The sequence below is a fragment of the Providencia heimbachae ATCC 35613 genome (assembly GCF_001655055.1).
In the GTDB taxonomy this organism is placed as follows: Bacteria; Pseudomonadota; Gammaproteobacteria; order Enterobacterales; family Enterobacteriaceae; genus Providencia; species Providencia heimbachae.
The window spans coordinates 1-45,553 of the sequence record NZ_LXEW01000023.1 but is presented as its reverse complement, the minus strand read 5'-3'; the positions used below and the strand labels follow the sequence as shown (position 1 = coordinate 45,553).

General features: G+C 38.0%; 46 protein-coding genes. 27 read left to right on the top strand and 19 right to left on the bottom strand.

Features of this window, described 5'->3' with window-relative positions:
* From M998_RS19285 to M998_RS07855, 11 genes are all read right to left on the bottom strand, one after another.
* Positions 1-174: DUF2628 domain-containing protein (locus M998_RS19285; RefSeq protein ID WP_156510939.1), on the bottom strand; the 174-nt coding region annotated here is incomplete at its 3' end.
* Between the two features lie 393 nt (positions 175-567).
* Positions 568-915, bottom strand: coding sequence for a helix-turn-helix domain-containing protein (locus M998_RS19925; protein WP_068440392.1), 348 nt, complete (start codon positions 913-915; stop codon positions 568-570).
* Positions 916-932: 17 nt separating this feature from the next.
* Positions 933-1,757, bottom strand: a complete 825-nt coding sequence (locus M998_RS07895; RefSeq protein WP_068908318.1) for an MrpH family fimbial adhesin — start codon at positions 1,755-1,757, stop codon at positions 933-935.
* Positions 1,758-1,771: 14 nt separating this feature from the next.
* Positions 1,772-2,302 carry a fimbrial protein gene (locus M998_RS07890; RefSeq protein WP_068440398.1) on the bottom strand — a complete coding sequence of 177 codons (531 nt, stop codon included), beginning with the start codon at positions 2,300-2,302 and terminating at the stop codon, positions 1,772-1,774.
* Complete coding sequence (locus tag M998_RS07885) at positions 2,302-2,712, bottom strand: fimbrial protein (protein ID WP_231906701.1); 411 nt, start codon at positions 2,710-2,712, stop codon at positions 2,302-2,304. The genes M998_RS07890 and M998_RS07885 overlap by 1 nt, the downstream gene beginning before the upstream one ends.
* A gap of 95 nt (positions 2,713-2,807) precedes the next feature.
* Positions 2,808-3,353 (bottom strand): fimbrial protein, encoded by a 546-nt coding sequence (locus tag M998_RS07880; RefSeq protein WP_068908316.1) that lies wholly within the window; start codon positions 3,351-3,353, stop codon positions 2,808-2,810.
* The gene (locus M998_RS07875) at positions 3,346-3,927 is read right to left on the bottom strand and encodes a fimbrial protein (protein ID WP_068440407.1); all 582 of its coding nucleotides are present in this window, start codon (positions 3,925-3,927) and stop codon (positions 3,346-3,348) included. Before M998_RS07875 ends, M998_RS07880 begins: the two co-directional genes overlap by 8 nt.
* A gap of 12 nt (positions 3,928-3,939) precedes the next feature.
* Positions 3,940-4,692: a fimbria/pilus periplasmic chaperone gene (locus M998_RS07870; protein WP_068908314.1), complete on the bottom strand. Its 753-nt coding sequence runs from the start codon at positions 4,690-4,692 to the stop codon at positions 3,940-3,942.
* A 25-nt stretch (positions 4,693-4,717) separates the two neighbouring features.
* Complete coding sequence (locus M998_RS07865) at positions 4,718-7,387, bottom strand: outer membrane usher protein (RefSeq protein WP_068908313.1); 2,670 nt, start codon at positions 7,385-7,387, stop codon at positions 4,718-4,720.
* A 20-nt stretch (positions 7,388-7,407) separates the two neighbouring features.
* On the bottom strand, positions 7,408-7,941 hold the full coding sequence (locus M998_RS07860) for a fimbrial protein (RefSeq protein WP_068440415.1): 534 nt from the start codon (positions 7,939-7,941) through the stop codon (positions 7,408-7,410).
* A gap of 77 nt (positions 7,942-8,018) precedes the next feature.
* Entirely contained in the window at positions 8,019-8,543 is a 525-nt protein-coding gene (locus M998_RS07855) for a fimbrial protein (protein ID WP_068440419.1), read from the bottom strand.
* A 664-nt stretch (positions 8,544-9,207) separates the two neighbouring features.
* On the opposite strand from M998_RS07855, the gene M998_RS07850 reads away from it, so the two are divergent.
* The 25 genes from M998_RS07850 (at position 9,208) to M998_RS07730 (ending at position 37,103) form a co-directional block, all read left to right on the top strand.
* Positions 9,208-9,762 carry a tyrosine-type DNA invertase gene (locus M998_RS07850; protein ID WP_068440420.1) on the top strand — a complete coding sequence of 185 codons (555 nt, stop codon included), beginning with the start codon at positions 9,208-9,210 and terminating at the stop codon, positions 9,760-9,762.
* Between the two features lie 822 nt (positions 9,763-10,584).
* Positions 10,585-11,115 carry a fimbrial protein gene (locus tag M998_RS07845; RefSeq protein WP_068440423.1) on the top strand — a complete coding sequence of 177 codons (531 nt, stop codon included), beginning with the start codon at positions 10,585-10,587 and terminating at the stop codon, positions 11,113-11,115.
* 82 nt (positions 11,116-11,197) lie between these two features.
* On the top strand, positions 11,198-13,681 hold the full coding sequence (locus M998_RS07840) for a fimbria/pilus outer membrane usher protein (protein WP_068440426.1): 2,484 nt from the start codon (positions 11,198-11,200) through the stop codon (positions 13,679-13,681).
* A 25-nt stretch (positions 13,682-13,706) separates the two neighbouring features.
* Complete coding sequence (locus M998_RS07835; protein ID WP_068908327.1) at positions 13,707-14,444, top strand: fimbrial biogenesis chaperone; 738 nt, start codon at positions 13,707-13,709, stop codon at positions 14,442-14,444.
* Positions 14,441-15,445: a hypothetical protein gene (locus tag M998_RS07830; protein ID WP_068440431.1), complete on the top strand. Its 1,005-nt coding sequence runs from the start codon at positions 14,441-14,443 to the stop codon at positions 15,443-15,445. The genes M998_RS07835 and M998_RS07830 overlap by 4 nt, the downstream gene beginning before the upstream one ends.
* 743 nt (positions 15,446-16,188) lie before the next feature.
* Positions 16,189-16,509 carry a helix-turn-helix domain-containing protein gene (locus M998_RS07825; protein ID WP_068440434.1) on the top strand — a complete coding sequence of 107 codons (321 nt, stop codon included), beginning with the start codon at positions 16,189-16,191 and terminating at the stop codon, positions 16,507-16,509.
* A gap of 199 nt (positions 16,510-16,708) precedes the next feature.
* On the top strand, positions 16,709-17,251 hold the full coding sequence (locus M998_RS07820) for a fimbrial protein (RefSeq protein WP_068440437.1): 543 nt from the start codon (positions 16,709-16,711) through the stop codon (positions 17,249-17,251).
* Between the two features lie 81 nt (positions 17,252-17,332).
* Positions 17,333-17,869, top strand: coding sequence for a fimbrial protein (locus M998_RS07815; RefSeq protein WP_068440440.1), 537 nt, complete (start codon positions 17,333-17,335; stop codon positions 17,867-17,869).
* A gap of 88 nt (positions 17,870-17,957) precedes the next feature.
* Positions 17,958-20,438, top strand: coding sequence for a fimbria/pilus outer membrane usher protein (locus tag M998_RS07810; protein WP_068440443.1), 2,481 nt, complete (start codon positions 17,958-17,960; stop codon positions 20,436-20,438).
* A gap of 38 nt (positions 20,439-20,476) precedes the next feature.
* A complete protein-coding gene (locus tag M998_RS07805; RefSeq protein ID WP_068440445.1) occupies positions 20,477-21,226 on the top strand; it encodes a fimbrial biogenesis chaperone in 750 nt (249 codons plus the stop codon).
* 10 nt (positions 21,227-21,236) lie between these two features.
* Positions 21,237-21,851 carry a fimbrial protein gene (locus M998_RS07800; protein ID WP_068908311.1) on the top strand — a complete coding sequence of 205 codons (615 nt, stop codon included), beginning with the start codon at positions 21,237-21,239 and terminating at the stop codon, positions 21,849-21,851.
* On the top strand, positions 21,851-22,972 hold the full coding sequence (locus tag M998_RS07795; protein ID WP_068440452.1) for a fimbrial protein: 1,122 nt from the start codon (positions 21,851-21,853) through the stop codon (positions 22,970-22,972). Before M998_RS07800 ends, M998_RS07795 begins: the two co-directional genes overlap by 1 nt.
* A 10-nt stretch (positions 22,973-22,982) precedes the next feature.
* Positions 22,983-23,546: a fimbrial protein gene (locus tag M998_RS07790; RefSeq protein ID WP_232007517.1), complete on the top strand. Its 564-nt coding sequence runs from the start codon at positions 22,983-22,985 to the stop codon at positions 23,544-23,546.
* 30 nt (positions 23,547-23,576) lie between these two features.
* Positions 23,577-25,235 (top strand): O-antigen ligase family protein, encoded by a 1,659-nt coding sequence (locus M998_RS07785; protein WP_068908309.1) that lies wholly within the window; start codon positions 23,577-23,579, stop codon positions 25,233-25,235.
* A gap of 125 nt (positions 25,236-25,360) precedes the next feature.
* Complete coding sequence (locus M998_RS07780) at positions 25,361-25,561, top strand: DUF4762 family protein (RefSeq protein WP_068440463.1); 201 nt, start codon at positions 25,361-25,363, stop codon at positions 25,559-25,561.
* 42 nt (positions 25,562-25,603) lie between these two features.
* On the top strand, positions 25,604-26,323 hold the full coding sequence (locus M998_RS07775) for a thiol:disulfide interchange protein DsbA/DsbL (protein ID WP_231906703.1): 720 nt from the start codon (positions 25,604-25,606) through the stop codon (positions 26,321-26,323).
* Positions 26,320-27,276 (top strand): lysophospholipid acyltransferase family protein, encoded by a 957-nt coding sequence (locus M998_RS07770; RefSeq protein ID WP_068908308.1) that lies wholly within the window; start codon positions 26,320-26,322, stop codon positions 27,274-27,276. The genes M998_RS07775 and M998_RS07770 overlap by 4 nt, the downstream gene beginning before the upstream one ends.
* A 5-nt stretch (positions 27,277-27,281) precedes the next feature.
* A complete protein-coding gene (locus M998_RS07765) occupies positions 27,282-29,468 on the top strand; it encodes a peptidase domain-containing ABC transporter (protein WP_068908306.1) in 2,187 nt (728 codons plus the stop codon).
* Positions 29,465-30,655, top strand: a complete 1,191-nt coding sequence (locus M998_RS07760) for an efflux RND transporter periplasmic adaptor subunit (protein WP_082913011.1) — start codon at positions 29,465-29,467, stop codon at positions 30,653-30,655. Before M998_RS07765 ends, M998_RS07760 begins: the two co-directional genes overlap by 4 nt.
* Positions 30,656-30,657: 2 nt before the next feature.
* Positions 30,658-32,628, top strand: a complete 1,971-nt coding sequence (locus tag M998_RS07755) for an ABC transporter permease (protein WP_231906704.1) — start codon at positions 30,658-30,660, stop codon at positions 32,626-32,628.
* A complete protein-coding gene (locus M998_RS07750; protein ID WP_068908305.1) occupies positions 32,625-34,049 on the top strand; it encodes a TolC family protein in 1,425 nt (474 codons plus the stop codon). Before M998_RS07755 ends, M998_RS07750 begins: the two co-directional genes overlap by 4 nt.
* A 2-nt stretch (positions 34,050-34,051) precedes the next feature.
* A complete protein-coding gene (locus tag M998_RS07745) occupies positions 34,052-35,305 on the top strand; it encodes a beta-ketoacyl-[acyl-carrier-protein] synthase family protein (protein ID WP_068440473.1) in 1,254 nt (417 codons plus the stop codon).
* Entirely contained in the window at positions 35,302-36,096 is a 795-nt protein-coding gene (locus M998_RS07740) for a hotdog family protein (RefSeq protein ID WP_068440477.1), read from the top strand. The genes M998_RS07745 and M998_RS07740 overlap by 4 nt, the downstream gene beginning before the upstream one ends.
* Positions 36,097-36,113: 17 nt before the next feature.
* Positions 36,114-36,365, top strand: coding sequence for an acyl carrier protein (locus M998_RS07735; protein WP_068908302.1), 252 nt, complete (start codon positions 36,114-36,116; stop codon positions 36,363-36,365).
* A complete protein-coding gene (locus M998_RS07730) occupies positions 36,366-37,103 on the top strand; it encodes an SDR family oxidoreductase (RefSeq protein WP_068440484.1) in 738 nt (245 codons plus the stop codon). It begins immediately after the preceding gene.
* 630 nt (positions 37,104-37,733) lie between these two features.
* Here M998_RS07730 and M998_RS07725 read toward each other — a convergent pair.
* The 8 genes from M998_RS07725 to M998_RS07690 all read right to left on the bottom strand — a co-directional run bounded on the left by M998_RS07725 (position 37,734) and on the right by M998_RS07690 (position 43,084).
* Positions 37,734-38,570: a DUF932 domain-containing protein gene (locus M998_RS07725; RefSeq protein ID WP_068908301.1), complete on the bottom strand. Its 837-nt coding sequence runs from the start codon at positions 38,568-38,570 to the stop codon at positions 37,734-37,736.
* A 60-nt stretch (positions 38,571-38,630) separates the two neighbouring features.
* Complete coding sequence (locus M998_RS07720; protein ID WP_068908299.1) at positions 38,631-39,047, bottom strand: antirestriction protein; 417 nt, start codon at positions 39,045-39,047, stop codon at positions 38,631-38,633.
* 96 nt (positions 39,048-39,143) lie between these two features.
* Entirely contained in the window at positions 39,144-39,362 is a 219-nt protein-coding gene (locus M998_RS07715) for a hypothetical protein (RefSeq protein WP_068908297.1), read from the bottom strand.
* A 66-nt stretch (positions 39,363-39,428) separates the two neighbouring features.
* On the bottom strand, positions 39,429-39,893 hold the full coding sequence (locus M998_RS07710) for a hypothetical protein (protein WP_068908295.1): 465 nt from the start codon (positions 39,891-39,893) through the stop codon (positions 39,429-39,431).
* A 70-nt stretch (positions 39,894-39,963) separates the two neighbouring features.
* Complete coding sequence (locus tag M998_RS07705; protein ID WP_068908293.1) at positions 39,964-40,461, bottom strand: hypothetical protein; 498 nt, start codon at positions 40,459-40,461, stop codon at positions 39,964-39,966.
* A gap of 16 nt (positions 40,462-40,477) precedes the next feature.
* On the bottom strand, positions 40,478-41,167 hold the full coding sequence (locus M998_RS07700) for a helix-turn-helix transcriptional regulator (protein WP_068908291.1): 690 nt from the start codon (positions 41,165-41,167) through the stop codon (positions 40,478-40,480).
* Positions 41,168-41,213: 46 nt separating this feature from the next.
* Complete coding sequence (locus M998_RS07695) at positions 41,214-41,945, bottom strand: YaaW family protein (protein WP_068908322.1); 732 nt, start codon at positions 41,943-41,945, stop codon at positions 41,214-41,216.
* Between the two features lie 215 nt (positions 41,946-42,160).
* Positions 42,161-43,084 (bottom strand): hypothetical protein, encoded by a 924-nt coding sequence (locus tag M998_RS07690; RefSeq protein ID WP_068908288.1) that lies wholly within the window; start codon positions 43,082-43,084, stop codon positions 42,161-42,163.
* A gap of 502 nt (positions 43,085-43,586) precedes the next feature.
* Between M998_RS07690 and M998_RS07685 the strand changes: the two genes are divergently transcribed.
* Both M998_RS07685 and M998_RS07680 read left to right on the top strand, forming a co-directional pair.
* Positions 43,587-43,793, top strand: a complete 207-nt coding sequence (locus M998_RS07685; protein ID WP_068908320.1) for a helix-turn-helix transcriptional regulator — start codon at positions 43,587-43,589, stop codon at positions 43,791-43,793.
* 225 nt (positions 43,794-44,018) lie between these two features.
* Positions 44,019-45,167 carry a hypothetical protein gene (locus M998_RS07680; protein ID WP_074379433.1) on the top strand — a complete coding sequence of 383 codons (1,149 nt, stop codon included), beginning with the start codon at positions 44,019-44,021 and terminating at the stop codon, positions 45,165-45,167.
* The last annotated feature ends 386 nt before the right edge of the window (positions 45,168-45,553 follow it).

The following is a 45,553-nucleotide window of genomic DNA, read 5'->3' as shown; positions in this document are numbered from 1 at the left end:
TAAAAAATAAATAAAGCCAAAGAAAAAGGCGAAAATATTCATATTAATTAGAATTCGTCCGCCAAAAGATTCCGCTTTTAATGCGGCTTTAAACTCAGGCGTACTTGGTGAACCATAGGTGTCAAAAAATTTAAAACGTTTTTGCCATTTTTCTGAGTATTGCTTATTTTCCATTATCATCTCTATTTAATGTTATCGTAAATAATAAGCTGGAATGATATAGAGTTATGATTAATTATGCTATTTGATAAGCAAGTGAATAATCTGAATATTGTAATAACTGAATTTTTATAGATTATCGGGTAAGTTATTATTAATGAGATTCTATTTAGGTATAAACACTTATTTTAAATTAATCTTATTTTAGAGACTAATTCGATTTATTTTACTCTGTTACAGGACTAATTGATTACAGTTCTAATTTAAATTAGGTTATATCAAAATAATAGCAATGTATCGAACAAATAGAATTCTCTTTACGGTATTTTAAATTATATGGGTAAATAGGCGCGGTCATGAGTGAGTTGACCGCGCTATTGAGTGGTGACAAATGATAAGCGCATGGCGTTATCTTAGTAGCGTTATTTCAGCGGCCAATTGCATCGAATCATGAGATTGCATTAAATTATGTGTACCATTTATCGAAGCATTTCCTCCGTTATCGACTTCATTGGAATATTGCTCGGTAATATCCTCTAAAAACCAGTTCATTGGTGTTTTCAATGCAACGGCAATTTTGAATAAACTCAGAAGGTTAATTTTATTTTTCCCTCTTTCATAACGCGATACTTGCTGTTGGCTGACATCCAATAGTTTCGCGAGTTGCGAGCCGGTATAGCCAAGCTCTTTACGTTTTTTTAAAATACGCTGACCTATAGAGTAATGGATCCTTTCACTATCATTTCTTATAGACATAATGATGACCTAATTGTTTATGGTACTGTTAAAATAAGTGAACCTGCACCTTGAAAAGGGCCCGCTTTAACACGTCCATTGGTTTCGAGTTTTGACGTGATCCCCACCTTAACGCCTCCGCCCGCCGGCACTCTGACTGACACGCCGGTTTGCCCAGGAACGGTATTATTGAGAAATAAATTGGCTTTTAAGCTGCCATCGTCTCGTAATCTGACTTTGCCGTTATCCATACCTGAAGCGATAACTAATACATCCATTTGAATGTTACAAGTGACGGTAAAGGATGATGATTCGGTTGCGTTTGGAAGGCTGACTTCATCAATATCACCATAGTTAATATCAACACTGGCTTCAGATATTTTACAGGCACCAACAGGTGGCGGTGCGATACCACACAACGAACCGGGTAATAAACGACCTGATGATTCCACTAAGCCGCTACTAACACTTTGGTAAAATAATCCTACGCACTCTTGGTTTTTAGCTAATGATTCGCCTACGTGATTAGTTCGTCCATTGATGGGAAAATTAGTAACTCTTAATACTGCGGCACGCACTTCTTTCATGGTTCTTAGACCAGTGACCTCGACGAGGGATCGCGCGACACTTCCTGGATTACCCGTTGCCGTATGTTTATGGTTTATGTTGATAAAACATCTTGACCAACCATAACAAGGGCTAGGCGTTCCATCATTTTCTTCATCCCAGCGTTCAATTACATAAGCATATTGTGCATTACTGGGTGTGCCCGTTGCTTCTGTAATATAAGAAAAGATTGCCGCAGAAGCAGGGAGAGAAGCGGTCGCTATACAAGCAAGAGATAAATACGATAACCATTTCATGTTAATTAATAGCCTTATTCGTAATCGAGTTTAAATGTTGCGATGGCATTGAAAGGGCCACGTTTGATTTTTTGTTGTGCGATAGCATCCGGTTCACCTTTTAAATAAGCCTTAAATTTTAATTGAGTTGAGCCATCAGCTAAGGGTAATTTCTCCCCTTTTTTATTTATGGGTAAAAAAGTTCCTGCGCCATCTTCGATACCAATAACAAAACCATTGGCACTACTACTATCTTGGAGTGCCAAGTAACCGGGAAGAATTACGCTTGGGGTACCTGAAAACGTCACATTGACTGATTTGCCAATACTGGTATCACACTCCGCTAAATTAATCGTGAATGCTTCGCTAACTGTTCTACCGTAGGCATACAGGTTTTTATCTGGCACATTACCAAAATCTAATCGCACGGATTCATCACCGGGTTTGATGATGCAAGGTTCTTCCACCAAGATGCCGTGAAAATGCAAATTATCGGGAATGGCGAGTGCAATACCCTGAATCGATAGCAGTACCATCAATAAACTTATCTTTACGTATCGGTTCATTATTGATACTCCGCTAGCAATGTCGCTGTAACAGAAAATGCCCCTTCAGGTAAATCACTTCCCGGACGTTTAATTGGCACTGCTTTTAATGAAGGGGGCGTCGTTGGCGTAATGGCGATACGTTTATTGATTTCAAAAGGTTTACCATTTTGAGTGAGGCGAATAGCAAGGTTATTCACATTAGTTTGCAGTGCCGCACTGTCAAAATTGCTTTGAGGCCCAATAATGGAAAGCCCAAGTACCCAACCTTTACTATTTGCAGCGCACACCAGTTTATAATCCACTTCTTGGGTATAGTTGATGCCATCAACCCGATGGATCCCGACGTTTTTACCAAAGAAGACATCAATGACGTTATCGTCTTGAATAGTGCAGGCTGGCGGTTCAAGTAAAATGCCATGCAGTTTCATGTTGTTTGCTAATGCAATATTGTTTGATACAAGTATTAATAGGCTAATCATGAGAGTGCTTTTTGATATAAAGGGAAACATAACGGAGGCTCCTCTCATTGATAGTCGATTAGTAAGGTGGCAACCGCTTCAAAATAGCCGCCAGTTAAGGTTTTACTCATATCTCTTACTGGGACAACGGAGAACTGAGGTGCATTCGGATAGGTGAAATTAATGGTTTGCCCTACCGGTAATTTGCTGTCATTGCGCATAACTGCAATACCTAAGCCTTCAATGTTGGTCGAAAGCGATTGAGTATCAAAGTCAGCGGTGTTGCCTTCCACTGACATTTTCATCGCTTTGCTAGGCATTTTTTCACACTTAATATTGTAATTAACGGGCATTTTGTAAGCGCTGCCATCAATACGGGTCGACATGACTTCACCAAAATTAATATCGATTAGATTGCCGTCATTGATCACGCAAGGGGGTGGCGCAAGTACCACACCTCGAATATTGACGTACACAATACCGGGAGTTGCACGCGTTCCAGCCGAAGGGAGCACGCGTGATTCCGGTAAATTCGCTTGCACAGTTGAAGCGAAAAGCAGCGTCGCTAGCGCTAATTTTTTATGATGTTGCCATTTAATCAAATCAGTCATAATTCACCCTAAAATCCATTACGGCTCTGAATTGGCCTTCACTTAATTTTTCGGGCGTCCTAACCGGCGTGACATAGTAGGTCAGCGAGCCTTGCGGAAATTCTAAAAATTGGGGACGACCACGTGAGCCAAGGCGAATATCATTCTTTTGTTTATCAGTCACTTTTAACGCTAAGCCTGAAACCCCTTTAACGGCGAGCATTTCAGGGTAATGCGTGTCTGCTGGCGCAACGAATGATACGGTGGCGATAGGTTGCATCGCATCCCAAGTTGGGGTATCTGTTCTTTGGTCATACATCACACCTTGAGTACGGATGCAGTCACGAAATAGAAGCGTAAATGGAACAGGTTCTGCCTCATTTCCTGCTTTACGTAAGCGATATGCAGGGACATCACCAAGAGAAACTTCCTGCCATGCCGATGCCATATCAAGCCTACAAGGTGCTTCAGTCAGTTGCCCATTAACCCTTATTTGCCCATGTAGCCCTTCGACTTCCCAGTTGTCGATAGCGAATGCTGCTAAGGGCAATGCAGCGCAGAGCGCGACAATGCGGTATAGATGTGTCCTTTTCATACCGTCCCTCCGTTATTGATCTGAAACTGAGGCCACAGTGCAATTGACGCCGTTACAACGAAAGGTCAATTTAGGTCTGCCGCCGTAATCATTGATATAAGTCAGCACAGGAGATGATCCTAAAGTATTGGTATTCCCTTTCAGCGGTTTGCTGCCTCTGGGATCGATCATAACCGGCTCAAAGTTATTGATAGTATTACCGTTCAGATCCTTTGCTGCATCGACAATGGTGATGAAATAAGGGGTTGGGTTATTGAGCATATAGCCGTCACCTTGACGTGTTAGCGTCAATTTTTCCTGCCACGGGGTGTCTAAATCTGTTCGTGATGCATACAGCGCTTTTGGACGATAAAACAGCTTGATACGCGTCTGTAATGCAATTTGCAGCACATTAGGCTGTGCACTTTTTGGTGGAATTTCACGCAAATTAAAATAGAAAACACTCTCTCTATCTTGCGGTAATTTACTGATATCAGGGAGAGATTGAATTTTTACTTGGCTTTTTTCGCCCGCTTCAATGCGTTGAACAGGCGGAAGTACAGTTAACGGTGACTCAACTTTTTCACCTTGTGCATTTTCAATCCAGCCTTGTGCTAAATAAGGTAGATCTTTATTTTGGTTGGTGACGTTTAAACTGATCGTCTTTTCTGTACCATTAAAGATGACACGAGTTCTATCAAGTGCAATTGCCGCATTTGCGTTATTGGACACAAGCGTGGATAGACTGATAATAGAGGTCAAAAATACACTTTTTCTTATGTTCATAAATATCAACTCTTCTCAATAAACCTTAAAATGAAGCATCATCAGTGGTGTAAGTAATGTCAGGTCGTGACAGTAACCAACGCTGGCTTGGCTCAACTGCCTGTTTTGGAGCAATATCTTGTGTGGCAGGCTGTATTACGACTGGCGTAGTGTTAGCGGTAGCTGGGTTTTCACCACAAGGCAGCAATAATGAATTAAATTCAGTTGTTTCAATTGATTGTGGTATTTGAATACGGCACTGGGTTGCACCATTCCAAGTCACATCCAAAATTTCATTTGGATTTATACCTGAGAGGTAAACTGAGCCATTGTCGTTGACGATCCCAACCTCATGCTTTTTGCTATTGATGACAGAGGCGCCAAAAGGTGGATAACTTCCATCAGCAAGCCCGAGTCGAACCATTGTTTTCAGACCGGAAAGCACCTCAAATTTACGATAAGCAATAGCCCCTTCTGTTACGGTTAACTGCTTGACTGACTTGGTCGCTTCGATATTGTCCGGTAATTTATTTAGGTCAACGCTGGTGCTAGTACGGTAATAATCGTTAATATCGGAAATAACCGCTTTACCAAATCGGTTGGTTCTGGCGTTCGCCCCAAAGCCTTTGATTGGTACATCGGCAACACCATCGGTATCAGCCATGATCCGGCTAGCACCCGGAATATTTATTCGGTGCAGTGCCGCACCATATTGAGTTACTGTTGCGCCGCCTTGCAAAGAAAGAGCCGCAGAGGCGTAATCACCAGCAACATAGCTTGCGCTTGTTGTCACGGTGGCGGTATCACCGTAATGAAGGAAGTAACCATTTCCCGCGGCTTTACCTCGTGAACTAAGTCCTGTGCCTAGACGATAGCTACTTTTCTCATCTAACCTGTCGTAATAACTGACCGTATGGGAGTTACCTGTACGATTGATAACACTGTTATAGCTAATGGTTGCTGCATCAGACCAAGGCATAGAGAAATTTAGGTAAATACCGTCGTCATTTTTTTTGCCTTCATACTGATTACGAAAAGCAGATAAGCTCGCGTTGATATTTTTAAAACGACCAAGATCGAAATATTTCGATATGGACAAGTTATAACGCTTAGTATTCGGACGGTTCCAATAAGTTTCATGGCTGTAATTCAAATAAGCACTCATGCCAATATCAGTAAATTGCTTATTTAACATGATCGTATACAGTTCTTTGGTATTCTCTTGAGCAGAACTACGATAGCGCCGGTCAAGGTACTGATTCATATTCATGAAGTCGCGTTCAGAAAACCGATATCCAGCAAAGGTTACTTGGCTATCATATTGTTCAAAACGTTTGGAATAACTCAGACGATAAGAGCCACCGGTATAAGTTTTGTTATCAGAAGGTAGTTTGGCGTGTGATTCTGTGACATCAAAAGATATTGCGCCAAACATCATTAAGTCACGGCCAATACCAAGGGACAGTGCATTATAGTCGCCAGCACCTAAAGCGCCTCCATATAAAGACCAACCGTTTGATATTCCCCAAGAAAATTCACCCAATGCAAAACCAGGACCTTCGGTATGATGTTGAAGATTACTTGGTCGGCCTCCCGCAAATTTAAACTGTATGCGGCCAGGGCGCGTTAAGTAAGGAATGGTTGCTGTATCAATTTGGAACTCTTGAGTTGAGCCATCTTGCTCTTCAACTCGCACATCCAGTTTACCGTTTACGGCATCACTCAAATCTTGGATACGAAAAGGCCCAGGGGCAACTTGCGTCTCATAAAGTACGCGACCTTGTTGACTGATAGTGACTTTCGCATTGGTTTTCGCAACGCCACTTACTTCCGGTGCGTAACCTCTTAGATTTGGTGGAAGCATGTTGTCATCAGACATCAAGCTAGCCCCAAGATAGCGGAATGAGTCAAAAATACCTGAACGCAAGTATTCTTCACCAAGTGTTAATTTGGCATTGAGTGATGTAATGGCTCGGTAAGCATAATATTGGCTCCAATCCCAGTTTCGTTCGGTGGATTGACCGGATGTATCATTATAATTCGCCTGCCAATTAGCACGAACGCGCCAAGCACCCAAGTTAAAACCAGCGACACCATTTCCGCTGATTTGTCGGCTGGTTTTGGCATTTTTAGGATCGGTAATTTGTGTATTTAAGTTGTAATCGAATAGTGCACCTGCAACACCATTATCCCAGCGAGCCGGGGGATCCCAATTATCAGACGTAAACTCAAGATAAGCTTGTGGGATAGTGATAACCACAGTTTCACTCGCAAGAGAGCCACTTGTTGTCATTCCGGGTAGCGAGTCTATTTTGAGACACTGCCCTTCATTCCACCATTGTAATTTCTTCTGCCATTCATCTTGTAAGGCAAGTTGTGACATAACGTCAGGGGATAGACAAGGAACGGTTTCTTGTGGGTTATTTGGTGATGCAACATAGCGAATATCATAAGTTGAAGGAAGTGTATTATTATTCAACTTAATATAAAAAGGGTAAGTGCCGGGCATAATATAGCCGGCATGGGTAAATTCGCTTAAATCAATATTACTACGATCGTGAAGATCTAATATATCCGTATTAAATTCAATATTTTCATTAGCAAAGGTATATTGACCCTGTGTAATTGCAATAATAACCATTAATGTAACTGGATTAAAAATATAACGCGCTGAGTCAGTTAAGACTTTATTTTTTTTATTGAATAGCAGAGTCATAATAGTCCCTTCGCGGTAACTCAGTAATAATCCATTTTGAATCGGATTGTTGTTTGATAATTCCCTGATTTCAGACGCTGGTTATTACTCACTAAGCGCATACCGTAATTAAGTGTCATCGTGCCTGATTCTATTGCACGTGTTGGTAACGGTTTTCCAGGAAGAGCATGATTTCCGAACGCATCAAAAATCTTTAATGAAACCCCTCTGGCATTACCGAATAATCGAAAATTATCGCCATCGAGTGGAGCGTCAAAAGTAATTTCAAACGATTGCCAATCAGGTTTTCCTGGTGTTAATGGTGTCAGGGTGCAGTTGATCAAACGGATAGAGAATGGGCGGGTAGGCCCTTCTCTATCATGTATCATTTGACTAACCGGGATTGTCATTAATTCAATAGATTGATCTCGGCTTCCTGCATCAATGGCGCAGGGGCTATCAATAATAGAGCCTTCTACTGAGACATATCCGTTTCCCTGGTCCGCATAAGATGCACACGCAGGTATAACCATCATTCCTGAAAGCACCATGACAAAAATGCCAAAGTGATTCATAAATACTCCGTGTTAAAACAAGATGATTTCATTACTCAGATAAAATTAGGCCGAACATCCCTGTTTTGGCCTTTCCATTATTGGTAATTTAAAGCAAATGTAGCGATAGCTTTAAACGCACCTGGAGTTGCAGCATTTGTTTTATCGCCTTGCAGATAAGCGGCAAAGTTTAGGTCGTTGTTGCCATCACGTAGAGTTTGAGCGTCTGATGCTGTACCTAATTTAATTTGTTTACCGCCCGCGTTAGTAATAACAATCGCTGCATTTTGTGCTTTGCCATCAATAGCTAAAGAGCCATCAACGATTGCACTAGTTGCGCCAGTAAAAGTGGTAGTGACTGTTTTCAATGTTTCAGTTGTGCAGTTTTCGAGTGCAATTTTAAAATCGCGAGAGTTACTACGGCCGCCGTCTTTTAATTCAGCTGTCGCAATTTGCCCCATTGGAACTGTTTGCTCTGATGTTTCAGGTGTAATTGAGCAAGGTGCATCAATGATAGAGCCTTCAAACGTAACAGTACCGTGACCTTGATCTGCTGCATTAGCTGCACCCGCAGTAATAGAAAGTCCTAAGCCTAAAATTAAAGCAAGTTTATTAAGATTCATTTTATACATTTCCATTAAATAAAAGACGTTATAAATTTGGATAAAAACAGCATATTTATTAGCTATTTTTATTCTTATTGATTTCCTTTGTTTCATCTTAATTTGATACAAAAATGATATTCTCTAAAAATCATTTTCAATGAACAAAAAACTGAACAATATGCATCAAATTGACCAGTTTAGATTTTCATTGCGTCAATGGTAATATGAAAAAATAAAACACTTTATTTGACGACAAATAAAGTATTTTATTTCTTTTTTTGTTTTGCTAAGGAGTGCGAATAGATAGTAAAACTTTTAATGACGGAAATATTTTTTTCTGTATAAAAATCATGGTTTTTATTTTCTTATAAATCAATGATTTGCATAAAAACCTTATTTTTGAGTAACGATATTTGACTTAAACTTACAATAGAATAATAATACGAACAGTTTGATGCAAAGTGTTAATTTTAAAAACAAAAAAATAACTTTAAATTGTATTTTTTTTGTCAATAATCTGAGATTGATAAAGAGAGATAGTTAAAAGTATCTCAAACTTTTGGTGTTACCTGTCAATAATCAATGATTTTTTCCTGTTCATAAAATAATCATTCATTTATCATTTTCTAAGATTTGATATATTAGGTTTATCTTGTGGTTTCTTATATAGGAAATGAAAATTGTGACGCAACGTAAATTTCTAACTCGGTTTGAAATTAATGCAATATTAGATGAAGCTAGAAAAGGCCGATATTCAGAACGTGATTATTGTATGTTATTGATGTGTTTCATTCATGGTTTTCGTGTAAGTGAATTGTGCCGGCTGTCATTAAAAGATATTGATTTAAATTCCAAGGTTCTTTATGTCAGGCGATTAAAGGGGGGATTATCCACAACACAACCTTTAATTCCCAATGAATATAATGCATTAAATGCGTGGCTTGAAATTAGAAGCCAATGGCGCGATGCGGATTCATCATTAGTTTTTCTCTCCCAAAAAGGCGGTGGAATTTCAAGGCAACAAGTGTACGGGTTAATTAGAGCCTATGGAAAAAAAGCCAATGTCTCGATAGAGGCTCATCCTCATATGTTAAGGCATTCCTGTGGTTACGCATTAGCCGATTTAGGTCGTGATACTCGATTAATTCAAGACTATTTAGGGCATCGTAATATTTCCCATACGGTTATTTATACAGCAAGTAATGCAAAAAGATTTTATGATATATGGGATATGTAGTCATCAATACTAATTAATGAATTTAGCTTTAATATTTATTAAGCAATAATTTATTTAAAGATAATTGTAAATTATTTTACTGGTCTATTTAGTGGGTATTTTTATATTATTTTTTTCATAAAATATCGTCAATGAGTACTAATTCAATAGTTAGCATAATGAATTACCCTTATGATGCGTTTATTTGTACTTTAAAATAAAACCATTTCTACACATATCAAAGGTACAGTCATTTCTAATGTCTGTACCTGAGGCTAATTTCAATTTTTAGTTTTTAATATACAGTTTACTCGAGCTATTTATATACCGATACTGATACCGTTGTGAAATTACACTATCCTATATTTAGGTTATTGGAATGATTTTAAGTGTTTTTGACTAGATGGTTAGATGGACCAAGAAAAACATGTATGTTTTTTGAAAAAAACACCTGTATTAGTAACTAATTATTGAATGAATGTAAGTAAATATATTTATAAACTCATAAATAGAGTATTTTTAAACATCTGGTCAAATCAAATACTCACCATAGGTGTATTTTTTATATTTTGATTATATTGGTATTAAATTCTTTTAATTTCTGTTTTTTTGGAGTTTAATTCTAATATTGTCACTTGGATCTCATAGACCAAAAAAATATTAATTATTCATTAAATAAAAAATAACTTAGTTTTCAGTCTATTATATAAATATATTTGGTTACACTCTACAGGGTAAATACATAACTTGACAGTATTTTAATATCTATTTAATGAGTAGTATTCATTTCGTTCTCAAACATAAAAACATTGTTTAAAAATTATTTTAATAAGGTAAATAGAAATGAATAAAACTTTAATTGCACTTTTATTAGCAGTAACGACAACTTCTATTTCTGCTATGGCAGCAGATGCGGGTTCTGGAAAAATCACTTTTAAAGGTGTAGTAAATAGCGGAGCATGTACTATTGCCCCTTCAGATGTTAATAAAGAAGTTGAATTAGGCAATATCGCAGCAGCCAACTTAAATACAGCGGGTAAAACAGGTCCATTAAGTAATTTTGAATTAAAATTACAAGATTGCCAATTAGATTCAGGCACTCCAGGTACGCCTTATTCTAAAGTTAAAATTGCATTTAATGGCCAGCCTGATGTAACAACATCAAGTTTATGGGCAAATACAGGTAGCGCAAGTAATGTAGCAGTTGCGTTCTTTGCTAATAATGGCACAGCGATTAAACCAGGTGATGTTTTGGAGCAAGCGATGAACTCTTCAGAAACCACAATTAACCTTTCAGCTCAAGCTCAAGCAACAGGTACTGCAACTGCGGGTAACATCAACTCGGTTGCTAATTATGTATTAAGCTACGAGTAAAAATTTTATTTTGAATTAATTACTTTGCGCCATTCTTGGCGCAAAGTAATTGTTGTCACTACCTTCCCACATGAGTGAACTTATGTATTTTAAGAAAAAAAACATTTGTTATATTATTTCACTCCTTATATTTGGAGGGTATTCAAATGCAGAAACGTTTAATATTAGAGCACTCAATTTATCTGTAGAAGATAATATTGACTTAAGCTATTTTGAAAAAAATAACTTAAGTGAAGGCTTGTATGAAGCTGATGTTGTTTTTAATGATAAGCGAACTTTGCGAAGTGAACAAATTAACTTTATAAATAAAAATGGTATTATTGAAGCTTGTATTACAAAAAAATTATTGGACCGTTTTCCTTTAACCCATGAGGCTAAAGATAAATTAATTTCTACTCAAGATGATGACTGTGTTAATTTATCTACTCTTGATGATAATGTTTCAATTGATTTTAATGATAGCGAACAAATTCTGACTATTTCAGTCCCACAAAAATATACTGAATCGACTTATTCATCTTGGGTAAGCCCGGAACTTCGTGACAATGGTATTGCAGGGCTAATTTTCGATTACACCATTAGTGATAACCATTTTTATCGGAAAGGATCAGGAAATCGTAATAATCTTAGTGCGTTCGGTAACGTAGGTGCTAATTTTTCGGCATGGCGTTTCCGTGCAAATTATCAATATGAAAATACATTGCTAGACTCTAATCGTAATAGTGACAAAAAAAGCCGCTTCGATTGGGAACAGGTTTATGCATTCCGAGATATTGCCAGCTTATCTGCGAAACTATTTGTCGGTGAAATTTTTATCAGATCTGATTTATTTGATAGTGTGCGCTTTAAAGGTGTGAGTGTATTTACTGATGAAAGTATGATGCCGCCTAATTTAAGAGGGTATGCACCACAAGTCACCGGTATAGCGGCATCGAATGCAACGGTTACTCTCTCTCAAAATGGACGTATTATTAGTCAAGTTAAAGTTCCAGCAGGGCCTTTTGTTATCAAGGATTTAAGTCAATCAGTAATGGGAACGATTGATGTTACTGTGACAGAGGATAATGGTAAAGAGACCAAATTCCAATTTACAACAACCAATATCCCCTTTTTAACCCGCAAAGGCCAAGTGAGTTATAAAATGAATTTAGGTCAGCTATCACCACAATATAGTGGTCATACTGATGATAATTTTATGACAGTAGAAAGCTCGGTGGGTATTTTAAATAATACTTCACTATTTGGCGGTCTGGTTGCCACGTCAGGCAATAAATACCGTGCCATTAACGTAGGTATTGGCCAAAACTTAGGTTTTTTAGGTGCATTTTCTGTCGATATTACACAATCTTATGCTGATATTTTAACAGGCGAAGAAAAAGGGAAAAGCTATCGTATTAATTATGCAAAAGATTTACCGAGTATTGATGGTCAATTGACATTGACGGGATATCGATTTGCAGACAGGACGTTTAACTCATTATCAAATTTTGTTGAACAAAATTTTGCAGATAAAGATAGGAGTGATGTCAATAAAGATAAGCATGTATTTTCGCTTTCATATGCGCAGCAATTACATTTTATCAATGCTAGCGCCAATATTACCGCATCACGTAAAACCTACTGGAACGGTAAACAAAATAATTATTTCAGTATTGGACTTAATAAATATTTTAATGAAGGCTTAATGAAAGGCGGTAACGTCTCCGTGTCGTTAAACCAAGCTCGTAATTCAAACAATAAAACGGATAACCAAGTTTTTTTATCGATCAGTAAACCGCTTAGTTCAGAGAATAATAATACATCAATATCTTACTTTGCATCCTACAGTGATCAAGATAAACGTTATGCCAATAATGTGAACTATAGCCATTACCTTGATAAAGACACTAACTATAACCTGACGGCATCAACGCAAGATGGACTATCCCAAGGTATGGTAAGTACTTATATTTCTCATCGTGGAAATGCAGGGCAGGTTCAAATGAGCAGCACATTATCAGATACAATGAATTCAGCCAGTATTACGCTGAATGGTTCAATTACTGCGACGCAACATGGTATCTCAGCTCACCGACTAACCTATCGTGACCAATCTCGCTTAGTGGTTGATGTTCCTAGGGCGAAGGGTGTCATTATTGAAAATGGTAATACCACAACAAATGATTATGGGCTAGCGACAATAAGTAACGTACCAACCTACTATAATATGGAATATAAGGTTGATGTAAATAAGTTGCCTGAGACAGTTAATATTGAAGAAAATGTTCTAGAATCTACACTTACTGATGGTGCTATTGGTTATGTCAAAATTGATGCTGATATCGGTAAATCGTTAATAACGCGTATAAAGCAAAGTAATGGGCAATATCCTCCATTGGGCGCTGTTGTGACCAATGGTTCGAATGGTAAAGTTTCAGGAATTATTGCTGAATCTGGCATTGTTTACTTAACTGGGTTGAATATGGGCGATCAACTCAGTGTTAATTGGGGAGATAATCTATCTTGTACTTTCTCCGCAGACGGTATCCTTGCTAGAAACAGTGACACAATTTTATGCAATCACTAAAGTGATTACAATGTCGGTGAATAAAATGACTCTATTTAAAAAAGTACTTTCTGTAGTTTTATTATCCAGCGTGATGAGCCAAGCGTATGCAGTTCTTGGTTTAGATAGAACTCGCATCATTTTTAATGAGGAAGATGGTGGTACAAGTGTTGTTATTGAAAATCAAGACAGTACGTCTTCATTTTTAGCGCAAACCTGGATAGAAACCCCTGAAGGGAAGAAGCTAACCGACTCTTTAGTTGCACTACCTTTTTTGCAGAAAGTCAGTCCAAAACAAAAAAAACAGATAAAAATTACGTATATGGATGGGCAGAATTCATTACCACAGGATAGAGAAAGTTTACTTTATTTCAATTTGTTGGGGATCCCTCCTCAAGGAAAAGAAGCGAACGTGGTGCAATTTACCATTCAATCTCGCTTAAAATTATTTTATCGACCTAAAGGTATTGAATATAAAATGTCGGTTGATAAAGATTTTCAACGAGACTTGAAAGTGGTTAAGCAGGGTGAAAACATCAAGCTGACTAACCCAACCCCATTTAATATTATTATCACTAATATCAATGTTGATCAGAATAAAGACAATAATTTTCCTGAAACGATTGTCGCCCCTTTTAGTGATTCTGTCGTGAAATTGAAAAACCCATCATGGAATAGTTTTGAAGTGGCTTATATTGATGATTTTGGCGGATTAAAATTTAGTAAGTATCAGTGTAATACAACGCAATCATGTGAGTTGATATCTTCGGTAAAAAATAAATGAAAAATGCCAATTCAGCGAAGATGAATCTCAGAAAAAGAGTTATGCAAAGCATGTTGGGAGGATTATTACTGACCTCGGGGACATTCGCTTATGCAGGCGTGAGTTGCACATCAAACGGTGGTGTTTCTTCGGGAGGAGGTGCATGGAACCCTTCTCCTGAAGTCTTCATTGATATGAATACTGTTCCTGGCTCTGTTCCTCCAGGAACTTTACTTGGTGTGGCTAACACTGGTTGGTTTTCATGGCGATGTGTTTTTTCGGGTACAGCAGAACAACGCACTATCTGGTTTAATAATCAAACATCTCAAGATATTAAAAAATTGCTACTGAATAGTGGTGTTAGGCTGTATCAAGAAGGTCCATATGGGGGAACGACGGTAGAAGTCACACAGACTAATACTCCACCATTAGTCGTCGGTTCTTGGGCAGCAGGAGCTCCAAACATTGCATTTGGCTATAAATATAAAATTATTAGAGGGAGCGGGGAGCTAAAATCTTTTGATACAGGAGTTTTTCCTGTTGGTTATCATCGAGATTATCAAGGCAAAAGTTTTGGTGATATGTACTATGCTCGAATTATCGGAAAACTGGTGAACTATTGCCCGACACCAATTGTTATAATGAATAATAAAGTTGTTGATTTTAAAGAATTAACTCCGGAGAATTTTCAGAGTGGAAAAACAGTCAAAGAGAATTTTTCTTTGGATTTAGTACCCGATTCAACATGTAATGCGGCATTAGAAGTGAGTGTTGCATTCCAAAGTAATAGTGGTGTAATAAATAAAAAATATATGTTATTTAATAATGGCCTACAGGCAGTTATTACGGATAAAAGTACAAATCAAGTGGTTTCATTTGATCAGTATTATTATAAAGGGGCAATAACTCAACAAAGACCAGGATATTTTCAATATAGTGTTGAGTTGTCCAACAAGGACAATGAACCAATCAAATCAGGACCATTTAGTAACACTGTAAATGTGTTGTTCACGTATCGATAAAATTATATAGATAACTTTTTAACAGAAAGCCCATCATGCAAAACATGATGGGCTTTCTGTTTTTATCACTAGATAAAAATGAGATGGTTTATAATTTCAAGTATTAATATTTATAGTATATCGGGTCGAAACATATAGCCAAAATATCATTTTGGTGAAGCATATTCTTGATAATTTAGCGTGTCTTTAATGGAACAGAGGTAACCATTTTTGTTGGTTAATATAAAAATTTATTTGATATTAAATTTTCAAACACTCTATGTTATATGACCGCTCAGTTTTACCAATTGTATAATTAAAAGTCATACAGACTAAAGTATCGGATAAAAACAAAGTCTAATTTTGATAGATTTTCATGGGTAAGATAATTCTTAAAAAATGCATCCTAGGTGCACTTAACTCAAATGAGGAGTGATTTAACCATAATATTTGTTTGTTTTTCGATCCAAATACTCAGTTTATGTGTTTTTATGGTGTTTAAACATATTCAAATGTATCAAGATGTAAAATTTAGCTCTCATTTTTGTTTTGTTTTAAACCTAATTCCTTGTTATATATTGAAATATTTTTAATGATCTCGTTTTTTCGTAACATTTCATTATTTCAATAGGATATTAAAATTTTATGTTAAATATTCATTTGTACTATCTATTATACAAAGCAAATAACCGACCGTATAATCATTTCGAACCAAAAGTGGTGACTAACAATCCATTATAATTATATTGTAAAGGTTAAATAAAATGGCTTATTTTTCTAATGAAATAAATAAAGATGTAGGGCTGTATTTGAGGGAAATAAGAAAAGAAAAAAATTTAACTGGAAATGAACTCGCCAAAATTTTAAAAGTAAGTCAACAACAAGTATCTCGTTATGAAACAGGAAAGACAAAATTAACATTTGAAATGATGGATAATATATTGACTGCACTAAATAAAACATGGCGAGATTTCTTTAATAATGTTATTGATAAGCACGATAGTGAGAAACTACAGCGTATTGTAAGGAATGAATCTATTTATTATTCTACGCTAGACAAAAATTCAAGAAAACTTTGGCGATAATTTATTATTCTAATTAAAAATAAATGAGTATTAACCTTACTTTTATTCTCTAAATAATAGAAGTAATTGGTATGCTTGAAATTAATAAGATGATGACTTTATTGGAAGTAATTATTAATTAAATTTAATGATTATTTTTATCTAAAGTTGTTATCAACAACTATCATTGCTAAATATATAATAACGGGATTAAATAATCATGAAATTGAATAAATTTATAGTAGGTACTGTATTTGCATCAGCTTTTGCTTCATTTGCTGCAATGGCTGCTTATACAGGTACACCAACCAACGGTACCATTGAGATCTCTGGTGAATTAGTCAATTCTGCTTGTGGTCTTAGCGAAGAATCAAGTCCTGTAAAAGTTAACTTTTATCAGATTCCTGTATCCAATTTAAAAAATGGTGAGCGTGCAGGTAACGTTAAGAAAAATATCGAATTACAAGGGTGTGATACGACAGTTGCTCAAACTGCAACTGTAACTTATACACCATCAACTGTTAACCCTAGTGATGCAAGCTTAGCCGCATTTACTTCAGGTACTGCAAGTGGTGCTGGTATCGGTTTAAGAGATAATGGTAATAAAGACGTTGTTTGGGGGCAAGCATCGACTGCTGTTAACTTAACTAATGGCAAAACGACAATTCCATTTGTTGCTTACTTAAAATCAGATAACCCATCTAATGCTGTGACCCCAGGTAGTTTTGATTCAACGATTAACTTCCAAGTTGATTATCAATAGTTGGTAATTGATTTTATGTAAAGATGCGGAGTATTTAATACTCCGCAATATTAATTTTCATATAGTCACACGGTATTTCCCATGATAATTCGAGTTATAAAAATAGCATTAAGCTCTAGTTTATTATGGCCCTTATTAAGCTGGGGAGGTATCGCTAATAACACACCTGGCGATATTGTAATGCAGGGTGAATTAATTGAAGCCTCATGTACAATTGATCCTGTTAGTCGAGATCTTTGGGTGGATTTTGGTGAAGTAAGTGCAAGAGAAATAACACCTGAAGAAAATTTAGCTGTTAGTAAACAATTTCAAATAAAGCTTATTGGCTGTACGTTGCCTTCGTCTGATAAAGGTAGTGCATCTCGTGCTCAAATAACAATGATGGGGGCATCTATTGATGATAATTTACTTCAAGTTAGTGGAGAATCAGAAGGATTTGGAATTCAATTAAAAAATTCACATGGGGAAACTCTTAAACTTAATACCAAGATGCCTGATTACACCCTACTTGAGGGGCGCGATAGGTTGGACTTTACCGCCACACTTATTGCTTACCAGAAAAATATAAAAGCAGGTGAGTTTACGGGAACATTACGGTTTAGAATGGATTATTTCTAAAAAATTATAAATAAAATATTTACCGTTTAATCTCATAAATTTAATTGGGATGATTTCTAATTTTGCTAGTGAATACAGAGTAAATATAATGATTATTCTTAGTGGTAATATATTTAAGACGAGAAATTTGTTTGCGATATATATTGCAATGCTCTGCTATTCAATAAATGTTTTTGCAGATGATATCGTTGAATTTAACACGGATGTATTAGATGTTGGTGATCGTGATAATATTGACTTAACACGCTTCTCTAAAGATAACTTTGTATTTCCTGGCTCATATTTATTGGATGTTTATATTAATGGTCAATCTTTATCTCAGCAAAAAGTAGCGTATATTGTTGATCCTGATAATAATGAAAAAACGTTAGTTTGTTTTACTCAACAACAAATCGAAATGCTAGCATTAAAAGAAGATGCACTAAAAAAAATTCAGACCATATCTTCAGATTGTTCGAATATTACATCAATTCCCGGGGTTAAAATAAATAATCATGAAGGGAAACTTGATATTACTATGCCACAAGCCTGGATGAAATACACTGATCCAGACTGGGTGCCACCAGAGCGTTGGGATGCTGGTGTGTCAGGTTTACTGTTTGACTACAATCTAACGGGAACAATTTCGCGTTCTTTAAGAACACACACAAATAAGCATTCATTATCCGCTTATGGGCAGACGGGTTTTAACCTTGGAGCATGGCGCTTTAGGGCTGATTACCAAGCTAATTATAATGAACGTGGTGATAGAAAATTTGATTGGAATCAGTTTTATGCATATCGCCCATTAATACATATGGCGGCCAAATTAACGTTTGGTGAAATTTATTTAAACTCTCAAGTCTTTGACACTATTCGCTATACAGGAATTAATTTAGCCAGTGATGAGCGAATGTTGCCTCCTAATTTGCGTGGTTATGCGCCACAAATTAATGGGATTGCGAAAAGTAATTCAAAAATTATTGTTAGCCGAGCTGGGCAAGTTGTGTATGAAACAACCGTTCCTGCCGGGCCATTTAGCATTCAAGATTTGCAAAGTTCAATTCGCGGAACACTTGACGTTAGAGTGGAAGGTGATGATGGTGATGTTTCAACTTTTCAAGTCGATACGGCGAATATCCCTTATTTAACCAGACCGGGATATGTGCGGTATAACATTTCTGTGGGTAAGCCATCGCGGTTCAATCACAAGCCCGAAGGTTCTATGTTTGCGACAAGTGACTTTTCTTGGGGGCTAAGTAATAACTGGTCTTTGATTGGAGGGGCTCTGTTTGCAGGCCGAGACTATAGTGCGTTTTCTGCGGGTATTGGGCGTGATCTAGCCGTTCTTGGTGCACTATCAGCAGATATCACTCAATCTATTAGCCGAATTCCGGGGACTAATACCGAAACAGGTTCATCTTTTAGACTTAGTTATTCTAAATCATTTGATGAGCTTAATAGTACGATCACTTTTGCCGGATATCGATTTTCACAGGATAAATTTCGTACATTATCTCAATACTTAGATGAACGTGAAAATAAATATATCGGTATAGGGCGTCAAAAAGAGATGTATACCATCACAGGAAATAAAACGTTTTGGGCGGATGATCCTGATTGGCGTACAACTTTATTTCTAACCTATACCCACCAAACATATTGGGATCAAACATCACAAAATAGGTATGGCTTATCGGTTGGTCGCTCATTCCGTTTATTAGGAATTGAGGGCGTATCAACAAATATTGCAGCTTATCGCTCTGAATATAGAGGTAGACGTGATGATAGCGTATCGCTTTCTGTTTCAGTTCCTGTAGGGGATAGTCGCTGGGCAGGTTATGACTTACAAAATAGCGGTAGCAAGACGAGTCATATGCTTTCATATAGTGACAACAGGGATTTCAATGACTTATGGCGTATTAGAGCGGGTAGAAGTGGTGATGATCGTGTCCAGTTTGATGGCTATTATCAAAAGCGTACGCAGCTTGCAGAAGTAAATACCAACATTAGCTATCAAGAAAGACAGACTGCATCGATTAATGGAACATTACGTGGTGGTTTTACTGCAACAAGGTATGGCGCTGCATTACATAACAGCAGTGCAACGACTGATACGGCAAGGATCATGGTTGATACAAATGGGGTAGGTGGAGTGCCATTCAACCATGAAAAAACGCGAACAAACTGGAAAGGTATTTCGGTTGTACCGGATATTGTGAGTTATTACAGTTTCGATACACGTATCGATGTAGATAAATTGAACAGTGATGTTGATACCAATAGAGCCATTGCTACATCCACATTAACGGAAGGTGCAATTGGTTATCAGCGGTTTGATGTTGCCAAAGGTGAGAAATTAGTCGCCACAATTAGTTATAACGGTACGGTGCCTCCATTTGGAGCAGATGTGACTAACCCTGATGGTGTTAATGTGGCTATGGTAATGGAACAAGGATTTACATATCTAATGGCGGTGAACCCTCAAGAAATTTTAACCCTATCTTGGGGGGGGAAAGCACAGTGTAAAGTTCATCTCCCTGAAAAGATTGAGTCAGGTATGTCGGTCTTATTACCTTGTCAACAGTGAAGTGATGCTCAAAATAAGTCTTAAATAGGATAGAGAAAATGGTGATTCGGATAAATCAATGGGTAGGTTTGCTGGTGTTCATGATGAGCGTTAGCCAATCACATGCAGGTATTTCACTCGATAGAACGCGACTGATTATTACAGGTGATGAAGCTTCTGCTAGTGCAAACTTATCGAATACAAGTTCAAGTATTCCATTTTTAGCTCAGGCGTGGGTTGAAGATGCTAATGGCAAAAAAATTACGTCACCATTAGTGGTGCTACCACCATTACAGCGGATTAACGGTGGGCAAAAAGGTGTAGCTAGAGTTTCTAAAACAGCTGAAATCGATAAGCTACCACAAGATAAGGAAAGCTTATTTTATTTGAACGTTCGCGAAGTTCCACCAAAACCGGATAAACCAAATGTTTTACAGCTGGCGATGCAATCACGTATTAAATTATTTTATCGGCCGACAGCTATTATCCCAAAATCGAAAAGTTCAGTTTGGCAAGATCAGATTACATTCCAAAAGCAAGGAAATAATTGGCGAGCAGAAAACCCAACACCCTACTACGTTACGATTATTAGCTTAAACGATAAATTGATTACCGAAGGTGGTAAAAAATTGACGGATTTTCCTGGGGTAATGATTGCGCCAAAATCAAATTTAGATATTAAAGTCAATGGTGCGAGTAATAGTTTCACCATGATGTACGTTAATGACTATGGTGGGCACCCTGAATTGAAATATAGCTGTAATGGAAATTCCTGCAAAGCCTTACCAACAGAGCAACAACCGCGCTAGGGGTATCATTATGAAAACTAGATACTTAGGAATCGCATTATTTGGACTTACAAGTTTTTCGACAATAGCGGAATTGGCGGATGATAAAATATCTCGTCAAACCTTACTTGATGTCCACAGTACAGTACATTTTCAAGGAAGTGTATATGCATCACCTTGTGTTCTTGAGCTAGATACTCAAGAACAATACGTTGATTTAGGTGAGATAAATTCAAGAACTTTCCGCCGGATTGGCGATAGAAGTTCACCGGTTACGTTTAGTGTGAGATTAAAAGACTGCCAGCGTGGGGCATCAAAGTCATTTGCTAATTCAGGGGCAGAGGCAGTTCAAAATAGTAAACGCTATTACCTTACAGGAGAAAGTGCGGTATCGATGAGTATCGTCGGAGAACCTGATTTTTTTAATCCTGATTTGGTGCGTATAAGTGGCGGTGTAGATGGCGCTGCACTACGCATATTTACTCAACACAATGAAAATTTGATGCTAAGCCAGCCTAAAATATCGTGGGTCATTAAGCCAGGTGATAATAACATAACATTAAATGCAGCTCTTGAAGCAACAAAATATACTGTTTCGGCAGGTAATTTTAGAGGAATAATTAGGTTGAAAATGGAGTATTTATAATGACTATTTGTAAAAATATAAAACTAAAAAGTATGGTCATTATATCAAGCTTGTTAGTAACAGCTTTACTACCTATAAAAGTTTTAGGGTATCCCCATGGTTCAGTTATACCGGAAGGTGGAACTTACACATTTGAAGCTCGAATGAATAATCAATTATTGATTAATGAAAAAGATGCTGAAACTGTATTTAATTACGATGTTGGTAATTGGCCATTTTTTGATATTTATTGTCAAACATATATGAAACCAGGGGGACCTAATAGCGCTGATCCTGACTCTGGAATGACGTTTGATTTAACCTCGACAATGCCACGATCGATGCAAAATCCGGGTTATCTCAACTTGAATGAGTATTTTGATGTAAAAGTTGAAATTCAAATCGGTGGAAGGGTAAATGATAAAATTTCCGTACCCGCGGCTAATCTCTGGAATGGTGGGTCGGATCCGATGGAATGCCAACCAGCCAGTTCGAATAGCCGTGAATATGGGGTTACGTTACAGACAGGTTCAAGCGGGCGAGTAACCTTCAGGTTAAAAAAACCAATTATTAACGGTATTACAATTAACCAAGCAGAGCTAGTTCAAGTGTTTGCAAAGAAAGGACATCCAACCAACGGAAGTACTTCTTTTGCTGCAATACCTTCGACCCGAGTGGTGTTAGCCGCAGGGATCATTACGGTTGCCGATGAGTGCACTATTAATGAAGGCAACCCAATTAATATTCGTTTCGGTGACGTGGCTAATACAAGTTCACAGTTGAATGGAATTAATTATGCTCAACCTTTCCTAATACCAGTGAAGTGTAGAGGTGGAAGTTTTACAACAGGTGATTTAAACATCAAATTATCGTTGCTTCCTGGCGCTTCAGGAGTTGCAGATTTTAATGCGGATTATTTTGGAACATTGAGAGCAGGTAATAAGCGTACAAATCTAGGGATTGTTATTAAAGACAACACGATGGGAACTGTAGTTAGGCCAAACCAAGCATATCAAGTACCTAACTTCGTGAATAACCAAGGTACTTGGAATCTAACGGCCGCGCCGATCGCAGCACCGGGAAGTACAGTGGATGAAGGTGAATTTACAGGAACTGGTACTATTCTTGCTGAATTTCAATAGGGGGTAGGTGGTGTTGAGTAATAATCAGATTATATGTGCAAAATTGTTGGGTATTGCGGGCTTATTTTTATCAGGTTCAGGACCATTAATAGCGGATATTACTCATACAAATATGGGGAGTTATTCTTTTGAAGGTATGGTTGTTGTAACTCCTTGCCAGATATCCCCTGGGAGTGAAAAAGTCCCCGTTAATTTTGAACAGGTATCTGTTAAAGAGCTTTATACCGCGGGGAAATCAAAGCCTTTGCCTTTTTCAATTAATTTAATTAATTGTAATATATCGGTGTTTAAAGCAGTCACAGTGATATTTAATGGAACTGAAAATATAAATCTTCCAGATCATTTAGCCATTAATGCTAAGAGTGAGGCATCAGGGATTGGTATTGGGCTTTTAAATGAAAACAATACAGAAATTAAATTAAACCAACCATCATTAGCACAAGACCTTGCCAATAATGATACGGAAATCAAATTTAAGGCTTATATTGAAGTTGAACCGGAAGCTCTGAGTAATAAAGCGATTACATATGGTAATTTTTATAGCACGGCTTATTACACTTTAGAATATCAGTAAAGAATAATAAAATATAGGAATGAAAAAGAAGTGATTGTAAAGCATGGAAATGGATATAATTCATGGATTGTTAACCTTTTTGTTGTTATTTTTTTAGGTGTAATATTACATATTTATATGCCTAATTTGGGTGGGGCAGGTTTATCTCTACCAATAAATATTATTTCTTGTTGCAGTGTGGCATTATTTATCGTTGTTATGAGTGGTAGTCAATTAAATAAAAATAACTTTCATTACTCTGTGGCAAGTCAATGGATTTCGATTGGTTTGATTATTTTGATTGTTCTATGCTTTTTATCTCCTACAACTTATCGATATAGTGCTTATTTGATAGCTGCATGGATTGTAGGTGCATTGATTTTTTATTGTTTACTCCTTCAAGTTAATATTACGGAAGTTGGTTATGAAATTATACTATGGAGTATTATATTTTCAGCCATAGTTGAAAGCATTTTAGCCTTTTTACAGGTCTTTGATTTATTACCACTAATAAGGTTTTCTTATCCGTCCTTATCAGGTGATAGGCCATATGGTATATTTCAACAGGTAAATGTTTTTTCAAGCTTTATTTGTATTGGGATAGCAAGTGCATTAGGGTTAATAATTAAGTTAAATAACAAAAGTCAGAATAAAAAAATAATGATTGGTATTTCTCTTATTTTGATGAGTTCTGTATTGCCGTTATCCCAATCGTTAACGGGTTATTTAAGTTTATTTTTAATTGTTATTGCTTTTTTTGTTTTCTCAAAGAATAATCGTAAGGAAATTACATTTCTATTTCTATTTGTTATTATTGGTCTTGTAATAGGATATGGTATTAAGATTGGATTAAATATATCTGATGTTTCTGAAACTAAACTACAAACATCACATATTCGTTGGGTTTTATGGCAACACAGTTTGTATCTTTTTAGTGACCACTTTTTTTTTGGAACTGGGATTGGTAGTTTTGAGTCTGTTTTTTTAGAAACTTATGGTGGCGAATTAATGGGCATTGGTAGAAAAACAATGTCTCATCCTCATAATGAAATATTGCGTTGGATGGTAGAAGGTGGAATTATAGGCTTAATAGGTATATTGTTTATTATTATTGGTGGGATACACCTTAGTCTTTCATCAATAAAAAATAATAATTATATTTATTTGATAATAGCTTTCCCGATAGTGTTTCATATTATGACTGAGTTTCCACTATGGCTATCGACCCCCCATGGTGTGATATTAATGTTATTATTGCGATGTGCTGATAACCCAATGAAAAATTATGTGTTTTATAAGCCTTTAGCAATTGTTTTAAATAGTGGGATAGTTATCTTTGGTTTTTGTTCAATGATTTTGTTATATATGGCATTACAAGGTCAGCAATATTTAACATATATTGAAAAAACGGGACAACAAAAAATTATTTCAATGATGAAATCAGATTCGAATAAATGGAATTATGCCTTAATATATGACCGTTATAATTATGATTTAAATATGGGAAACTTGCTTCTTTACAATGAAAATCAAGATGATAATTATTTGAAATCATTTGATCATTGGGCTGAAGAATACTCTAAAGTATATTCGGATGCTAATGTGTATTTTTCTTGGTATTTGGTTTTGAATGAACTTGGTGAAAAAGAAAAAGCAAAAGAAGTTCATAAGAAAGCAAAGCGGTTTTTTGTTAAAGATGAAAGGTTCTAATAGTAAAAATGTGAATTTATTTATTTTGTTTTATATATCAACAAAGTAAATTTCAAGAATTTATTGGTAAGTGTTTTCCAATAGATAGGTGTTTTATTAAATATATACTTAAAAAAGGAAATTAAATGAAAAATTTAAATGCTATTGAAGCTGCTGCTGTAATTGGTGGAACTAAAAAAGTATGTACAGATTCTTATGAGAAAATCACTGTTGGTGGTGTTTCATCTTGTAAGTTAATCACGACTTGTACTGATAAGCATGGTAATAAAACTTATCAGGCTAAAAACGTTGATGCTGCAAATTGTTCAGGATCAATTACACCATAAGAGCTAATTAGCTTATTTAGTTGATACATGGGGATATTCCCCATGTATCTTCAATTATTGATGGAACTAATGGGTATGAATACACGCTTTAAGCCAATAACTATTATTATCTATACATTATTTGTTATTATTACGTCATCACTCATGACGGTTTTGTTTTATCATATTTTTGTTTTTAATACTTTTTCAAATAATGATATTCAAGACTCATCTTTTATTGAATTTAATAATGAACAAGTTCTTTCGAGTCCAATAAAAGAGAGCAATAGTATTATAGAGATTTTTTCTTATGGATGTCATTACTGCGCTATTAGCGATAAAAATGTGAGTCAATTTGCTAAAAATCTTCCCGAAGGTACGACATTTAAAGCCATTCATTTAAATACTAAAAATGGTGATGGTTTAGCGGCTTATGCGGTGGTTTTTGCAACACTAGAAGAAATGGGAATTGAATCTCAATTTCGCTCGAGTCTTTATGATTCAGTGATTAATAATAAGATTGAATTAACAAAAAAAGAAGTATTAAAAGATTGGTTAAAACAGCACAACATTGATACCAAAGTATATTTCGAAATCAGTCAAAGTTCGGCCGTAAAAGAACGCCTTAAATATATGACTGAAATTACAAACTATTATCAAATTACGGGCACACCTGCTTTTATTATCAATAAACGCTATGTCGTGTATCAAGATCGTGATTTTCCTGAATTTACTGCTTACATGATTGAGTTATTGGAGAAAAGTCACAAGGAGTCCCCGTGATTCAATATTTAATTGTCTGGACGGTTTTCAGTGTCAAAAATTGCCTAATGCCCTTTAAAAAAGGGTATAAAAAACTCACTCATGGTGCAATAGCCTTATTGCGTTTTTTGTTACATAGAGGCCATACAAAGACGATATTAGCTATTTCGCGTTATTTCTGCAAAGTTGGCGTCTTTGGGCATAAATATCGCAATCAAAATAAAGTAGCAACAGCAAACTACCGCAGTTTGATTAATCCAGATGGTGTGATTGATGCGGGTTGGATTGCTGTTCGCCGCTTTCTTTTAGAAGAAGGGGCGACATGGGGGCAAAACCGTCAAATTATGGCGCAAATTCAAGCCTGTACTTTAGCCCTTGATAAGGTTGTTGCCCCACTACACCAACAAAAAAAAACAATTGTCTTGGCACCGCTGCATATGGTTTCTGATGTTCTTGCCACCATGATTGGTGCAGGAGTAACCCCAGGATCAGCAACAGTAGTAGTTTCATCCAGTGCGGAGCAGCAAAAATATAACCAATCGGCCCGCGAATTCGGTGGCGTAAATTTATCGTATTGTTCTATTCATCAAGATAACAAATCATTAGCGAGTAATTTAATGACACTGATGACTGAAGTCGCAAGTGGGCAGAAAAACATGATTGTTTTTCCTGATATTACCCCTGATTTCACTATTCAAACAGAAGAGGGAATGTCGAGTAAATTATCATGCAACTTATTTAATCGGGCAGCAAAGCTTCATAATGGTGTGGTGCGCTTATCTAGCGCTATTTCTGGTCAGGTTATTTTTTATCATCTGTATTATCAAGATGGAATACAAATCAAAATTTATCCCCCTGTTGAAGCAAAGCAAGTCACAATTCAAATGCCAGTAATTATCGAGAACGCTATTCGTAATTATCCAAACGACTGGCTTCTATGGCATAGCCATTCACTTTATTTTATTAGTCATTGATTATAATGAAAAATATCATTCCAGATCTTGTCTATCAAGAAGAAACCAATGAATGTGGCTTAGCTTGTATTGCTATGCTGGCACAAACCCAAGGGATATCAATTTCTTTAGAGGCATTACGTGACGTTTACCCTGCATCCGAGCATGGTACGTCCTTGATAGACCTTTCGACTATCTTAACCAATTATGGTGTTGCAACTACGCCAATATTATTTGAACACCATGAGTTAAATAGTCTACCGCTTCCTGCAATTTTACATTACGGAGCAAATCACTTTGTGGTATTGGCGTACCGAAAAGGTAGTAACGTGTGTGTAATGAACCCGGCTATTGGGCAACAATGGTTACCTTTTTCAGCGTTAAAAGCGGAAATTAGTGGCTATGCGTTAATTTTAGAACCTGAAGCCGCCTTGAAAAAAATTGAATCACTCGCACCTGAAAATAAACAAAATATCTCAATAGGTCGAAAAGTTCCTCATGCGATGAGCTTAAAAGAAACCGCAGCTGTTCGCGGTATTTATGGATTAATGGCTTTAGTGTTCTTAGTTTCGTTGACGTTATTTTTAATGCCAGCGATGGTAAGTAATGCGATAAACCAAGCATTTTCAGATGCTAAAAATGCAGTTTTTCCATACGGTTGGTTTATTGTGGCTTTTATTGTCGCAACCTTGTTAGCGCTTGCTGTACGGATGATTAGTGAAAGGTTCGTTAAACACTTTGTTTTAATAAATAGTGGTGTGGGATTTTCTCGTTTACTCAGTAATCCATTACGTTTTTTTGAAAAGCGTGCTCCAGGCGATGTTTTTAGTCGATTTGTTGCATGGCAGGGTGCTTTGACAGAAAAAATTGAACTTGATAATGGCTTAAGAACGGATTGGATTATCTGTGCTATTGCATTGGGTGTGATGTTCTGGATTGCGCCTGTATTAGCGGCTATTTCTGCGGCCGGAGTGACGGTAATGGGGCTCATTAGTGTTTGGGCAATTATCCGTGATCGTTGGTATACACAGCAATTACAGTTAAAAGCCGCAGAGCTTAATGATTTTTTCATGGAAACTTTGCAAGGCATCTTAACCATTAAAACCGCGGGATTAGAAAATCAACGTAAAACACAGTTTGCTTGGTTAAGCCGAGAGTTATTTACTTGCATACAGCGCAGGAATGTTTATCAGCAAATTAAGGATGGCATCTATCAATTAACGGGTAGTTTGGAGATGGTTATTTTTATGTTGGTTGTATTACCAATGGTAGCTAATGACTTAATTTCCCTCGGTGATTTTTTTGCTTATAGCTTTTTACGTCAAATTTTCACTACGTATGTTACGCGTATTTTCTATGCAATTATCCATAAGTCACAATTGCATGTTATTGATACGCGAGTTCACTCTTTATTTCCAAAAAAGAGTGAAGAAAACAATGTGCCATTTCAGGAAAAATACTCATCGGGTAAGGCTCCACATCTGACCTTCGAACATATTTATTTCAATTACGATCCAGCTAAGCCAATTTTGCATGATATTTCATTGGATTTACCGTCAGGGATTCAAGTTGCTATTGTCGGTGAGTCTGGTGCGGGGAAAAGTACATTGTTAAGAATTATCGCTGGGTTATTTGCGGTGCAGAAAGGCGAGTGCCGGTCAAAGGATGATCTCGTGAGCACAATGCAATTAACGCAACTTGTTTGCCTACAAAGCCAAGAAGATATTTTATTCAACGCGACAGTATTAGAAAACATCACCTTATTCGACCCTAATTTTCGCGAAAAAAATCGAAAAATAATTGAAGAATTGCTTGAAAATCTGGCTTTAGGATCGGTTATTAATAGCCTACCTGGCGGATTAAGTTCTCTTATCCGAGAAAGTAATTCTTCTTTATCTCTTGGACAGCGTCAGCGCTTATTACTCGCTCGTTCACTGTACAGTGCTCGGCCAATTCTGCTACTTGATGAGCCTACGGCAAATTTAGATGTGGAAACAGCAAAAACGGTGATGCAAACCATTCAATCACATTGTCGTGAAACTGGAAAAACACTCATAGTTGTCACTCATAACGATGACATAGCGGCCAGCTTCGACTCGCTTTATCGTATTGTTGATGGTCAATTGAGTCAGCAGTTTACTCGAGGTGATATCAAGCCAAAGGCAACAAATATCTCGCCAACTTTAGTGACCTCTGAGGTATTGACGCAATGACTTTTCGCCGCGCAAAACCGACATCAAAACTGAAAAATAAATATTTTTCTCTACGTTCACGTATAGGAATTAGCGCTATTTTTTTACTGTTATTAGTTTTTAGTGTGCATATTTTATGGCGAGTGCCAACACAAGAGCTTCGTGAATCAGTAATGTTGTCAGTTGAACGTGGCGATATCGAAAAAATCGTTATGGTTACAGGAATTTTGAAACCCTCCATTCAAGTAAATGTAGGGGCTCAAGTAAATGGACAAATAAAGAAACTTTACGTTAAGCAGGGTGAAAAGGTTAATAAGGGCGATCTTCTCGCAGAAATTGATCCAACAATTCAAGAATCTGATCTTAAAAATGCGACGGCTCAATTGTTGAGTGCGCAAGCACAAAAACGCGCAGCAGAAGCGACATTGATTCAGTACATCAAAGCATATAAGCGCCAAGTGATTATGCAGCGTGATGGCTCGGGTATTCGCAGTGAATATGAGCAGGCTCAAGCCCAATATGAAGCACAATTACAGCAAGTCAATGTCAATGATGCAATGATCGTTCAGTCCGAAATGGCAGTGCAAACAGCAACGGCTAATTTAAACTTTACGCGTATTGTTGCCCCAATAAGTGGTGAAGTATTGGGTATTATTGCGAATGAAGGGCAAACCATCGTTTCTTCACAAACAGCACCAACAATTCTTGTGCTGGCAAACTTAGATAAAATGCAGGTGCAAACGCGCATATCAGAGACAGATATTCAAAAAATAAGTCCCGGACAACCCTTAACATTTCACGTTATCGCAAACCCAGAAAAGCAATATGAAAGTATGATGGGCTATGTTCAACCTATACCACCAGAAGTTCTTGATGAGCGTAATAATAGTGCAGGAGGAGAACAAAAAGGTGCGGTTTATTACAACGGAACATTTGAGGTAGATAATACAAATCGTGAATTAAAAACATCGATGACCGCGCGGGTTTTTATTCGCGTAGCTGAAGTTAAAGCGGCTTTACGTCTGCCTATCAGTGCATTAGGTCGTTCAGTCGGTACGAATCAATATGAAATTACGGTAATTGAAAATGGTAAGACGGAAGTTCGTATTGTTAAAATTGGTTTAAATGATCGTCATTTTGTTGAAGTTATTGACGGAGTGAAAGAGGGTGAGCAAGTCATTATTCAACAAGATAGTACAGCGAGTTGATTATGACGATGATAGATCATTTATCCTCTCCTAAGCCACTGATAAAGCTTAACCATGTAGACAGAGTGTTCACTGCAGGAACGCAGAATATCACTGTTTTAAATGATATTTCTCTTTCGATCAATCAAGGTGAGATGGTTGCCATTATTGGTGCATCCGGCTCAGGAAAATCCACATTGATGAATATTATCGGTTGTTTAGATAAACCCTCGAAGGGTGAAGTTTTTATCAATGAAATAGCCATTCATGAGGCGGATAGTAACCAACTTGCAGAGCTACGCAGTCAGTATCTTGGTTTTATTTTCCAGCGCTATCATTTAATGCCTTATCTTACGGCAAAAGAAAATATCGCTATTCCGGCCTTGTATACCGCAATGCCGGAAGAAGAACGAAATATGAGAATTGTGCTTTTAGCGCAAAAACTTGGGCTACAGGCGCGTTTAAATCATAAACCGTTTCAATTATCGGGTGGGCAGCAACAGCGAGTCAGTATTTGCCGAGCGTTGATCAATGGCGCTCGGGTTATCCTTGCGGATGAACCAACCGGGGCACTAGATAGCGTTAGTGGTAAAGCACTAATGGATGTTTTACATCAGCTACATCTTGATGGTCACACCGTTGTGATTGTCACCCATGACAGAAAAATTGCAGAGCAGACTCAACGTATTATTGAAATCAGCGATGGCAAGATAGTGGCTGATTCCCCCAATAATGCCCAGCAAGATGTTGGTACACCACATAATCTCCCTGCTGTTGAAGATAATGGGCGTGCATCATTTTGGCGCAGTATTCGCGAATCTATTCAAATGGCTTGGCGGGCATTACTTGGACATCGGATGCGTGCTTTCTTATCTATGCTTGGCATTATTATTGGTATTTCTTCTGTGGTGTCATCTATGGCTGTTGGTGAAGGGGCAAGGCGTGCCATCATGAATGAGATTGGTAAGTTGGGAAGCACAACCCTTGAAATTCATCCAGGGACGGGATGGGGAGATAAGCGCCCAGATTTAGAACGAGCATTAACACTAAATGATATCAGTAGCTTAAAACAATTTTCATGGATTGAAAATATATCGCCTGTGGTTAGCAATATGACGATTATTGTAAATAAAGGGCTCGATTTTTCTATTTTACTCACGGGAGTATCAGATGAATACTTTGAAGCGCAAGGATTTCAGTTATTACAAGGCAGTCGTTTTAATTCTTTAGATGTTGCTCAAAGTGAGCCCGTTATTATTTTAGATGAAGCTAGTCGAGAGGTTCTCTTTGCCCCAGATGAGGATCCATTAGGACAAATAGTACAGATCGGTGGTGCACCATGGCGAATTATTGGTATCGCCCGAAAACCTGGACCTAAAATGGCCGGTGGTTTTATCATGGGATGGGCACCTTTTTCCTCGCTACAACAGCGTATTTTAGGTGATAAACCGATTGAATATATTATATTGCGATTCCCCGAAGCGTTAACGTCTAAACAAGCAGAGAAGCAAGTTGAAGCTCATTTATTACGCGAACATGGCAAAAAAGATTTTTTTATCCAATCAGATGATCAGTTAGCGGCAGCTTTACAAAAAACCTCTGACTCTATGTCTCTACTTATCACATCGATTGCGGCTATTTCTTTATTAGTCGGGGGAGTTGGTGTGATGAATATTATGCTTGTATCTGTTACTGAACGTACTCATGAAATAGGTATTCGCCTTTCGGTTGGCGCTCGACCTTCCGATATTATGAATCAATTTTTAATTGAGGCGGTCTTAATTTGTACGCTTGGTGGGCTAATTGGCATTATTGGTTCATGGGTTGCGGGCTTTATTTTTGCTCAAATAACATCTGAATTTACCATGGTTTTTACATTACTGCCGGTTTTAATTGCTTGCGGTTTTTCCGCATTAATTGGATTGGTTTTCGGTTATTTTCCTGCTCGTGGCGCTGCCAAACTTAACCCGACAGAGGCACTGGCCCGCGAATGAAAATCAAACAATTATATGCATGTTCAATTTTATTATTGGCTATCTTGCTTGCGGGATGCGGTAGTTTTACGCGTACTGAATATCAACGCCCAGAATTAGAGTTACCTAAGTTGTGGGATGAAAAGATAAAAAACACGTTAAGTGCTAACGATGTAATGAGCTCAGTTCAGCAACGTAATTTTTCTAAAGATTGGTGGTATAGATTTAACGATCCCAAATTATCTCAACTCATCGATCAAGTCTTAGAAAATAATAATGATCTAGCGTTAGCCGCAATTAGATTAAAGTTAGCCCGTAATACTGCAGGGTTGGCAAATACGAATCTAACACCGAATTTTACGTTAGATGGCTCCGCTAGTAATACTAAATCTATTCGTCATGGCACATCATCACAAGAAAGCTATAGCTCAGGACTATCGTTAAGTTACGAAGTAGATCTTTGGGGAAAACTGGCACGGATCCGTGAAAAAAATGAGTGGGAAGCCGTAGCGACAGAGCAAGATTATCATGCAACAGCATTGACATTAATCAATACAACGGCAGAGCTGTACTGGAGTATTGCGTTATTAAATCAGCAAATTGCGAATCAAATAGCGAGTCAAAAAATTTCAGAAAAAAGCCTCAAGCAAATTCAATCGTGGTATTTGGCAGGAAAAATTAGCCAGTTAGATTTATTGCAATCAGAGCAAACATTAATTAATCGCAAGAATGCATTGCGTAACTTAATAAAAGAGCGGGATAGCTCACGTAATGCTCTTGCCTTGTTACTTAATCGGCCTGCGGAACAACATACAAGTGAGTTGGCTTTTCTTCAGAGTGGCCAACGTATTGAAATCCAAAACGCAGTACCTTTAGCCGTACTGGCTCAACGTCCAGATGTTCAAGCTGCGGAGTCACGCTTACGCTCTGCGCTGGCTGATTCTGATGCCGCAAAATTAAGTTTCTATCCAACACTTTCTCTGCAAGGTGCACTTAATGCAGGTAGCCAACTATTTAGTCAATGGTTTAGCGACCCTACTCGTATTGTCGGTAGTGCCGTTTCATTACCCTTTATTCAGTGGAATACCGTGCAATTAACCATCGAACAGTCTGATTTATATGTTCAACAAGCAGCGGTGTCATTCCGTAGTACGGCATATAGTGCGCTGGCGGAGGTGGATAATGCAATGGAAGCGCGTTTTGCTGCTGATGAATCGAGAGGGCTTATACAACAATCACTGGTATTGAGCCAGCAACGATTGCGGCTAACAGAAAGTCGCTATCGAGCTGGTGCGATTGATTATCAAACGTTACTGAATGCGCAGGATGATCTTTTATCACTCGAAAATGCATTAGCACAAAATCAATATGATTATCTTTATTCAACGCTACAACTTTGGTTAGCGCAAGGTGGCGATAACGTTCAACGAGAGGACAACTAATTATGAATCAAAAAACTCACTTTAGACGTGTTGTTGTAACCGGATATGGTGCTATCACTCCCCTTGGAGACACTGCAAATGCGTGCTGGCAAGCGATTATGGATAAGCAATTAGGTTATCGTTTCGTTGATAAAACGGCACAAAATATCCAGAGCCATTTTTTTGGCTTAATTGAGAATGAACCTAGCTTAAAGGGGGTTCCTGCAGCGATTCGCCGGCGCTTGCCTCGGCATGCTCGTTTAGCATTGGGCTCAGCACGTGAAGCGATAAATATGGCGTTTGCAGATAAAGCGCCTTCAGAATTTTATAATCCGCTTAGGTGTGGTGTCATCATGGGAACTGGGTGGGCGGGATTAGATGAGAGTTATATGTCGGTAAGTGAATTTCAATCGACAGGTATGACATCGCCCTTCAATTGTTTTTATGCCATGCCAAATGTGACAACCGCGGCTTGTAGTCAGTTTTGGAATTTGCGCGGTTATCAAAATACGACGGTTGCTGCTTGTGCTACAGGAACAATGGCAATTGGTGATGCTTTTGAAATTATTCGTAGTGGTCGAGCAGATATGATGTTAGCCGGCGCTGCAGAGTCTTTACGTACAGATTGTGCTGTATGGAATATTGATGTACTTGGCGCACTTACTCGTGAATCTCAGGATGTGACTCGTGCAAGTTGCCCATTTAGTGCCGATCGTAGTGGTTTCGTTCTGTCTGAAGGTGCTGCTGTATTGTGCATAGAAGAGCGAGAAAGTGCGATTGCACGCGGTGCAACAATTTTAGGTGAAATAACCGGGTATGCGAATTTTTCTGATGCATTTGATTTTACTTCGCCTGCGGAGGATTGCATCGCTAGAGTCACAACTATTGAAATAGCGCTACAGCAAGCTGGAATTTCGCCAGAAGCATTAGATTACATTAATGCACATGGTACATCGACCACATTGAATGATCTTAATGAAACTGAAGCGCTCAAAAAAGCATTAGGCGCGGCCGCTTATCACATCCCAACATCCAGCACAAAATCATATACAGGGCATTTAATTGCGGCGGCGGGAAGTTTTGAAACGATTGTTTGTTTACAGGCGATGAAGCATGGAGTGATGCCTGCAACTGTGAACTTACATAATCCAGATCCTTTATGCGATCTTGATTATATCCCAAATGAGCACCGGGTCGGTCATGTTGAAAGAGCATTAAATCTTAGCTTTGGTTTTGGTGGTGCTAATGCGGCATTAGTACTGGAGAAAGTAAAATGAAATCGTTGTATTACACATTAGCAGATGCAAAAAAGTGGGCCGAATTCTCCGGTGATGATAATCCTATTCATTTTAACCTCGATTGGGTTCGTGAAAATGGAGGTGATCGCCTGAGTGTACACGGTATGCGGGCATTATTAGATGCAAAACAATTAGCTAGTGATCAGCTTATCGATAATGCTCCAATCCATGCCTCATACATAAAGTGCGCGGTGCGACTACGTAATCCATTATGGAACGATAAAGCCTATGAATTAGTTGAACGAAATAGGGCAGGGTCAGTGGCTATTCTATCGTCTGATGAACAACAAAACTGCCTAACTTGCCAGCTATCTCCGTTAGATGACTATAAGTTTAATGAAATAAATCATATGGCTAAGATCTCTTCAAAGCAAGTTGCAGCTTTGCAACTGTCATTTAGCCATTTTTCAAAAAAGCTTTATGATTGGCAATTTATTGATGCTGTTTTGTTTTGGCATCTTATTCACGATAGTACATTATTACAGCAGGATAATATCGCAGAATGGCTACCGAAAGATGCCTCGCTAAAAAATATTTTTTCCCGTTATCCAATCGTTCAAACACATCAAGAGGTTATTTTTGATAGCGAACTTCTTCAAAAATGGAAACTCGCTATTGAACCTGCACCCATTTATATCCGTGTTTTGCCTTCGCTTGTGATAGGAAGTATGGATAACGGATTATTAATCAGTATCAACATCGCTGCTCGTTACAAAAATAAATTAGTTAGTAATTCAATAACATTGAAAGTTAATTCTGCAAGTGAATAAAAATTAAAGGAAAAAAAATGAGCCAATATCAAAAAATTTATACCCAAATTAGCGACATGATCTGTGATGCTAAGGATTTGGAGCCGGAAGAGGTGAATGAAGACCTGACATTAATACAGCTTGAATTTGATAGTTTGGACTATGTTGAATTGATGGTATTGACCAAACGAGAATATAACGTAACCCTTGAAGCTGAATTTTTTATTGAACATCCAGAGATATCAATTAAAGCATTATGTGAACATATCGATAAGGAAGCCCAAGTTTAAATGACTAATAAATGGGTATTAATTACTGGCGGAAGCCGAGGCATCGGGCAAGCGCTGGTGGCTGAATTATTATCCACATGGAATGTGGTTTTTACGGGGCGCAGTGCGGAGGGTATTTCAACGGCAGTTGGCATTGTTGAAAATAAATATTCCAGTACGTGGGTCAAAGGATTCCAATGTGACGGAAAAGATGAAAAGCAAGTTCGAGCGCTTTCTCAATTTTTATTATCATCTTTTGGTGCTCCAACTGCGATTATTCATAATGCAGGGATCACGCGAGATGGGTTACATCTCCATCAAGATGCAGAGATCTGGCGTGATGTGATGGATAATAATCTGATTTCTATTATTAATTGGAACCGTGAATTAATTCCATCGATGTTCATGGCACGCTATGGCTCGATTGTTTTCATGTCCTCTATCACCGGGCTCAAAGGTAACATTGGCCAAACGGCATATGCGGCTAGTAAAGCTGCAATGATGGGAGTAACGCGCTCATTAGCTCATGAAGTTGGTCGATTTAACCTACGGGTAAACTGCGTCGCGCCAGGGCTTATCGATAGTGATATGACTAAAGCTATGCCGGAGGCTAAGTTAAAAACGATGCGCCAAAGCATTCCTCTACGTCGTATAGGCAAGCCTCAAGAAGTTGCAAAGCTTGTCAAATTCCTAATTAGTGAAGATAGTGAATATTTAACGGGGCAAACACTTGTTTTAGATGGAGGCCTAACAGCCTAACCGGTTTGAAATAAAACTATTTTTAAATCAGGAAATAATCTGGAATGTATGCTGTTTTCCAAATTTCTTATTGCTCAAAATGCAAAAACCCGCCTTAGGCGGGTTCTTTAAATAAGTGGTGCCGGACTCGGAATCGACTTTTCATTATAACTAGTTGTATTTAAATCTATTAATTGAATTTGATTTTATTTATACCCTCTTTTGTACCCTCGGTCCGTTTGGTGGGTTTTGTTGAGCACGGTTGGGGCGATAGAGCGCAGCAAATAGATTGGTTTTTTGCACAGATGACAGGTGTAATTATAACGTATTCGAATCCTTTTTAAGTATACATTTAATGGGGATCATGTTCATGTTAATTGTTTCTAGTATGAATCATGGTATTGCCAATTTGACATGTTTAATGATGTCTTATTGTGTCATTTTTGTTTAATTCCTCAATGCCTAATTCAGTTAAGATCCAACGGTTTGATATGTGCCATTGAATCAAGTCTTTTTTCTCCAGCGAATCGAGCGTCCTTTTGTTACAGAGTGAGCCATAATTGAGTTTCACATTACTCAAGGTTTTTAGTTGCCGTTTTGATAGTTTCATCGTGTTCACCGTAAGATCCGATTATTTAACGTGTAGTGTGGCTATAGCCGTTCGCGTCCAGCAAAATGAGCATGCATTTGTTCTGTCAGTACCCACAACGCTTTATTGAGCTTAATATCCCCATCAATCCCATTCACTGAGCGGGTACGTGAACGCTTCCCTTTCGCATTTCTGCCTGATAATCCCCCTTTAATTAAATTTTCCTGCAAACGTTGGTACACCGTCCAAAGATCGTCCTTCTTATCTTCTACACGGCGTGGCTGTAATACTTGCGCTTCGGTGATCGGCTGATGCGCTTCACCATAACGATATGTGAGAGCAGATTGAGCAAAGATGTGTTGTGCGGGTGGCGGTAATATCAAGCTTTGCATTTCTTCGCGTTTATCTGCGATGGCATCGAAGGTGCCTAATACTTCATAAGCCCCTTCAATGACTTTATTTACCACATCGCCCTTGTGCGGTACTCTCACTTCACCAAACGTGTCACCGCAAACGAGGCCATTACAGCAAATGGCTCTAAAGAAGCCGGGTAGCATCTGATAACTGCTTGAGCCATCATGACTATTGAGTAAGATGATTTCGGGGACTTGACTGCCCGTAATTTGGTCATGACGTCTGAGGCGTAACAGATGCTTAGTATGATCACGACGGCTGTCATCTCGCACACGGGTTTGGCATGCAAAGAACGGGTAAAAACCTTCTTTCTGTAAACTATCGAGTAAGGTAATGGTCGGAATATAGGTATAACGCTCACTACGAGAGTTGTGTTTCTCTTCAGAGAACACACTGGGTACAGTACGGAACAATTCTTCGATGGTTAACGGGCGGTCACGACGAATACTATTCGCTGCACCAAAACGAGAAGCTAAACGAGTCATAATGAATTTCCTTGAAAGTAAAGTAGATAGATAAGACTGAGAGAGTGAATTAAGTGGAATTTAATCGATAAGATGAAATATCGCTGAACATTCTGGGTGTTGTGCCGCATAATCCCGCAATTGATAAAAGCGTTCGACTAATAATTCATTCTCGATTTGAAATGACCAGAGACTGTACATCATTAAACACACGGCAATGCCAGCTGCTTCACAACCCATCTGTGCTTCATTCCCATTATGGGGATTAAACAGGGTAAGGATTTCGTTGTTTAAGTCGGGGTAAATAAAGGCGCCGCCATTCGATAAGGTGCAATATTCCCAATATCCGCCCTCATAATCGTCACAAAACTGGCCCATGGTGGTAAAAATCACCACTTCAAAGGTTGAAAAGCCTTTAACGTTGCCAAAATGTGTGTGCCAGAAATCCGGGCGCTGATGATTGGGAATCGATGTGACTGTGATAATGTCAGTATTCATAAAAATAACCTTGATATTGAAGGGAATAATAAACGGCAGACTTAGCTGTCTGCCGTGTGTCTGTTGAGATAACAAATGACGTGTAAATCGAAGGGGTTAGTGTGCTTTAAAGAAGGTATTCAGCAGTTTATCCAGTGCACCGCCGAGCAAATCAGCACAGGCCAATATTGTACCTAACCGTGCTGCTTGTATTTCTTCGTCTGAATACTGTCCCGTTTGAGCCATTTTCTTGGCAATTTGTTGTTGTGCGCACTGTGTGGCGTAGACTAATGAAATAACACTGGCGGTAGTTGCCATGAGTTTTAAAATTGACATGTTTTTCCTTAACGAAAAAAGCCAACCGTGAGGCTGGCTTAATGTGGATAAATGATTAACGACACGTTATTGTGGGCCTGACCAACCGTCACTCTTTAAACTCAAGAAGGAATCACATCGCGCCTCTCCCACTTTACAAATACGGGTAGCAATAGACTTCGGGGGCCACTTTTGATTGCCTTCATACTCCAAACCGTTATTATCGACACAAGCAATTTTTAGCCAATTAGCCGCTGCACCTCGATTGTAATAAACACTACTGATGCAGGTCATGGCGGTGGGAGCAGGTTTGTCTTTGGTTTGTTGGTAAGCGCCATAAGGATAAAGCTCACCGTGTGGATAAATGGGGTAGTAAGGGCGATTGGATTTATCATTTAATGCTTTTAACGTTTTGCCATAAGCTGGCGTAAGGTAGTAGGTGTAACGGTCAGGTTGAATTTCCCCGCGTAATGTGACGGCTTGTGTGGTTACACTGACGGCGAGGGTCAGTAACAGACTGGATAATAGGGAATATTTGAGTTTATTTTTCAATTTGAATAACGCCTTTGGTCATGTTGTAAATGAAGGTGTTGATAGAGCAACCTTGCCACAGGTGCGAAACTTACATATGGTCAACACAGTCTTGATAATCGGTATCGGCGAGTGCCTCAGCGAGACCTTTTGCCGAGAAGGGCTCGGAATCAATTTGTAAAGATGTAAATTGTAAGATATCGCTATCTTTCGTTTGTTTAAGGGCATGGAATAAAGCTTTATCCGGTCCAACGGTATCTTCAAATGCGCTAGGAAAAAAATCGTACGCGGTATCGTTGATACGCAGTTGCATGCCTTGAACGAAATAATCAGAGCCCACGGGCTCCGTGAAATCCGGCGCGTTCAGTTGGACACGAAACGCTTTATTCGTGCAGGTTAACGTCAGGGTTTCACCTGCTTCATTTTGCGTGTTAAGCTCCCAAGCCATCGCGGTACTGCCATACCAATCGCCCCATTCTTCGTCTAAAATCAGACTGTGTGCGGCGGGCGATAAAAAAAGTAAGGCACTGGTGATAAAGGGAGCTCCCCATTTAAGCGGGGAAAGGCGTGTTTTTAATGGGTGTGTCATCGTGTCTCCTTGATGATTAAGTTTGATGGGGATGCAATATCCCCTTGATGTATTGAAAGTGAGGTAAAGCCTGTATAAAGGCGCGCTCAGTCATGCGTTGTAACAAGGCAGTGTCGGGCTTAAAGTGCCGGGCACTGAGCCCCACATCACGCAGGTGCAGCAACTCAACCGCATGAATAAGGCCATTCATCACACCGCAGACATACCAATGCCCATTAAAATAGGTGAGCTTATACGGTGCGACCCAATGAGTGGTTTTTCCCCCAATCTCATAATGAATAAACCGGTTATCTAAAATAGCTTGTGTAATTAAAGCAAAGCCGCCGTACACGGACGGTAAGGCTTTGGGTGGGGCGTGATAGACCACATACGGGGAGCCTTGCGCGTGCCGACTGAGCAATAACGACAGCAGCTTGCGGTCAAGCACCGGAAAAAGCGGTGTAATATCCGTAATCTGGGCAAACTGCAAAATATCACTGTCGGTGCGTAAGGCGGATTGTCCGCCCGCAAGGCGATAGCCTTCCTCCTGTTGTTCAATGTCTAAATAAACTAAACGTTCATGAAAATCCCGCTGTATGGTGCGCAGGGACACATTAAATTCAGCCGCTAAAACTCGGGGTGATAACGTTTCTCCTTTAAATAAATGGGTCAGGATATACGCCAGCCGATGAACTAATCGGTCATGGCGAGGTGACGGTTGTGCCATATTCGGTTTCCTACCAGCGATAACACAAAAGGGCTTAAGCGTTGGCTTAGGCCGGTGAAAGGGACTTTTGGCGCAAATACGCCACAATGATGCAAGCGGGCATTGTGACGCGGTACGCGGGACCGGCAATGTCGGCAATGAGCCATGCCGAGGTGAGGGTTAATCCAATCGGACCCGCTAAGAAGGATAAGGCACGATTAGCGACAAATATTGTCCCCCATGTCGCCACGCCGCCGAGTAGCTCGATGATGCTCATGGCAGCGACCGTGGCAATTTCCAGTGCCGCAAATCCGGAGGTGCGAACAGCGGCTTGTAAGGCAATCATGACCAATTGCGGTGTGGGATTGGTGAGATTCAATTGTAAATCGTGCGCAAGGGTACGGAGCTCTTCTTCACTGAGCTTATCTAAGCTTTTTTCCATCACCGTCATTAACAGATTCATTTCCAGCGTTTCAATGTCGCTTTTGGGGTTAAAGTTAACCTTCAGCTTTTTACAGACATCAAGCAGTATTTCACGGTATAACACGCCTTTATTGCCGCGTACGGCACTGACTAAACTGTTGGCTCCAAAGGTTTGCAGCTCAGCACAAATGTCTGTCCAATAACGCTGATGATTAGGGTAATAGAGTTGGTATTCCGGCTTACGGGTTAAACGCTCACTCCAGCGTTTTTTACCGTCTTTATGGTCATGCGTCAGAACGGAAACTAAAAGGCTTAAGTCGTCATTATTGCAGTGGGCAATAAAAGCTAAATCAGGGTCAATACGGTATTTAGGCATCATGTTGGTTCCAATGAATTAAGGAGCCAACAGCGTAACAAACCGACCGGACAGGGTATGTCGTGTGAAAAATTATTTTCAGCGAAAACGATAAATAGTCAGGTCAAAGTGTGTCTTTAATTTTTATCACGATGATGAGGTAAGAAAAGAAGCCTCTCAGTATCAAGATACACAGTGGCTTCATGAGGGTGATATAGGTTTGAAATTTTATGGTTTCACTTTTTTATTTCGTTTTTGATATCTTCATAAACATGCTCAATCAGAAACTCAACTGCTTTGTTAATTTTGAACTCTAAATGATTAGCGATAAGGTGTAATTTTTCTTTATTCGTTGTTTTGATAGAACAACTTAAATTGCAGTAGTCTTTCATTTCTTCTCGACGCCGTTCTTGTAACCAAGCTTTATTCATTTTATGAATGAACTTTTCTTTTACGGCAGGATGAACGGCCCATAATCTGAAGACAGTTAAAATGGATAGGTATTTTTCTTTTTCAAACGATAAAGTATAAGCACTGAGTAAATTAGTCAGAGAATAATAATTTTGCGCTATTTCATTATCGGGTTGGCGTTTAATGTACTGTTCAGCCCAATCTAATCCCGCTGGGTTCATAGGTGATAACCACTTGGGCATTTTTGTGTTTTCATATTGGCGTTTTAATGCTGAGATTGCACCTCTAATTAAGTTCATTTTATATTCTTTACTTTCTTGGATGGCTGTGTCAAATAAGTCAAAGTAGTTGTATAGAAATTTCTTTTTTAATTCAATGCTTGAGAAGTTACCAAATTGAACTCGGTTTGGTTTATCTAGGAAATGATATTCAGTAAGAGGAGTGTAAGCATTATTATAATAGATGTAGATGTATCCCCAAAGGAAGAATATCACGTCACGATTTCCCTTAATAAAAGGAAGTTCATCGTCTGAAATCATCTCGGTTTGAAGTCTATGTTCTATTTCACTAAGCGTTGCATGATTGCGTTCATGATTTCCATGACTCATGAATTCTTTTATTTTTTCATCATATGTCTCATTGGATAATAAATCAAAAAGATAATCGGGCGCCTTAACCTCGTTTTTAATTCTAGATATCTCAAATAAAGTACGTCGTTTAAATCTTAATTTGTTAATTCTCGTTTTCATATAAAGCCCAATCTTTTTTAATAAAATTCGCACATTACTCAATGTGAAAAGCGATAGGTGTTTATTTTAGCATGATTAAAAAAGGAAGAGAAGATAGGATAAAATGGCAATAAAAAAGCGTTTTAAGGGTGGTTTTAATGTCTATAACATGTAGAAAATATTAAGATATCATTGATTAAATATCAATTGGTTGGGTTGTCATTTTGCTAAATTATAGCCAGATTATAATGTTATTTATTATGGATATGCACTGCGATGTGAATGCATCATTGTGAGTATTAAGACGATGTCTGTGGTTGGTCGGTGATAGCAAACGTGAGATATTTAATCACGCTGAGGAAGCCTAGCTTGATATAAGCGATATTCTTTAGTGTATAAAAATGGTGGGTGTTATTTTGTTTTGTAAAAAATTACAGAGTAAGGGTATTATTTAGGAAGTCATGTCTCTATTTCAAGTATGGATATTACTTCTGACCTTCATTTAAAAGACAGAGGCTATCTCATGAATAATATCCCCCCATTGCTGAATGACCAATTAGTTGATATCAAATTCATAACCCAATTGACGGGGCTAACGGATAAATGGTTTTATAAATTAATCCAAGATGGCGATTTTCCGAAGCCGATAAAGTTAGGCCGTAGTTCTCGCTGGTTAAAGAGTGAAGTTGAAATGTGGTTACAAGCTAAAATCTTAGAGTCCAGAAATTGAAATTATTTTTCATCCAGGTGGTATCATTTGATGTTCTAATTAAATTTAGAAAAGGGTCATGAAAATACGGCATGGACAATGTTATATTTTAATAGAGGTAAAGTTTAAATTTTTTAGTGTGATATTTTCAAACAATATCAGGAATTATCGCGTAGTAAAACCTAATCATGAATAAAAATGATTCGTTGAGAATTGGTTTGTTTACTATATAAAAAAGGATCATTAATGAAAAAGTTCGTAAAATGTAAACGGAATGATTGTCAAAATAGGGTATTAGATATTCCGGAAGCAAGGTGTGCCTATTTGTGCGCAACGCATTATTCGACACGCTTACGCAATCAACAAAATAGATTACTAAAAGCCACACAAAATTGTGCACGACAGGGGTGCAATAAAACCCTCTTTGGCACGCATAATCAAAAATTTTGCTCAAATGAATGTCGGCATCTCGCTTCTCGATTAATTAATGATGAGGTCATTTTCAGGATTATTAATCACTCATATTGGCGAAATGTAGAACGTTTTATTAAACGTAATCCGAAAGGGTTGGCGTCAATTAATCATCTTAGTGATATTGCTGACATGGTTCACTTATATGTGAGGAAGGCAAGGTATCAAAAATCCTATGCCCATTATGATGAAAATAAAAAAAGCCACGTACTGACGCCGTTTATGGATTTAGCCGTGTGCCATCGTTATCCCAATTCAGAGGGCGGCATGAATGCGCTTGCAAATACTCTTATCGGACCGGGAAAAGTGAATCGTTTACGCTCAAATCACTTGCCGAAAAAGAGTCATATCGAGCCCCTTAATGGGGTAAAGTCAATGCAGAGTGCGATTAAACTCGAAACAACCTTGTTCAATGGATTAACCGAAATGTTCAGTGAGAGTGAAATGACGGCCTTATTTCACCGAATTGGTCGACTGAGCGAATTTCATTTTTATAAAGAAAAGAAAAATAACTTACCAGTTACATTATCGCATGCACTACTTGAAATGCCTTTCACCAAATTATTGCTTGATGAATGCCATCGAATCGGGTTGTCACATGTTGTGACTAAAATGCATCTCATCCAAAAAATATTTGTTTTTGATTATGATTTTATTGAGATATCTTCGATTTGTTTGTTCTACAGTCTATTATCGGGGGATGAGGGCGATTTATTAAAGGCATTATTGGTGCTGTCAGATTATCAGATAGTGAATACGTTAGACCGGACGACATTTCAACAAGTTTCCCGAAGTCGTATTAAAGATGATTGGATTCAACGAATTTTGAGTTATGTATCCATTTATTTTGATACGGAGATTGCAACAGAGACTCAGCGTTTAGCCTTTTATGCTTCTTTTTTTTCTTTTCCAAAGCGCCAATGAGTATCAATTAATGAGCATGAGTAGCCTTATGACACAAAATGGCAGGAAAGAAAGCCGATGCGCTTGAGGGGCAATGTGTGTGCAGGAATTGGTGTTTTAGTGTTGTTGAGATATTGAGGTAAAATAGAATGTCATTTTCATCGGGTGAGTTTTTTCTTTTTTTACGTCAAACTTGGATTTATTTTAAGTGATTACCATAATACAAGCTCGTATTTTAGCACGTGTTTATCTAGGTTACGCTGCAGTTATTAAAGAAATATAATATTGTATATAAGTATATAAGTATATAAGTATATAAGTATATAAGTATATAAGTATATAAGTATATAAGTATATAAGTATATAAGTATATAAGTATATAAGTATATAAGTATATAAGTATATAA

What these genes read in the sequence shown, in the direction of transcription:
- M998_RS19925 (WP_068440392.1), bottom strand. Translation starts at nt 915, where the DNA reads ATGTCTATAAGAAATGATAGTGAAAGGATCCATTACTCTATAGGTCAG.
- M998_RS07895 (WP_068908318.1), bottom strand. Translation starts at nt 1,757, where the DNA reads ATGAAATGGTTATCGTATTTATCTCTTGCTTGTATAGCGACCGCTTCT.
- M998_RS07890 (WP_068440398.1), bottom strand. Translation starts at nt 2,302, where the DNA reads ATGAACCGATACGTAAAGATAAGTTTATTGATGGTACTGCTATCGATT.
- M998_RS07885 (WP_231906701.1), bottom strand. Translation starts at nt 2,712, where the DNA reads ATGAAACTGCATGGCATTTTACTTGAACCGCCAGCCTGCACTATTCAA.
- M998_RS07880 (WP_068908316.1), bottom strand. Translation starts at nt 3,353, where the DNA reads ATGACTGATTTGATTAAATGGCAACATCATAAAAAATTAGCGCTAGCG.
- M998_RS07875 (WP_068440407.1), bottom strand. Translation starts at nt 3,927, where the DNA reads ATGAAAAGGACACATCTATACCGCATTGTCGCGCTCTGCGCTGCATTG.
- M998_RS07870 (WP_068908314.1), bottom strand. Translation starts at nt 4,692, where the DNA reads ATGAACATAAGAAAAAGTGTATTTTTGACCTCTATTATCAGTCTATCC.
- M998_RS07865 (WP_068908313.1), bottom strand. Translation starts at nt 7,387, where the DNA reads ATGACTCTGCTATTCAATAAAAAAAATAAAGTCTTAACTGACTCAGCG.
- M998_RS07860 (WP_068440415.1), bottom strand. Translation starts at nt 7,941, where the DNA reads ATGAATCACTTTGGCATTTTTGTCATGGTGCTTTCAGGAATGATGGTT.
- M998_RS07855 (WP_068440419.1), bottom strand. Translation starts at nt 8,543, where the DNA reads ATGAATCTTAATAAACTTGCTTTAATTTTAGGCTTAGGACTTTCTATT.
- M998_RS07845 (WP_068440423.1), top strand. Translation starts at nt 10,585, where the DNA reads ATGAATAAAACTTTAATTGCACTTTTATTAGCAGTAACGACAACTTCT.
- M998_RS07840 (WP_068440426.1), top strand. Translation starts at nt 11,198, where the DNA reads ATGTATTTTAAGAAAAAAAACATTTGTTATATTATTTCACTCCTTATA.
- M998_RS07835 (WP_068908327.1), top strand. Translation starts at nt 13,707, where the DNA reads ATGACTCTATTTAAAAAAGTACTTTCTGTAGTTTTATTATCCAGCGTG.
- M998_RS07830 (WP_068440431.1), top strand. Translation starts at nt 14,441, where the DNA reads ATGAAAAATGCCAATTCAGCGAAGATGAATCTCAGAAAAAGAGTTATG.
- M998_RS07825 (WP_068440434.1), top strand. Translation starts at nt 16,189, where the DNA reads ATGGCTTATTTTTCTAATGAAATAAATAAAGATGTAGGGCTGTATTTG.
- M998_RS07820 (WP_068440437.1), top strand. Translation starts at nt 16,709, where the DNA reads ATGAAATTGAATAAATTTATAGTAGGTACTGTATTTGCATCAGCTTTT.
- M998_RS07815 (WP_068440440.1), top strand. Translation starts at nt 17,333, where the DNA reads ATGATAATTCGAGTTATAAAAATAGCATTAAGCTCTAGTTTATTATGG.
- M998_RS07810 (WP_068440443.1), top strand. Translation starts at nt 17,958, where the DNA reads ATGATTATTCTTAGTGGTAATATATTTAAGACGAGAAATTTGTTTGCG.
- M998_RS07805 (WP_068440445.1), top strand. Translation starts at nt 20,477, where the DNA reads ATGGTGATTCGGATAAATCAATGGGTAGGTTTGCTGGTGTTCATGATG.
- M998_RS07800 (WP_068908311.1), top strand. Translation starts at nt 21,237, where the DNA reads ATGAAAACTAGATACTTAGGAATCGCATTATTTGGACTTACAAGTTTT.
- M998_RS07795 (WP_068440452.1), top strand. Translation starts at nt 21,851, where the DNA reads ATGACTATTTGTAAAAATATAAAACTAAAAAGTATGGTCATTATATCA.
- M998_RS07780 (WP_068440463.1), top strand. Translation starts at nt 25,361, where the DNA reads ATGAAAAATTTAAATGCTATTGAAGCTGCTGCTGTAATTGGTGGAACT.
- M998_RS07775 (WP_231906703.1), top strand. Translation starts at nt 25,604, where the DNA reads ATGTATCTTCAATTATTGATGGAACTAATGGGTATGAATACACGCTTT.
- M998_RS07765 (WP_068908306.1), top strand. Translation starts at nt 27,282, where the DNA reads ATGAAAAATATCATTCCAGATCTTGTCTATCAAGAAGAAACCAATGAA.
- M998_RS07760 (WP_082913011.1), top strand. Translation starts at nt 29,465, where the DNA reads ATGACTTTTCGCCGCGCAAAACCGACATCAAAACTGAAAAATAAATAT.
- M998_RS07755 (WP_231906704.1), top strand. Translation starts at nt 30,658, where the DNA reads ATGACGATGATAGATCATTTATCCTCTCCTAAGCCACTGATAAAGCTT.
- M998_RS07750 (WP_068908305.1), top strand. Translation starts at nt 32,625, where the DNA reads ATGAAAATCAAACAATTATATGCATGTTCAATTTTATTATTGGCTATC.
- M998_RS07745 (WP_068440473.1), top strand. Translation starts at nt 34,052, where the DNA reads ATGAATCAAAAAACTCACTTTAGACGTGTTGTTGTAACCGGATATGGT.
- M998_RS07740 (WP_068440477.1), top strand. Translation starts at nt 35,302, where the DNA reads ATGAAATCGTTGTATTACACATTAGCAGATGCAAAAAAGTGGGCCGAA.
- M998_RS07735 (WP_068908302.1), top strand. Translation starts at nt 36,114, where the DNA reads ATGAGCCAATATCAAAAAATTTATACCCAAATTAGCGACATGATCTGT.
- M998_RS07730 (WP_068440484.1), top strand. Translation starts at nt 36,366, where the DNA reads ATGACTAATAAATGGGTATTAATTACTGGCGGAAGCCGAGGCATCGGG.
- M998_RS07725 (WP_068908301.1), bottom strand. Translation starts at nt 38,570, where the DNA reads ATGACTCGTTTAGCTTCTCGTTTTGGTGCAGCGAATAGTATTCGTCGT.
- M998_RS07720 (WP_068908299.1), bottom strand. Translation starts at nt 39,047, where the DNA reads ATGAATACTGACATTATCACAGTCACATCGATTCCCAATCATCAGCGC.
- M998_RS07715 (WP_068908297.1), bottom strand. Translation starts at nt 39,362, where the DNA reads ATGTCAATTTTAAAACTCATGGCAACTACCGCCAGTGTTATTTCATTA.
- M998_RS07705 (WP_068908293.1), bottom strand. Translation starts at nt 40,461, where the DNA reads ATGACACACCCATTAAAAACACGCCTTTCCCCGCTTAAATGGGGAGCT.
- M998_RS07700 (WP_068908291.1), bottom strand. Translation starts at nt 41,167, where the DNA reads ATGGCACAACCGTCACCTCGCCATGACCGATTAGTTCATCGGCTGGCG.
- M998_RS07695 (WP_068908322.1), bottom strand. Translation starts at nt 41,945, where the DNA reads ATGCCTAAATACCGTATTGACCCTGATTTAGCTTTTATTGCCCACTGC.
- M998_RS07690 (WP_068908288.1), bottom strand. Translation starts at nt 43,084, where the DNA reads ATGAAAACGAGAATTAACAAATTAAGATTTAAACGACGTACTTTATTT.
- M998_RS07685 (WP_068908320.1), top strand. Translation starts at nt 43,587, where the DNA reads ATGAATAATATCCCCCCATTGCTGAATGACCAATTAGTTGATATCAAA.
- M998_RS07680 (WP_074379433.1), top strand. Translation starts at nt 44,019, where the DNA reads ATGAAAAAGTTCGTAAAATGTAAACGGAATGATTGTCAAAATAGGGTA.